Below are 57,464 nucleotides of genomic sequence, written 5' to 3' on the forward strand. Positions count from 1 at the left end.
CCGCATTATTCTGAAAATTCTTGGCCTGTTACTGATGCTGTTCAGCATCACCCTGATTCCGCCGATTGCCGTTTCTCTGATCTACAACGATGGCGGCACCTATGCCTTCACCTCGGCCTTTGTCTGGATGCTGATTGTGGGGACGCTGCTCTGGTTTTTTACCCGCCACGAAACCCATGACCTCAAAATTCGCGACGGGTTCCTGATCGTGGTCATGTTCTGGACCGTACTGGGCATGGTCGGGGCCATCCCCCTGTACTTCGCCGCCGCCACGGACATTTCCATCACAGACGCCGTGTTCGAGTCTTTCTCCGGCCTGACCACCACCGGTGCCACCGTTCTGACCGGTCTGGATCAATTGCCTCGCGCCCTGCTCTGGTATCGCCAGCAGCTGCAATGGCTGGGTGGCTTGGGGATCATTGTGCTGGCCGTCGCCATTTTACCCATGCTCGGCATCGGGGGCATGCAGCTCTATCGCGCGGAAATGCCCGGGCCAATGAAAGACAACAAGCTGGCACCCCGCATCAGTGAAACCGCCAAAACCCTCTGGCTGATCTACCTCTGGCTGACCATTGCCTGTGCCACCGCTTACTGGCTGGGCGGCATGAGCTGGTTTGACGCCATCAGCCACAGCTTCAGTACCGTCGCCATCGGCGGTTTTTCCACCCACGATGCCAGCATCGGCCACTTTGACAGCCTTGCCATTGAGCTGATCGCCATGACCTTCATGGTGCTGGCAGGCTTTAACTTCATTCTGCACTTTACCGCTTTCCGTCATCTCAGTGTCAAACCTTATTTCAACGACCCGGAAGCCAAGACCTATGTGGCGCTGCTGGTCGTCGGCATCCTGGTCGCCACCACCTACCTGACCATGCATCAGGTCTATCCCAGCTGGCAGGAAAGCCTGCGTTATGGCGCTTTTCAGGTCATTTCGATTGGCACCACCACCGGTTATGCCAATGCCGACTTCGCCAGTTGGCCCGCCTTTTTGCCCATGATGCTGATTATGATGAGTGTGGTCGGGGCCAGTGCCGGCTCGACGGGCGGCGGGATCAAAGTCATCCGCTTCGTTCTGCTGTTTAAGCAGGGCAGCCGCGAAATAAAAAGCCTGCTGCACCCCAATGCCCTGATTCCGGTCAAGCTCAACGGCAAAGCCATTCCTGAAAAAGTCATGATGGCGGTGTGGGGGTTTTTCTCCCTCTACATCGTGATTTTTGTGATGCTGATGCTGCTGTTGATGGCACTGGGCCTGGACATGGTCACGGCCTTTTCCTCGGTGACCGCGACCCTCAACAACCTTGGCCCGGGACTGGGTGAGGCCGCCGCCAATTTTCAAAGCCTCTCCGATCCGGTCAAGTGGGTGCTGACCTTCAGCATGGTGCTGGGTCGACTGGAAATCTTCACTCTCCTGATTCTGTTTACCGCGGCTTTCTGGAGGAAATGAAATGAGCGACTCTCACACTCCCTCCTCCTTGGCCGCCAAATGGGACCGGCATTACGCTGAGATCGATCCGGCCCGACCGGTTGCCGCCAGCTGGGTGCTGCAAAACCATCTTGACCAACTTCCTTTCAAAGGCCAAGCGCTGGATCTGGCCTGCGGCCTTGGCGGTAATGCCCGTTTGCTGGCCCAGTGCGGGCTTCAGGTCGAGGCCTGGGACATCAGCGAGGTGGCGCTCAAACACCTCAACAATTGGGCCGCGGTGCATCGTCTGCCGATTCAAGTGAGCATCACCGACCTCAACCAGATGCTTCTGCCATTTGAACGCTTCGATGTGATCACGGTCAGCCATTATCTGGATCGAACCCTTTGGCCCCAGATCGTCCAGGCAGTGAAACCGGGCGGGCAACTCTGGGTCCAGACTTTTCTGGCACCGGTTCAGGCCAATGGCCCCCGTCATCCCGATTTTTACCTGCAACCCGGTGAGCTGCAAGCGCTGCCTGACCTGCCGGGCTGCACCGATCTCAGGCTGGAGCTGTACGGCCAGGGCTGGCTGGGCGAGATTGAACATCAAACTTACCAGGCCTGGTCGATTTACCAGCGCAAACGTCCCTGATCGCGGCATTTAGCCGACTTTTATTTGCGTTTCAAGCACTTATTCACTAGAATGCGCGCTTTATTGATTGGCCCCCGTATTCGATAAGGACTGTTATGCTGTTATCCCAATCCAAAAAAGACTGGCTGGGCAATGTTCGCGGCGACCTGCTCGCCGGCATTGTTGTGGCGCTGGCATTGATTCCTGAAGCCATTGCCTTTTCCATCATCGCGGGCGTGGACCCCAAAGTCGGGTTGTATGCGTCGTTTGCCATCGCCGTGATCATTGCCATCGTCGGGGGCCGCCCGGGCATGATTTCGGCCGCCACCGCCGCCACCGCCCTGCTGATGGTCACACTGGTCAAAGAACACGGATTGGAATACCTCCTCGCCGCCAGCATTCTGGCCGGGGTGCTGCAAATCATCGCCGGCTACCTCAATCTGCAAAACCTGATCAGTTTCATCTCGCGCTCGGTGATGGTGGGCTTTCTCAACGCCCTGGCGATCCTGATTTTCATGGCACAACTGCCCGAGCTGACGGACGTCACCTGGCATGTGTACGCCCTGACCGCGCTGGGGCTGGCGATCATTTACGGCTTCCCTTACATTCCCAAAATCGGCACCCTGCTGCCCTCACCGCTGGTCACCATCATCGTCATCACGCTGATCGCGGTCTTCATGGGACTGGACAATGTGCGCACCATCGGCGACATGGGTGAACTGCCGGACACTTTGCCGGTATTCCTGTTCCCGGACATCCCCCTGAATTTTGAGACGTTGTGGATCATTCTGCCCTATTCCATCGCCATTGCCATTGTGGGCTTGCTCGAATCCCTGATGACGGCTCAGGTGCTGGATGAAATGACCGACACCGACAGCGACAAATGCCGCGAAACCAAAGGCCAGGGCATTGCCAACATCGGCTCGGGCCTGATGGGCGGCATGGCCGGCTGTGCGATGATCGGTCAATCCATCATCAACGTCAAATCCGGAGGCCGCGGGCGTCTGTCCACCTTTTCCGCCGGGCTGTTTTTGCTGATCATGGTGGTGTTTGTGGCCGACTACCTCACCATTGTGCCCATGGCCGCTCTGGTCGCGGTCATGATCATGGTCTCGATCGGGACCTTCAACTGGAACTCCATCGCTGAAATCAAAACCAACCCGCCCAGCGCGACCATCGTCATGCTGGCCACCGTCGGGGTCACCGTCTGGACGCATAACCTGGCATTCGGCGTGATCACGGGGGTGGTGTTGGCGGCTCTGTTCATGGCCGGACGCCTGCGCCAATTCATGACCGTCCAGAGCAGCTTTGACGAGGCCACCGGTACGCGCACCTACACCGTGATCGGTCAGGTGTTTTTCAACTCCTCGGATAAGTTTATAAGTTATTTTGATTTTAAAGAGGCCGTGGACAAAGTTATCATCGACGTCCATCGCGCTCACTTCTGGGACATCAGCGCCATCTACGCGCTGGACAAGGTCGTCATCCGACTCAAACGCGAAGGCGCGGACGTGGACATCATTGGCCTGAACGAAGCCAGTGAAACCCTGGTGGACAAATACGCCGTGCACGACAAACCCGAACAAATCGAAAAAGTCATGGGAGGTCACTGATGCAAGCCTTGGAACAAAAATGGGTGCTGTCCTGCATAGACGGCTCACACATCAGTGATGCCGTGGCCGATTATTCGGCCTGGATTGCCGGCAAAGTGAACTCACCGCTGGAACTGGTGCACAGCATCGAACACTCCATGCTGTTGGAACACACCTCCCGTTCCGGCAACCTGACGCCCAACATGCGCGAGCACTTGTCCAAGACACTGGCCGAAGACGAGCAGAAAGAGAGCAAAGCGCTGATCGCAGCGGGCAAGGAAATGCTGGAAAAAGCCAAGCAGCGGGTTGATGGCAGTGCGCTGAAAGAAGTCATCACCCGCCAGCGTCATGGCGGCGTGGCCGAGGCCATCAAAGACCTGGAAGACGAAATCCGGGTGCTGGTGATCGGCGTGCGCGGCGAGGACCACGAACAGGACGAAACCCGGATTGGCGCCCAGATCGAAGAAACCATCCGCAGCCTGCACCGCCCGATTTTCATCGTCAATGGCGACTTCAAAGAACCCAAGTCACTGATGCTGGCCTATAACCGCTCCGAAGGGGCGGAAAAAGCCCTGCAGATGGTGGCCGAAAGCCCGCTTTACCGGGACATGGACGTGCATGTGGTCACCGCCAGCGACAAACCATCCGAGGCCAAAGCGTTGCTGGACAAAGCCGGCGACACCCTCAAAGCGGCAGGCTTTGACCCCACGCTGGCGCACTTGGACGGGGACGCGCAACAGGCCTTGCTGGACTACCAGAACGAGCACGACCTCGACATGACGGTTATGGGCGCGTTCAATCACGGCAAACTGCGCAGCCTGTTTTTCGGCAGCTTTACCCTCAAGATGCTGGCGCACAACCGCAAGCCACTGCTGCTGATTCGCTAAGCCCTCAGGCGACGTCCCAAAACCTAAAAAACCACCAGGCCTGGTGGTTTTTTTATGCCCGACTGTGAGCAAAACAGCCCCAAAATCATTGGGAGCTTGATTGGGAATCATGATTGCGATTTGTAAGGATTGGCCACGCCCGCGGGCGGATGCTTGTAGCGTTTATAGCTCCACTGATACTGTGCGGGCGCGATCCGCACGCATTGTTCCACACCTTGGTTGAGCGCCGTGGCGGCCGCCTCCGCGTCCAGCGCAGCCACCTCCGTGGGCGCCGGCAGGATGTGAACCCGATACCCTTTTCCTATGGGCAAACGCTCTGCAAACGTGAAAAAAACCGGCGCACCTGACTTGGCCGCCAGCTTGGAGACCAACAGCATGGTCCGGGCCGGATACCCGAAAAACGGCGCATGCACACTGCCGCGCTTGCCAGGGTCCTGATCCGGCAGAATGCCGATCATCTCATTGCGTTTAAGCGCTTCCCGCAATGCTTTGACCCCACTTCGGTCGGTCGGCACCAGACGCGCACCGCCGCGCTCACGCACCCGTTGCATAAAGCTTTCCAAAGCTGCCAAATTGGGCGGACGATACAGGCTGGTCATGGGGTAATGGGCGGCCCAGTAATAGCCCATCATTTCCCAGGCGCCCAAGTGTGGGGACAGCACAATCACACCCTTTTTTTCGGCCAGGGCCTGTTCAATCTGCGCCCCTCCCTCGACCGCTTGCACCAGTGCCAAGGTGCGCGACCGGGACCAGAACCACAAGGCACCCAACTCGGTCACGGTTTGACCCAATGCCAGCAAGCTCTGCTTTAGCAATGCCTGCCGGGCTTGTGGAGAGTGATCCGGGAACGCGGTGGCCAGATTGATGCGTGACACCCGTTTGACCGAATTGGGCGTCCACCAGAGCAGATACCCCAATCCAGCGCCCAGCGCATGATTCACCCGCAGGGGCAGCCAGGAAAGCCCGCGCAACAGGGCCTGAATCAAAAAGGCCTGCAACGCTTTCATGCGCCAGCGGCCTGGTTTTTTTGATTCAGTTGGGCCTCACCGCCGTGGTTGTCATCGGCAATCAGCGGTTGCATCGCCCGCCATAAATTGGCGTAAAGGTGCTTATTGTGCTGCTCTTCGCTCAACAACAGCTGTTTCATGCGCTCGCGTTCCTGCGGTTTGGCATAACAGGCCGGACAGTTGTCCTGAATCACGGGCAATCCCGCCGTTTCAGCAAAATCGCGGCACTGATTTTCCCGCACGCGCACCAAGGGTCGAATGATGCGGATGTCTTCGTCGTTGTTCAGATAATGCGCTTTCATAGTCCGCAACTCCCCGGCGTTAAACGCTGACATCATCAGACTTTCTGCCAGATCATCCAGATGCTGAGCCAGCGCCAGCACGTTGTAACCCTCACGCCGACAGACGGTGTAAAGTTTGCCCCGTTTCTGACGGGCGCAGAAACTGCAGAACGAATTGCCTTTCATATACTGGTCGGCCAGGGCCACCATGTCCTCGGCCTCATAAAAAAACGGCACGCCCAATTCGACCAGCCAGTCTTTCAACGGTGTGGGATCAAACCCCGGAATTTCCGGATCGATGGTGCAGGCGGCCAGCTCGAACTTGACCGGAGAGTGGCGTTGCAGATGGCGCAGCACCATCAACAGCGTCAGGGAATCTTTGCCCCCGGACAGGCCCAGCAAAATGCGGTCGCCATCACGAATCATGCCGTACTGAGCCAGCGCCCGCCCCACGGGTTTTAAAATCGCCTTGGGCGGGCGGTATTCGCTGGGCAAGGGTTTGATCGGCGCATCGAACGACATGAATATTCTCTAAGCTTGATTGAAAGGGGTATTTTACACCTTCGTGTGCCCTTTATCACCCGTCTGCCTTGTGCGCTCATACATCGATGATGCCTTACTGAAACCTCGAAACCATAGACTGAAACCTTTACATGAATAGGAATTTTGCTTATCATGAGGTGCCTTTTCAATGCCGATTTTTTATGTCCCAGCCATTTGAAACCTACCTCAATCAGGCGCCATTTGTCTTCATGCGCTGGGAAAACCGTCCCGGGTGGCCCGTGATCTATGCCTCGGAGCCGGTCATCGACTTACTGGGCTATCAACCCCATCAACTGGCCGATGGCGATCTGATCTATGCCGAGCTGGTTCACCCGGATGACCGGCAACGGGTAGACAAAGAAGTCAGCCACGCCGTCAGCAATGGATCACATCAGTTTGAACACCGCCCCTATCGACTTCTGAATGCGGATGGCGACTGGGTCTGGGTCAAAGACACCACCGAAATCATCCGAGATGAAAGCGGGGAAGCGACCGAGTTCTACGGCTTCCTACAAAACTGGACCGACCTGATCCACTACAAAAAACAGGCCCAGAAAGCACAGCTGATCAACCGCCAGATCAATCACGCTCTGGACGAAAGCAATCTGGTGTCACGCTCCGATGAAATCGGGCGCATCACCTACGTCAATAATCACCTGCTCAAACTGACCGGCTACACACGTGACGAGCTGATCGGCCAACCTCACAGCATTCTGCGCCACCCGGATACCCCACGACGCACCTTTCAGGCCATGTGGCAAGCCATCCAATCTGGCAAAACCTGGAAAGGCACACTCAAAAACCGCAAAAAGAGCGGTGAGCCCTACTGGGTGGAAATGACGCTGACCCCGCTGTTTGATGAAAACGGTCAATTCGTTGAATACCTGGCGATTCGCCATGAAGTCACCGAACTGGTGCGCAAACAAATGGCACTCAACGGCGCCCTCACCACCTCTCGCCTGTTGAACATCCCCAATCGCCTTGCGCTGATGGAGGCCATTGACGCCAGCGAGCGCCCCGTACTGGCCATGCTCGATCTGGATAATTTCCGTCAGATTAACGAATACTTCGGGCACAGCTTTGGTGATCAACTGTTAGTGCATTTCATGCTGCACGTGTTTTATTACAAGCCTCTCGACTATCGGTTGTTTCATTTGGGCGCTGATCAGCTGGTGTTGCTGGCCGAAAACGTGCATGCCACCGAATTCAGCTCCAGCCTGCAAACCCTGCGGGAACGACTCAACGAAAAGCGCTATCGCATCCGCGGCCAGGAAATCATGACCAACCCCACTCTGGCCCTGTCGTTCGAGCCCAAAAACCGCCTGTTGCGTTCGCTTGAAATCGCCATGCGCTATGCCAAGCGCCATCATCACAATCAGATGACCTATTCCGATGCGATTGACCAACCGGAATTGCGAGCCGAAAACCTGAAATGGTCGGCCAAGCTGAATCAGGCCCTGCTAGACGACCGCATCACGGTGCATTTTCAGCCGATTTATCATTACGCCAGCGGGCAAATCGAACGCCATGAATGCCTGGTGCGTTTGATCGACACCGATCAGACTGTGGTGTCCCCCTTCCACTTTCTGGAAGTGTCCAAACGCACCAAGAAGTATTATCAACTCTCGCGGCGCGTCGCCACCAAGGCGTTCGAACATTTTGAACAGACCGGTCTGCCGTTTTCGATCAATATTTCTTCGCTGGACATGACACGACCCAGCTATGCCCGGCACCTGCTCGAGCTGCTGGATGCCTGCTCGGCCCCGGAACAGGTCACACTGGAAATTCTGGAATCGGAAGAAATCACCGACTTTGCCGCGGTGCAGCGATTTCTGCAAAAGGTTCGGGAAAGAGGCTGTCAGATTGCGATTGATGATTTTGGCGCCGGCTATGCCAATTACCACAATCTGCTCAAATTAAACGCCGACTACATCAAACTGGATGGGTCCTTGATCAAGCAACTTGCCGACAATCAGGATGCCTACGACATTGTCGAATCGATTGTCAGTTTTGCACAAAAACGCGGCATCGCCACCATCGCCGAATTCGTCAGCGATCGGCGTATTTTTGATCTGGCGAACGCCATGAAGATTGACTACGCGCAAGGCTTTTTCATCGGGGCGCCCGAGCCGAACCCCTTGCAGCAGTTTACCCCCTAATAAAGACATCAGTCGGCCTTTGCCACCACCAGTGGCCAGCCGCCGGGATGCGACAGCACCTGCAACGGACACTGGTACACGGCTTCGAGCAGGTCCGGCTGCAACACCTTGGACGGCGTGCCCTGCGCTTTGACCTCGCCCTGTTGCAGCAACAACAGACGATCGGCGTATTGGGCCGCCATCTGCAGATCATGCAACACCATCACCACCCCGCTGTGGGTTTGTTTGGCCAAATCAGCAAAAACCTGCAGGCACTGATGCTGATGCCGCATGTCCAAATGCGACAGGGGCTCGTCCAGCAACACCCAGCCCGGTGTCACCGAAGCGTCACCGGCCTCGGCGCCCTGAGCGCGCTGCAACCAGACCCGCGCCAACTGCACGCGCTGTTGCTCACCGCCGGAAAGCGTCGGATAGGGCCGCTCAGCCAAAGCCACCAGATCAAAGGCCGCCAAGGCGCGCTGCAACCAAAACTCCGCCCGGGCCTCACCGGGCCAGATCAAGCCCATCGCCACCACCTCGCCCACACTGAAATCAAAGCTCAAGGCCGTGGTCTGCGGCAAGACAGCGCGCGTCTGCGCCAGTCTTTCCAGGGACAGCTGTGACAACGGCGTGCCCTGCCATTGGACACGGCCAACCTGCGGCACCCGGTCCCCACTCAGGCAATCCAACAGGGTGGATTTACCCGCGCCGTTCGGCCCGACGATGGCCACATTTTCTCCGGGTGACACCGACAAGGCCACCGATTGCAGACGCCAGACGTCGCCCAGCTCAACCGACAGGTCATGCGTTTCAAGCATCCCGGCCTCCCCAATCTTGGCCGTTCAGGTGACGCCACAACAGCCATAAGAAAAAAGGCCCGCCAAACGCCGCCATCAAAATGCCCAGCGGCAACTCAGCCGGCGCCGCCAAGGTTCTCGCCAGGGTGTCGGCCACCACCACCAGACACGCGCCCATCAGCGCGCTGCCTGGCAGCACGACTCGATGGTCGGGGCCAACCAGCAACCGCACTAGATGCGGCGCCACCAGCCCCACAAAACCGATCACACCGCTGACCGACACCGCCGCCCCCACACCCAGAGCGGTCCAAACGACCACCGAACGCTTCATCCGGGGCAGTGACAGCCCCAAATGCGTCACCACGCGATCGCCCATCAGAAACAGGTTCAACGCCCGGGCCTGACCAGTCAGCGCCCACAGGGCACCGATTAGAATCAATGCCAACCCACTCACCTGAAACCATTGTGCCTGACTCAGTGACCCGAGCGTCCAGTAGGTCAACTGGCGCAGCGCCTGATCTGAGGCGAGGTAACTCAGCAACCCCAGCCCGGCGCCTGCCATGGCATTGATCGCCACCCCGGCCAGCAACATCACGCCAATGTGCGTGCGTCCATAGCGGCTGGCAAACCGATAGATAAACGCGGTGACCGCCACACCGCCCAGAAACCCGGCCAAAGGCAACAACCAGGGGCCGGGTTCCAACGACCAGGCAGCGCCCAGCACAATCACCGCCACCGACGCCAGCGCCGCGCCACTGGAGACCCCGATCAACGCCGGATCCGCCAGAGGGTTGCGAAACAGCCCCTGCATGGCCGCACCACTTAATCCCAGTACCGCGCCCACCAGCATGGCGAGCAACAGGCGCGGCAGGCGCAGCTCCCACAGAACCTGCGAAGCCGGTGTGGCGTCATGCGGCGCCCAAAGGGCCTGCGCCCACTGCGGCCAGCTCAAAGGATAGACGCCCTGGCGCAACGCCCAGACCGCACAGAGCAACAGCACCATGCCCAACAGAGCGAACAACCAGCGAGGCTGCGCCAGCTTTCTCACGCTCTGGACTCCGTGCGATTGGGTACATGAATGTGGGTGATTGAGGTTCGGTTCATAGGTCGCTATCATAAAACGAATTCACAGGCATTACGAGGCAAGCCATGGCAAAAGACGACGCGCTCGTGCAGGAGTGTCACGACTTCATTCAAACCCACCACACTGCCGTGCTGGCCACCACTGACCCCGAAACCGGCTGGCCGGAAGCCAGCTATGCGCCTTTCCTGCTGGATCAGCAACGCTTTTATGTGTACCTGTCGGAACTGGCCCGACATACCCGTAATCTCTTGGCCGGGTCGCATGCCAGCCTGCTACTGATCGAACCCGAAACCGATGACAATCGCTTTACCCGTCGCCGGGTGAGCGTGCAGGCCACGGTGCGCGAAATAACAAGACAGAGTGAAAACTGGACACAGACCATGGAGCGCATGCAGGCGGAATTGGGCGAGACCGTCGCCATGCTCAAAACACTGGAAGACTTTCACCTGTTTGAACTGACGCCGGTGCGCGGGCGGTTTGTGAAAGGGTTTGCCCAGGCGTTTGAACTGGAAGGCGAGACGCTCTCCACCCTGAGCCACATACGCGGTCCCGGTCACCGCAAAGCCACCTGACCCCTTTTTCACCAGGCCTGGTAAAAAAGCCGATTCAGATCAGCGCGGACACATTCTGCGACAGAATGAACGCCCCCATCACAATCAAAAACAGCGCGAACACCCGCTTGAGCATCGCCTGATCCACTTTGTGACTGACTTTGTGACCCAGCCAGCCGCCCAGAATGCCCAGCACCGAGAACAGGCCCACCACCTGCCAGTCCAGATTCAACGACAACTGATCCAATACATTCAGGTATTCATAAAAGCCGACAAAGGATTTGGCCGCGATGATCACCAGACTGGTGCCCACCGCCAAACGCATCGACAGACCGCCCATCAACACCAGCGCCGGAATGATCAGAAAACCGCCCCCCACGCCGACCAGGCCGGTGACCGCACCGACCACCAGACCGTCGATGGCGATTTTCCAGAACGCCCGCTTTTTGGGACCCTGCCCGGCGGAGTCCATTTTCACCGGCTTGAGCATCAAGATCGCCGCCGCCAGCAGCAGCGCCGAAAACACCAGCATCTGCACCGGGCTGGAGACAAAATGCGCGCCAAACGCCCCCAGATACGCCCCGAGCATGCCGGGGCCGCCAAACATCAGCGCCGTGCGCCAGTCCACCAGCTTTTGCCGCGCGTAGGGCCAGGCCGAAAACACACTGATGATGCCCACGATCAACAGCGATCCGGCAATCGCCACTTTGGGGTCCTGCCCCACCAGATAAATCAGCACCGGAACCGTCAGAATCGAACCGCCGGACCCCAACAGGCCCAGGCTCAAGCCAATCAAAAGCGCGCCAATCAATCCCAGAATCATGAAACTTTCCTCTGCAGCAACACGCCGCTTTCAATGTGGTGAGTGTAGGGGAACTGGTCGAACAAAGCCGTGTTCACCACGTCATGCGTGGCCGTCAATACCTCAAGATCACGGGCCAAAGTCTCCGGGTTGCAGGAAATGTAAATCACCCAGTCAAACCCGGCCGCCATGGACCGGGTCAGATCGTCCAGCCCCGCCCGCGGTGGGTCCAGAAACAGCGTGGTAAAGCGGTAGTCGGCCAATGGCACGTCTTTCAGGCGCTTGAAGGTTTTACCGCCCAGCGCCGCCGAAATCTCTTCCGCCGCCATGCGCACCACCGTCAGGTTTTCCACCCCGTTTTGCTCGATATTGATTTTGGCCGACGCCACCGAGGTTTTGGAAATCTCCGTGGCCAGCACCCGTCGGAAAAACGGCGCCAGCGCAATCGAAAAATGGCCGTTACCGCAATAAAGTTCCAGCAGATCGCCTGCACCATCCGGATTGGCCTGCTTGGCTCTATCCTGCGCCCAGGCCAGCATCGCCTGCGCCATGTACGGATTGGGCTGGGTAAAGCTGTTTTCGATCTGCTGAAACGACCAGGTCTGGTCATGCACCTGCAAACGCTCGGTGACAAAATCCTGATCCAGACACACCTTCTGCTTGCGCGCCCGACCGATGATATGATCAATGGGCAGCGTTTCCCGCAAATGCTCGGCCGCGGTCAGCCAGTCTGCATCGGTTTGCACGACGCCCCGCTCATCCGGGGTCTGCAACGGCCGCCGATAAATCAGCGTCACCAGCATTTCACCACTGAGCGTGGCCAGAAAATCCACCTGAAACAATTTACGGCGCAGCACCGGCTCCGCCACGATGGCGTCCATCAATGGCCGCATCAGGCCCGCAATCGACTCGATCGCCATCGGGCAATGGTGAATCGGCACTTTGGTCTTGGTCTCGGGGTCGAACATGATGTAATCAGTGCGATCCCCCTCGTGCCAGACCCGAAACTCCGCCCGCGCCCGATAATGCTCCGGCGGCGACGCAAAACAGTCAAACTGCGGCAATTCACCCAACAACGACTGCAGGCGAGCCTCCTTGTTTGCAAGCTGTTGCGTGTAACGGTCGGGATCGGTCTGACAGAGCATGGCACCTCAAAAGGAGAATGTGTAAAAAAATCACATTGTACCAAATCCGGTTTCACACCCCCGATTTTCACCAGGCCTGGTGGTTTTTAGTAGAGTACATCCTTTGTCACAAACGCTTAATTTTCTTAACGGATCAAGAAGATGCTTTAACCCATTGTGATCCAACTCGTGCATCAGAGCCAATAACTGCCCTAACTGACCAGACGGAAAACCCTCACGCGCAAACCAATTCAGGTAATGACCTGGCAAATCAGCAATCATTCGTCCCTTGTATTTTCCGTAAGGCATGGAGGTTGTAACGAGTTTCTTTAAGTTCTCTGGCTTCATTAGTTAAAAACAAATAAGTATTTTTTGATGTTTGGGTTCAGCTAATAACTGTAACACCCAAAAACCACCAGGCCTGGTGAAAAAGGCTTTTTGTGCGCCTCGATTTCACCCACACCCTTTATCGATTGGCCCTGTGCTAAAATAAAGGATTTCAATGATCCTTGAGTTTGTTTTATGGCCCCTTCTGACACCGCATTGACGCTAACTGAGTCTCAGCGCCAGGCTCGCTTGACCCGCATTGCCCAGCTACGTGAGCGATTGACCCAACGCATAGTGCGGCTGGACGGGGCCATGGGCACCATGATTCAGAACCTGAAGCTCAATGAATCCGAGTTCCGCGGCGAGCGATTTGCCGACTGGTCATGCGACATTCAGGGCAATAACGACCTTCTGGCGATGACCCAGCCGGATCTGATCGAGGACATTCACCGCCAGTTCATTGATGCCGGTGCCGACCTGATTGAAACCAACTCGTTTAACGCCACCACCATTGCTCAGGCCGATTACGAAATGGAGTCGATCGTCACCGATCTCAACATCGCGGCGGCGCAGGTGGCGCGCAAGGCTTGCGATGCCGCCAGCGAAAAAGACGGCGAACCGCGCTTTGTCGCCGGGGTGCTGGGACCGACCAACCGCACGGCCTCCATTTCGCCGGATGTGAACGACCCCGGCGCGCGCAATGTCACGTTTGATGAGCTGGTCGAGGCGTATGAGCAAGCCACCCGCGGATTGATCACGGGCGGGGCGGACGTCATTCTGATCGAAACCATTTTTGATACGCTGAACGCCAAGGCGGCAATTTTTGCGGTCAAGAACATCGAGACCGAACTGGGCGACGAAATTCCGATCATGCTCTCGGGCACCATCACCGATGCTTCCGGGCGCACCCTGTCGGGCCAGACCACCGAAGCGTTTTACAATGCCGTGGCCCACGCCAACCCTCTGTCGGTGGGCCTGAACTGTGCCCTGGGGCCGGAAGAGCTGCGCCGTTATGTGGGCGAACTCAGCCGCGTCTGTGAAGCCTATGTGTCGATCCACCCCAATGCGGGCCTGCCCAATGAATTCGGTGAATACGACGAAAGCCCCGAACAGATGGCGCACGAAATTGCGATCTGGGCGGAAAAAGGCTGGATCAACATCATCGGCGGCTGCTGCGGCACCACGCCTGACCACATCGCTGCCTTTACCCAGGCGATGAAAGACCACACCCCACGTGCCCTGCCCGAAATCGCCCCCGCCTGTCGTCTATCAGGGCTCGAGCCGCTTAACATTGACGAGGACAGCCTGTTTATCAATGTGGGCGAGCGCAACAACGTCACCGGTTCGGCCAAATTCAAGCGCCTGATCATCGAAGACAACTTTGATGAAGCCATCGACATCGCGGTCAAACAGGTGGAAGACGGCGCGCAGGTGATCGATGTCAACATGGACGAAGGCATGCTCGATGCCAAAGCCTGCATGGTCAAATTCCTCAACCTGTTGGCCAGTGAACCCGACGCTTCGCGCGTGCCGATTATGATCGACTCGTCCAAATGGGAAGTGATCGAGGCCGGACTCAAATGCATTCAGGGCAAAGGCATCGTCAACTCCATCTCGCTCAAGGAAGGCGAAGACGCCTTCATGAAACAAGCCAAGCTGGTTCGCGACTATGGCGCGGCGGCGATCATTATGGCGTTTGACGAAGACGGTCAGGCCGACACGCTCAAGCGCAAAATCGAAATCTGCGAACGCTCCTACCGCGTGCTGGTGGACAAGGTCGGCTTTCCGCCGCAGGACATCATTTTCGATCCCAATATTTTTGCCGTGGCCACCGGGATCGAAGAACACAACCGCTATGGCCTCGACTTTATTGAGGCAGTGCGCTGGATCAAACAGAACCTGCCTTACGCCAAGGTCTCCGGCGGTGTGTCCAATGTGTCCTTTTCCTTTCGTGGCAACAACCCGGTGCGTGAAGCGATTCACTCGGTGTTTCTGTACTATGCGATCAAAGAAGGCATGGACATGGGCATCGTCAACGCCGGACAGATGGCGATTTATGATGAAGTGCCGGTCAAACTGCGCGACGCGGTCGAAGACGTGGTCCTCAACAAAGATCCGGAAGCCGGCGAACGCCTGCTCGAAATCGCCGAAGAATACCGAGGCGATGGTCAGGCCGCCAGCAAGGAAACCGATATTGCCTGGCGCGAAAACACCGTGGAAAAACGCCTGGAACATGCGCTGATCAAAGGCATCACCGATTACATTGAAGACGACACCGAAGAGGCCTATCAAAAACTGGGCGCGCCGATCAATGTGATCGAAGGCCCGCTCATGGACGGCATGAACATCGTCGGCGACCTGTTCGGGTCGGGCAAAATGTTCCTGCCGCAGGTGGTCAAATCGGCGCGCGTGATGAAACGGGCCGTGGCCTATCTCGACCCTTACCTGCAGGCGGAAAAAGCCGAAGGCCAGGTCAAAGGCAAAATCGTGCTCGCCACCGTCAAGGGCGATGTGCACGACATCGGCAAAAACATCGTCGGCATCGTCTTGCAGTGCAACAACTTTGAGGTGATCGATCTGGGCGTCATGGTCCCGGCCGAAGACATTCTCGACGCCGCCGAAAAAGAAAACGCCAATGTGGTGGGCTTAAGCGGCCTGATCACGCCCTCACTGGAAGAAATGGTCAATGTCGCCAAACAGATGCAGGAGCGCGGCATGCAAGTGCCCCTGCTGATCGGCGGGGCCACCACCTCCAAAGCGCACACCGCGGTCAAAATCGAACCGCAGTACGACCATCCGGTGGTGTACGTCAAAGACGCCTCCCGCGCCGTGGGCGTGGCGCAAAGCCTGATTTCACATGACAAAAAAGCGGCGTTTGCCGACAAAATCCGCGCCGAATACGCCGAGGTGCGCGAAGCGCGCAAAGCCCGCGCCAAAGAGGTCAAGCGGGTATCGATCAAACAGGCGCGTCAGAATCCAGCCCTGAAAACACTGGACGACCAGGCCTGGTCAGATTTCACGCCGGTCAAGCCAAGCTTTTTGGGGGTCAAGGTACTGGAAGACTTCCCGCTGGAAACCCTGCTGGAACGGTTTGACTGGTCGCCCTTTTTCCAGGCCTGGGAATTGCACGGCAAATACCCCCGCATTCTGGACGACAAGGTCGTGGGCGAAGAAGCCAAAAAGGTCTTTGCCGATGCTCAGGCCATGCTCAAACAGATTATGAACGAAAAATGGCTCACCGCCAAAGCCGTCTATGGCTTTTACCCCGCCAACCGCGTGGGCGACGACATTGAGGTCTACACCGACGACACCCGCAGCGAAGTCTTGACCCGCTTTCATCATCTGCGCCAGCAGGCGGAGAAAAAGCGCGGCGGGGCCAACAACTGCCTGTCCGATTTCATCGCCCCCAAAGACAGCGGTGTGGCGGATTACATCGGGTTCTTTGCGGTCACCGCGGGCATCGGCATCGACGAGCATGTGGCCCGGTTCGAGGCCGCACACGACGACTACCATGCAATCATGCTCAAGGCACTGGCGGACCGCTTTGCCGAAGCCTTTGCCGAGGCCCTGCATGAACGGGTCCGTAAGCAGGATTGGGGCTATGCCCCGGATGAGACGCTGGACAACGATGACCTGATTCGCGAGCGGTATCAGGGCATTCGTCCGGCCGCGGGTTACCCGGCCTGCCCCGACCACACCGAAAAAGGCATCTTGTGGGATCTGTTGCAGCCGGATGAACGCATTGGGCTCGAGATCACCGAATCCTTTGCCATGACGCCGACCGCGGCCGTCTCCGGCACCTACTTTGCCCATCCCGACAGCCGCTACTTCGGCGTCGGGTCCATCGGTCGTGATCAGGTCGAAGACTATGCCGAGCGCAAAGGCTGGACCTTTGCCGAGACCGAAAAATGGCTGGCCCCGAACCTGGGCTATGACCCTGAAGATTTTGCCAATTAATCAAAAGCGACCCTCATGAAAAAACGTCTGCAACAACTCGCCGCGCCCATTTTGACACCACTGGAGCAGTCAGAGGGGGCCTACCATTACAGCCCGTCCCACCGCAAGGTCCTTAAAATCATGGGATTTTTGTTTGTGATACTCGGCGGTGTGGGACTTTATTTTTCCCTGCTTGCTGACATTCTGGCGGGCCTGTTTCCGGTGATTCTGTTTACCGGCATTGGCCTGCTGTGCCTGATTGTGGGCTATCTGGGCAGCGACAAAGCCGTGGCCAAACTCTGGCGCAATCGCCAGGAAAGCTAACCCGCCGCCTTCACCTTTGCCAGCCACTGCGTTTGCGCCAGTGCGCAACCGGTTGCAGTCGACTAAAAATTAGCCTAGACTAAACATTAAATTAGATCGTCCTACCGGGCGCACTCATGTTGTGCGCGCAATGAACGCAATGAGAGGTTGCCACATGCCCCGTTTCTCGACCCGTCTGCCGAACCTGACTCAACCGCTTGCCATCCTTGGCCTGATGCTGAGTGCTTTTCTGACCAGCCCTCTGGCTCAGGCCCAACTGAAAGTCACGGCCACAACGGGCATGATCGCTGATCTGGTGACAAACATTGCCCAAGACAACGCGCAGGTTCAGGCGCTGATGGGCGTGGGGGTGGACCCGCATCTTTACAAAGCGACTCAGGGCGACATTCGCAAACTCAGCCGGGCCGACATCATCTTTTACAACGGGCTGCACCTTGAAGGCAAAATGCAGCCCATTTTCGAAAAAATGAAACGCCGCCAGACCGTGGTCGCCGTCACCGAAGACCTGCCAGAAAAACACCTGATTCCCTACGATGCGCTGCATGATCCCCATGTCTGGTTTGATGTCAGCCTGTGGCAGATGGCCGCACAAAAAGTGGCGGCCACGCTTTCGGCCAAAGACCCGGCCAATGCCGACAGCTACCAGAAAAATTTGCGCATGTATCAACAACAACTGGCGCAACTGGACCAATGGGTGCGCGCCCAGATCGACGAGATTCCAGAAGGCAAACGGGTACTGATCACCGCACACGATGCCTTCGGCTATTTCGGCAAGGCATACGGTCTGGAAGTCATGGGGTTGCAGGGCATCAGCACGGCCGGTGAATTTGGCCTGCAGGACATTAAACACCTCAAGGACATCATTGTGGAACGCGATATTCAGGCGGTGTTTGTCGAAACCAGCGTCTCGCCCAAATTCATCCAATCCCTCGTCCAGGGGGTTCAGGCCGAAGGTAAAAACGTTCAGGTCGGGGGCGAACTCTATTCCGACGCCATGGGCGCCGAAGGCTCGGGCGCTGAAACGTATCTCAAGATGGTTCGCCACAATGTGCGCACCATCCGTGACGGACTGCTGGGAGCCATTCATGAGTAACCAACCGCCGCTCAAGGTCGATCAGCTTTCGATCCGTTACCACCACAAGCCGGTGCTCACGGATGTGAGTTTTGAAATCCCGCCCGGCCAAACCGTGGCCATTGTGGGCCCCAACGGCGCGGGCAAATCCTCCTTGCTCAAGGGCATTATGAACCTCACGCCCGCGATACAGGGCAAGGTGCAATTTTACGGTCGTACATTGGAGGAAAAACGCCTGACCACCGCCTATGTGCCTCAGCGCGAGGAAATCGACTGGGATTTTCCCATCAATGTGATGGATGTGGTGCTGATGGGGCGCCACGGCCAACTCAAATTCTGGCAGCGCCCCAGCCGATGCGACCGCCAGATTGCCGAGCAGGCGCTCAAGGACCTGAAAATGTGGGACTTCCGTGACCGCCAGATTGCTCAACTTTCCGGTGGGCAGCAACAACGCGTGTTTCTGGCGCGTGCGCTGGCGCAACAGGCCAGTCTTTACCTGATGGACGAGCCCTTTGCGGGGGTCGATGTGGCCACAGAAAAAACCATTATCGAGCTGTTCAAACAACTCAAAGCCAAAGGCAACACCGTGGTCTGCGTCCACCACGACCTCAACACCGTCGGCGAATACTTTGACCACGTGATTTTGATCAACGCACGTCTGATTGCCGCTGGCCCGGCGCACCAGGTTCTGACCCAGGCCAACCTCAACAAAACCTATGGCGGTCGCCTGTCCCTGCTCAACGACCTCACGGAGCAGATGTACCGCAGCCGCCTCGATAACGCTCACCCAGGCGACTAAGGCGCGATGATGAACGGTTTCGAACCTTACAATGACCCCGGCTTTTTGGCCCAGGCCTGGCAACAATTGGGGGTCTTCTGGTCCTTTGACGACATGAACGCCACCTGGGTGCTGGTCGGCAGCCTGCTGTTGGGCATGAGCGCCTCCGTGATCGGCGCCTTTGCGTTTCTACGCAAACGCTCCCTGCTGGGCGATGCGCTCGCGCATGCGGCCCTACCCGGTGTGATGATGGCGTTTTTGCTCAGCGGCAGTCGGGACGCGGAAATCATTTTTGCGGGGGCACTCGTCTCCAGTCTGCTCGGGTTCTGGCTGATCGACTGGCTCCCCAAAAACACCAAAATCAAACCCGATGCCGCGCTGGCCATCACCCTGTCATTTTTCTTTGCGCTGGGCCTGATGCTGCTCTCCTACATCCAAAACACCAGCCTGCCCGATAAAAGCGGACTGGATAAATTACTGTTCGGCCAGGCCGCCGCCATCACCTCAAACGACATTGACCTGCTGCTTTATGTCACCACCCTGGTCCTGGTGACGGTGGTGGTGTTTTTTCAGAAATTTCGGCTGATTGCCTTCAATCGTGTGTATGCGGAAACGCTGGGCGTGCCGGTACGCTTTTACGAAGTGGTGCTGGCCATTCTGATCGTGCTCTCAGTGGTGGTCGGTCTGCAACTGGTCGGGGTGGTGCTCATGGCCGCGATCCTGCTCACGCCGATTGCCGCCGCCCGTTTCTGGAGTCACCAGTTAAGCCACCTATTAACGCTGGCGGCTTTGTTTGGCGCTTTAAGTGCCTCGCTGGGCGCTCAGATTTCCTATGTCGCGCCCGCCATGCCCACAGGGCCCTGGATTGTGGTCAGTCTGTCGCTGTTGTTTTTTATCAGTTTCATTTTTGCCCCAAGACAGGGGCTGATCAAACGCTATCTGGACGACCGAGCGCTCAAACAACGCGTCATTCAGGAAAACATTCTGCGCACCCTCTACAAGCTGCTCGAGCGCTCGCACTTTCAGCGCAACGGCTTCAGTCTGGCTGAGATCACCGAACTGCGCTCAATGTCAGGTACGGAACTGAGAAACCGCCTGGCAGAAATGGTTCGCCGAGGCTGGGTGAAACAGAACCGACAACAATACGCCCTGAGCGAAAAAGGCCTTTTGAAAGCGGTGAAACTGACCCGACGTCACCGTTTATGGGAAAGCTATCTGAGTCAGCACGCCGACATGACCTCGGATCAGGTGCATCAACAGGCAGAGCGCATCGAGCATATTCTCAACCGGGAACAGGAAGAGCAGATCGTGGCCGAGCTGATGGAACACTTTGACCCCCATGGCGCGCCCATTCCCGGCTTGTCGGACAATCAGGGGCACCCTTCATGAGCACGCTGTTTCAATCATTCAACCTGTCTGACTGGGTATTGGATCTGTGGATACTGGCCACCGCCAGTCTGGTAGCGGCCGCGTGTGCCCTGGTCGGAGTGTTTCTGATTCTACGCCGTCAGGCCCTGATGGGCGATGCCATCTCACATTCCGTCCTGCTGGGCATTGTGCTGGCGTATCTGATCTCCGGCACCAACGCTTTATGGGTGATGCTCCTGGGTGCGGTGATCATCGGTCTGGTCACCGCCTGGCTGTCCGAAACCCTGCATAAAGTCAGCCGGTTACAGAGTGATGCCAGCATCGGCATTGTCTTTACCCTGTTTTTTTCCATCGGGGTGATTCTGGTATCGCTCTACACCGGTCAAATCGATCTGGATCAGGAGTGCGTCCTTTATGGGGAAATTGCCTTTGTGCCGTTTGACACTGTGATCTGGGGCGACATGGAAACCGGCACCGACCTCGGGCCGCGCGCATTCTGGCTGATTCTGATTGTCTTTGCGGTCGTTTTGATCAGCCTGCTGGTCGGGTTTGAACGCTTGAAAACCGTCACCTTTCACCCGAGTCTGGCGGTGTCGCTGGGGATCAACATTACCTTTTGGCATTATTTTCTGATGACACTGGTGTCCATGACCACCGTCGCCTCGTTTGACGCCGTCGGCGCCATCCTGGTGGTGGCCTTGCTGATCATCCCGGCTGCCACGGCCTACTTGCTGGCCCGCTCTTTGAAAACCATGCTGTGGTTGGCCGTCGCCTATTCTCAAATGGCTGTCTGGCTGGGCTACGCCATCGCCTTCTGGCTCAACAGCGCCATTGCCGCTGCCATTGCGGTCAGCGCCGGATTACTGATGGGACTCACCCTTGTGTTGATACAGCTGAGCAAACAGTACCATAAACGGACTCATGCACATCCATTGCGTCAGATCAAGGATTAACCCTTATGCCTCGCCCCTCTGCCACAGTCAAAACAGCCCCGTCTCGCGCGTGGGAAGATTACCTGAAAATCATTTATAAGCTGGAAAGCCTCACTCCGGCGAACAAAGGCGTGCAGACCAAAGACCTGGCCGAGCGACTGGCGGTCTCCAAAGCATCGGTGACCAACATGCTTAAAAAACTGGCCGAGGAAGCTCTGATTCAGCACGAACCCTATTACGGCGTCAGACTCACCGATTCAGGCCGGAAAATTGCCATGAAGATGATCCGCAACCACCGCATTCTGGAAAGTTACCTGGTGGCCCGCCTGGGCTACTCCTGGGATGAAGTGGACGAAGAGGCCGAGACCCTCGAGCACTTTCTGTCAGACAAACTGGTGGACCGGATGTGGAATGATCTGGGCCAGCCCACGCATGACCCCCACGGCTCTCCGATTCCGGATGTGGATGGTCATATTGAAAACAAGCCGCTGCCGGCTTTGTCTCATCTGGAACACAATACACCGGTGCGGGTTGCACGCATCAAAAACCGTTCGCCCGAAGAACTGCGTTATCTGGCGTCGATCGGTCTGCATCTTGGCAGTCGTATCGTGGTCAAAAACCAGGCGCCATTTAATGGTCCCCTGCTGATCGAAATCGACGGCGCGCAACTGCATGCTCTGGATCATCGCATGGGACTGGCCATTCACGTCACCCCCGCCCACGAGGCCGATTCACCGCATGTCTGAGCAAACATTGCATGCATCGCTCTTAACCGAAACGGCGCATCTATTGCCCCTGATTCGCCGGGATGCCCCAGTCGCGGAACAGCAGGGCCATCTGACCGAGGCGGTTTTGCAGGCGCTCTATCAACTCGACCTGTTTCGGCTCTTCGTCTCGCCGCGTTATCAGGGACTCGGTGCCGATCTGCCCACCTCTCTGAATGTGTTCGAGCTTATCGCCTCAGCCGACGGAGCCACCGGCTGGTTGGTGATGATCGGTGCCGGAGGTGGGCTCTTTTCCGGCTTTTTACCCGCCGAGACGGCGGCGTCGATCTTTCAATCCAATCGTTCGGTGATTGCCGGGTCGGGCATGGCCGGTGGCACCGCAATACCGATCCGAAACGGCTATCGGATCAGCGGCCGCTGGCCCTACGCCAGCGGGGCTTACCACGCCACCACCTTTACCGCCAACTGCACCCAGGGGGCGGACAAACCACTGCTGTCCGTGGCCATGCCTGCCGAGGCCGTCATCCGACACGACACCTGGCGCGCCATCGGCCTTCAGGCCACCGGCAGCCACGACTTCAGTGTGAACAACCTTTCGATCCCGGCTCAGGCGACCTTTTCGCTGGAAGCGACCCCCTATCTGAATGAACCGATTTATCATTGCCCGCTGGACACACTGGCGCATGCATCGTTTCTCAGTGTGGCGCTGGGGCTTGTCAAATCGGCCCTGAACGCGTTTGAACAATCTTTTTCCTTGTTGCCTTCCGACCCGCGCTACCAGGCCTGGGTAGACGTTCATACCCACTGGCAGACCAACCGAAAGGCGTTTTATCATCAGGTGGAAAAACTCTGGCACAGCCTGACCACGCAGCAAGGACTGACGCCAACCGACCGCTTCCTTTTTTACCAGGCCTGCCTGGTCTGGCTGGAAGACGGCCTGACAGGGGTGGATCAGTTAAAACGGCATGCGGGCATGATGGCGATTCGCCCCGATTCCGACTTCGGGCGGGCCTGGCGCGACCTGCAGACCCTCAGCCAGCATGCCCTGCTGGCACCGCGCTGACCCCATAGCAGAGCCATCGTGATCTTCGTTAAATTAAATGCTCTGATACCCCATAATATTATTTTATGGTTAGACAAAAAAGCTCTTTTTGCAGTCGTGACCACGGCCTTTTAAAATAAGTTTTCATTCACCGAATTAAATAAGAAACGCGTATGGAAGTCATTGTCTGGAGCGCCTGGTTGGCCGGGCTGGCCATTGGGTTGTTCGTGATATTTCATTTCTGGCTGATGGGCAAACCCGCTGGCTGCTCGACCGGCTACGGCAACATCTGTGGTCTGGTCTGTCAGCGTGTGCCTTATTTCCGCCAGGGAGAATACCGCCACCTGAACAACGCCAAGCTCTGGTTCCTGCTCGGCATTCCGCTGGGCGGGCTGCTCAGTGCGCTGAGTTCCCCCGAGCCCTGGCATTTCAGCTTCAGCATGGGCATGTACGATGACATCCTGCCACAAACCTACGCCGGCAAGGCCATCTGGCTGGTGTTCGGCGGGGCGTTGCTCGGATTTGGCGCGCGACTGGCAGGCGCCTGCACCACCGGTCATGCCCTGGTCGGCGGTGCCATGCTCAACCCGCCGAGCCTATTGGCAGGCGTGATTTTCTTTTTGAGCGCTTTTTTCACCACCCATCTGCTGTTCGGCACCTGAGGAGGCAGACCCATGTACGAAGAGTCTTTGTTCAAACGCTGTCGCAATACACTGGTGTCGGGGTTTTTTGTCTACCGAACCCAGATATTTGGCTTACTGACCGGCATTCTGTTTGGCTTTCTGATGAGCCGGGCCGGCGCCACCACCTATGACTACCACGCCAAGATGTTCCTGTTCGAAGACTTTCAGTTGATGATTGTCATCGTCACCGCTGTGATCATTGCCATGCTCGGGGTCTGGCTGCTGAAAAAAACCCACATTCATGCGGTCGCCACTGGTGAAGAAGTGGATTTTGTCAAAAAACCCTACCAGAAAGGCCTGATGATTGGCGCCGCCCTGTTCGGTGTCGGCTGGGGCATGACCGCCTCCTGTCCCGGCACGATTCCGGCCATGATCGGCGAAGGCAAAATCGCCGGTTTGTTTGCCCTGGCGGGCATTCTGATCGGGACCATGGCTTACGGCATTCTGCAAAGCCATCTTCAGCTGGCCAAACAACAGGCAAGCCGCTCAACGGATGCCAATTAATCCGGTCTTAACGGCCTCGTTTTGCCGTTGAAACGCGCAACGAGGCACCGCTCCTTTCTCTTCTAAGCACTTGTGATCCAACAAAAAATCCGGGGTTTCACCAAAAAGGCGGCAGGGTTTCTGTATAATACGCCCTTTTTGAAACACCCAGAGAGATTCCATGAAGACCGATCACATTCGTAACATCGCCATTATTGCCCACGTTGACCACGGCAAAACCACCCTGGTTGACCAGCTACTGCGCCAATCGGGCACCTTTGATGAAGTGCGCAAAGACATGGGTGATCGGGTCATGGACTCCAATGATCTGGAAAAGGAACGTGGGATCACGATCCTTTCCAAAAACACCGCCGTCAACTGGCATGATTTCCGCATCAACATCGTTGACACCCCGGGCCACGCCGACTTTGGTGGTGAGGTGGAGCGTATTTTGTCCATGGTGGACTCGGTACTGCTGCTGGTCGATTCCGTGGAAGGTCCCATGCCTCAGACACGCTTTGTGACCGAAAAGGCCCTGCAACAAGGGCTCAAGCCGATTGTGGTCATCAACAAAATCGACCGTCCCGGTGCCCGTCCGGACTGGGTACTGGATCAGACCTTTGATCTGTTTGACCGTTTGGGTGCCACCGACGAACAGATGGATTTTGACGTCATCTACGCTTCGGGCCTCAACGGTTTTGCCGGTCTGGAAGACGACGTGCGCGATGGCGACATGGAACCGATCTTCAAAATCATTACTGAAAATGTTCCGGCGCCGGACGTGGACATTGCCGGTCCTTTCCAGCTGCAGTGTATTTCTCTGGATTACGACACCTATAAGGGCGTCATCGGCACTGGCCGTATCAAACGCGGCGCGGTGGAAGCCGGTATGAGCCTGACCATCATCGGGGCCGACGGCAAAGAGCGCAAAGGCAAAATCGCCGAGCTGTTTGGCTACCACGGGCTGGATCGTGTCAGCGTGGACGAAGCCCATGCCGGTGACATCGTCGCCTTCACCGGGCTGGACCCGCTCAATATCTCCGACACGCTGTGCGATCCCAATCATGTGGAAGCGCTGCCGCCACTGACGGTGGATGAACCCACGGTAAGCATGACCTTCCAGGTGAATGACTCGCCGTTTGTCGGCCAGGACGGCAAATTGCTGACCTCACGTCAGATTCGCGAGCGTCTCGACAAAGAACTGCTCACCAACGTGGCGCTGCGCGTGGAAGAAACCGAAGACGCCAACAAATTCCGAGTGTCCGGACGTGGTGAACTGCACCTGTCTGTATTGATCGAAAACATGCGCCGCGAAGGCTATGAAATGGCGATTTCGCGTCCGGAAGTAATTTTCCGCGAAATCGACGGTGAGCGTTGCGAACCCTATGAAAACCTGACCGTAGACATTCCGGAAGAAGCGCAAGGCTCGATCATGGAAAAACTGGGCGAGCGCAAAGGCGAAATGCAGGACATGGTCCCGGACGGTCACGGTCGCGTACGCATCGATTTCATCATCCCATCCCGCGGCCTGATCGGCTTCCGTACCGAATTCATGACCGCCACCCAGGGGCATGGTCTGATCTTCTCCAGCTTCTCGCACTATGGCCCAACCTTCAGTGGCGACATCGGCGAGCGCAACAACGGCGTATTGATCGCCAATGCTCAGGGCAAGGCACTGGCGTTTGCGCTGTTCAACCTGCAGGACCGTGGCAAGCTGTTCATCGGTCACGGCGAAGACGTGTACGAAGGCATGGTCATTGGTCTGCACAGCCGCAGCAATGACCTGACGGTCAATGCCCTGAAAGGCAAACAGCTGACCAACGTGCGGGCCGCGGGCACCGACGAAGCGCTGACACTGGTTCCACCTCAGCGCTTTACGCTGGAACAGGCGCTGGAATTCATCGACGACGATGAACTGGTGGAAGTCACCCCACAGCACATCCGCATTCGTAAGAAACACCTGACCGAAAACGAGCGCAAACGCGCCGGGCGCAGCAAAAAGGGCTGATCGGCCATGATCTGCCTGTTGCAGCGGGCCACGCAAGGCCAAGTCAGCGTGGACGGTCGCATCATCGGTCAGATTTCACCAGGCCTGGTGGTTTTGGTGGGGTTTGAACCCGATGACACCGACCAGACGCTGGCCAAAATGACGCACAAACTGCTGCATTACCGGGTGTTTGCCGACGAAAACGGCAAAATGAATCGGAACGTGCAGCAGGCGTGTGACGGCCAGGGTGGAGAGTTGCTGCTGGTGCCTCAGTTTACGCTGGCAGCTTCCACCCAGAAGGGGCTGCGTCCCAGTTTTCACACCTCTGCCCCACCGGACCAGGCGCAGACATTATTTCAGACGTTTTGCGAGCGCATTACCCAGGCGTATCGTCCCCCTCAAACCGGTGAATTCGGAGCGGACATGCAAGTCTCCCTGACCAATGACGGCCCGGTCACCTTTTGGCTGCAAACCTGATTCCGGGGTGGTTTCACGCTTTTTTTTTGCCGATAAAGGGTTTACACTGAGAACTCACAACCACGGGTTTTTCCATGTCTCAATCGCACGCGTCTCTATCGTCTGATCTGACCCGCCTTCATGGCCAGCCCGCGCATGTCCTTGTCATTGATGATGACAAGGTCTCACGCCTGACCATCGCCAAGGTTCTGGAAAAGGAAGGCTTTCGAGTCACGCAAGCTGAAAACGGGCGCGTCGGCTTCTCAGCCTTTCTCAATGCGCTGCCCGATCTGATCCTGATGGACGTCCTCATGCCGGAGATGGATGGCTTTGCCACCACCGAGGCCATTCGCAATTACGAAAAAGAACGCGCCATCCCCATTTTGATGCTGACCGCACTGGAAGACATCACCTCCATTGATCGTGCCTTTCAAGCCGGGGCCACCGACTTCATCACCAAACCCATTAACTGGTCACTGTTGAGTCAGCGCGTCAAATACGCCATCAAAGCGTCCCTGACCGAAGACGCCTTACGCGTCAGTCAGGCCCAGCTGAGCTTTGCCCAACAGCTGGCCAAACTCGCCTACTGGGAATGGGATGCGGTCAATGACCGCGTCAGCGGGACCGGTTTTGCCTTTGAACTGTTCGGCATTCCCAATCAAGCGGATGTGACCCTGGAGCAGTTTCTGTCCAACATCGAGGCCAAAGACAAGCCACTGGTGCAACAGGCCATTGCCGACGCCAGTCAGGGCTACAATGACATTCAGGTCAGTTTTCGAGTGCATCATCATGAAGGGGCCCCCCTTCACATCGACCTGTTGGGCGAAGTCTTTTTCAACGACCGCCATGAAATGGTCAAAGTCATCGGTTCGGCTCAGGACATCAGCCGCCTGCACAAAGCCGAAAGCCTGATTGATTATCAGGCCAGCCATGACAAACTCACTGATCTGGCCAACCGGTCGTTCTTTACCAAAGCCCTCAACACCTTCTTGAATGAAGCGCGGCCTGACCGCTTCAGTGCCACGGTGATTTTCGACATCGACAGTTTCAAAAAAATTAATGACAACCTGGGTCAGGAGCAAGGGGACGAGCTGCTGCGTAAAATGGCACAGCGACTCAATCGAGTGACCCGTGAAGATGACTTTGTGGCACGACTGGGCAGTGACGAATTTGCCATCATCATCAAAAACGCCCAGGATGAACAGGAATTGGGCCTGAGTCTGACCCGCCTTTTTCAAGCCCTGTCCAAACCCTATCAGATCACCTCCCAGGAACTGTTTATCACCCTGTCTATGGGCATCAGCCTGCTGCATCAGGATGGCGCGGAAGCCAGTGAACTGATTGCCCACGCCAACATGGCACGGACACAGGCCAAGCAGGACGGCGGGAACAAGTACCTCTACTATCAGGCACAGATGAATGCCCACTCCAAAGAACAGTTGATTCTGGAAAACGATTTACGCAAAGCGCTGGAACGCAACGAAATTGAAGTCTATTATCAACCGCAGGTGGACGGTCAGACCCTCAAACCCTATGGCGCTGAAGCGCTGGTGCGCTGGAATCATCCAGAAGCCGGCGTGATCTCACCCGGGATTTTCATTCCCATAGCCGAAAGCAGCGGCCTGATCGACGACATCGGGCACTATGTCCTCAAAACCGCCATGCACCAGGCCAAACACTGGCATCAAAACGGCTATGACGACCTGCACATTGGGGTCAACCTGTCCGGGCGCCAGTTTTCTCACAACGACCTAATTCGTCAGGTGCAGACCTTGTTAACCGAATCCGGTCTGCCGCCCCGTTTTCTGGATCTGGAAATCACCGAAAGCCTGGCCATGAGCAATGCCGATCACAACATCAGCATTCTCAAAAGCCTCAAAGCCATGGGTGTGTCGCTTTCCATCGATGATTTCGGTACCGGCTATTCCTCACTCGCCTACTTACAGAGTTTTCCCATTGACACCATCAAAATCGATCGCTCGTTCATCGTCAACCTGGAAACCAACGAGGGCCAGGCGATTGTTCGCACCATTCTCGCCATGGCCGAAAGTCTGAATCTGCAGGTGGTCGCCGAAGGCATCGAAGAAGAATTTCACATCGCTTTTCTGCAGAACAAAAACTGCGCGGTCTTCCAGGGCTTTAAATTTGGCAAGCCCATGCCTGCGGACGCATTCGACGAATTTTTGCGCCATAACGGCACTTAATCCATGTTCAAAAGTGCTTTTTTCTTTAAAAGGCCAGCCGAAAGAATTAGAGTATTACGCTTAAAGATTGTCCGTGAGTGACCCAATGACCGAACACGCCGATGACGCGCCTCTGGACCTGAACAACCTGGCCATGCTCAAGGATTTGATCGGAGACGACCTAAAACCCATTGTTGAAGGTTTTGCAGCGCAAATCCCGTTACTGCTGCGCCAGATTGAACAGGCGCTGGAAGAGCAAGAGGCCGCTGATCTGATCTTGCATGCTCACACATTAAAAGGCAGTTCAGCCAATGTCGGTGCCCGTCCGTTGGCGGATGTGGCCGCTCAACTGGAGCAGGCAGGTAAAAACCAAGACTGGCATCAGGCGGATGCATTGCTGACCCGGACGAAAGTCGAGTCAGAGAAAGCACGCGTTGCCAGCGAAGCATTCATCGCTCAATTTTGAGCTTCTCCGAATCTTGATTTGATATAGGAACCATCATGCGCTATCAAGTGACAAAAGACGAAAAATTTCTGGCCAAAAACCCGCATCACATCTTCAACCTCAACATTCTGATCACGCACCTGGCCATTTCCAAAGTGGCGCTGGAACTCGGCGGCGGCAACCCTTTCTATTTTCTCATGGTGCCGGGTATCTCTCTGCTGGTCATCGCTTACCTTTATTTCCACGGCCAAAAAGTCCAGACACGGGGTTCCTGGTTTGTGTCTGCGCACTGGATGCTGGCCTGGCGCCGGGGGCGCAACCTGATCATCTCTTATGCCGTGGCAGTGGTGGTGTTGGTTCTGGCAACCATTCTGGGCAATGTCTTCGGCGGTGGTTTGATGATGAATGATTTTTCAGATTCCGGCTCCTCCACCTCCATCATCCAGAAAATCGGCATGTTTTTCGCCGGTGTGGTGGTGTTTTTCACCGTGCTTTATAACTTCCTGCAGACGGGGATTTCGGTGTATGACGCGGGCAAAGGCATCATCGATAAAAAGATTGAACGGTTCCTACCCAGAGATGCGAATGCCAATGTCGAAATCGGCGAAGGCGACGAACCGGTCAAGCGTGACGACGAGGAGCAACAGGCGGACTCGGAGAAATCCTCATGAACTTCCGTCCCTTGTTTCGCAAACTGCCCACTTGGGCCTGGGTGCTGATCGGTGCCAGCGTCATCACGGTTTTGTTCAGTGCCTTCCCGCCGCAGCAGGATCAAACGCCCCCTGAACTGCTTCCATGGAATGCAAGCTACAACGCACAAGGCCAACTGGAGGCGCTTGGCCTGACGGTGGGGCAAGACACCCCGCAACAGGCGATCGACCTCTATGGGCATGACTTTGAAGTCAAGCTGTTTTCCAAAAAAGATGAAGACAACAAAACCGCGGAAGTGTTTTTCCCATCTATCCACATCAGCAGCATCCACGGCGCGATTGCGCTGCGTTTGAAAGTACCTCAGGAGCAGCTCAACCACTTCTACAGCGAAGGCGTGCAAACCACCGTCACCAAGTTAGGCAATCGCGAGGTCACGCCCCATAACGAAGCGATCGAGATATTGAAACAGTCACCGATTCAATCGGTCACACTGGTCCCACGCAAATCCCTGACCGAACGGGCCATCAAAATGCGCTTCGGCGAACCCGAGCGTACCGAAGTCCAATCGGACGGTGTGCCCCATTGGTTCTACCCAGACAAAGGCTTGGAAATCATCCTCAACAACGAAGGCCCTGACGCTTTGCAGTATTACCTTTTTTAACCAGGCCTGGTTAAAAAGGGGAGTTGTGAGGGAGGGCTATTCGTCTGCTTCTCGGGTCCAGTGCCCGCTCTTGCCGCCTTTCTTTTCTTCCAGCTGAATGCCTTCAATCTGCATGCCTTTGTCCACGGCTTTGCACATGTCATAGAGTGTCAGTGCAGCAGCCGAAACCGCGGTCAGCGCTTCCATTTCCACCCCAGTCTGACCGGCCAGCTTGCAGGTGGCCTGAATGTCCACACACTGTTCGTCTGCGTTTTCCGTGAGCTCGACCTTAACAGACGTCAACATCAACGGATGACACATTGGAATCAGGTCCGGCGTCCGTTTGGCGGCCATGATGCCGGCAATGCGAGCGGTGGCCAGCACATCGCCTTTTTTATGCGTGCCATCCATGATCATGGCAAGCGTCTCGGGTTTCATTCTGACCCGTCCGACTGCGGTGGCTTCGCGCTCGGTCACCGATTTCTGGGTGACGTCGACCATGCGTGCCTGACCTTTTTCATCAAGATGTGTGAGAGTATTGTTCATGAGCGTTTCCTTTTTTACCAGGCCTGCTTACTGGAAGGCATCAAACGGCAAGAAGGCAACGGTATCGCCTTTGGTTACCGTTGTGTCTTCTTCAATCACCACAAACCCCTCGCCCCAGACGGTGGACGTCAGCACGCCTGAGCCTTGCTGAGGATAGAGCACCACTTTTGTTTCTGTATCCTGCGGCCCACTCACCAGCTGAGCGCGGGCAAATTCACGCCGAAAGCCGGCTTGGGGCCAGTCAAAGTCGGCTGTCACCCAGTAGGGTTTGATAAAGACGTCCTGCACCCCTTGTGAGCGCAACAGAAAGGCGCGTGCAAACAGATAACAGGTGGCAAATGCCGAGACGGGATTGCCCGGCAGCCCGATGAAAGGTGTGTCATTCACATAACCAAACGCCAGCGGTTTGCCCGGTTTCATTTTGACGCGCCACAAATCCAGGTGCCCCAAAGCTTCCACCGCAGGTTTCAGATGGTCTTCCTCCCCGACGGACACACCACCGGTGGTAATCACCACATCGGCCTGTTCGCTGGCTTTTTGCAAAGTCTGCCGCGTTGCCTTCAGGTCATCGGGAATGCGTCCCAAATCAATCAGCTCAAAGCCCCATTTTTGCATCATGGCCTGAATGACGGAGTGATTGGCATTGTAGATTTTGCCCGGTGCCCAGTCCTCACCCGGCGCCAGCAACTCATCCCCGGTGGTAAAGGTGGCGATTTTCAACGGCACATAAACCGTGACCTCGGCTTGGCCGATGGAGGCGATCAGCCCTAAATCCTGGGGGCGCAACCGATGACCGACATTGAGAATGGTCGCGCCCTTTGCAATGTCCTCTCCTTTGCGACGGATGTTTTCACCCGCCTTGACGGTGTCCTGTTTGATCCGAATGCGCGCATCGTCAATCATCTCTGCGTTTTCTTGCATCACCACCGCGTTGGCGTCCGGTGGAATGGGCGCACCAGTGAAAATGCGTGCCGCAGTGCCTGTCTCTAACGGCGTGTCACCGCGATCGCCCGCCGTAATACGCTGGCTGATGTTCAGTTCACGGTCATGGGATGAGTCGAAGCTGTGCAGGGCGTAGCCGTCCATCTGGCTGTTATCGTGGGGCGGGACGTCCATGCCTGAGATCACGGGTTGGGCCAGGACATAACCCAGCGCTTCCCCAACTGCCAGAGTCTGGGTTCGCCGGGTGGGCACCGCTTTTTTAACCAGTTGGGTCAGGGCTTGATCAAAACTCAACATCTGCATACAGGCTTCCTTGTAATTCGAAAAAAAACCCCGCGACAGCGGGGCAATGACAGTTAACCGTTGAAAGGTCGTTTAAAAAATTCAGGCATTTTCGGACGCATCCAGCCATTTCTTTTTGGCTTCGTCGTCCGACAAACGCGCATCTACCCAACGGGTTTCGCCATTGGGCAATGTTTCCTTCTTCCAGAAAGGCGCGTGGGTTTTGAGAAAGTCCATAATAAAATGCGCCGCTTCAAACGCCGCCTCACGATGGCGTGAGGCCACGGCCACCAGCACGATCTGGTCACAGGGACGCATCTCACCCACACGATGGATAATCAAACTGTTTTGCAAAGGCCAACGCTGGTGCGCTTTCTGACGGATGTTTTCCAATGCTTTTTCCGTCATGCCCGGATAATGCTCGAGTTCCAGTGCGGCCACATCCGCATTATCGTTAACGTCGCGCACCGTGCCCACAAAGCTGACCACCGCTCCGATGTCGCGATGCCCATCCCTTAATGCCGCAACTTCGGTACTTAGATCAAAGTCATCCAGTTGAACCCGGACCTGCTCGGACATCTCAGCCTCCCGTCACGGGCGGGAAAAAGGCGACTTCATCCCCGGCTTTGATCGGCGTGTGACGGCGTGCCATGTCCTGATTGACGGCAATCTGAACCTGGTTGCGATCACCAAGGATTTTTTCCCAGTTCTCTCCACGCTGCGATAAATGCTTTAACACACATTCGACGCGCTCGAAGCCCTCCATTGGCAGCTGCTCCTGGCTGGTCCCCAGTTCTTCACGGAAACGGGCAAAATACTGTACGGTCAACATTTTACTGTCCTCTTTCTAGCCGCCCAGAGAAACCATCTGGCGGAACTCAATGTTGTGAACGTTTTCATTAAAAAAGTGGCGTTCCGGTTTTTTTTCCATGGCTTTGACGATTAAGGCCTGTAAGTCTTCGTCCGAAATGCCATCGCGCAACGGTGTTTTCAAATCCACGGAATCTTCCTGCCCCAGGCAGAGCGCCAGAATGCCGGTTGCCGTCAATCGGACCCGGTTGCAGCTCTCGCAAAAATGATCGGAGACGGCAGAAATCACCCCGATTTTGGCCTGAGTATCCTGAATTTTAAAATTGCTTGCCGGCCCGTCGTGGCTTTGACTGGTGCACGGAATCAAATCCTTGCCCACATGATCGCGCACCCGCTGCAGGATTTTCTTTTTAGGGTAATGCTGGTCCATCATGCTGACACCGGCCGGGCCGATGGGCATGGTTTCAATAAACCGGACTTCGACCCCGTGCTCGATACCAAAATCGATCATGTCCTCGATCTCGCCATCGTTGGTGCCTTTCATCACCACCATATTGAATTTCATTGGGTTCAGGCCTGCCTCAATCCCGGCTTTGACCCCCGCCAGGACTTTGTCCAGATCGCCCCCACGGGTGATTTCCTTAAACAGCTTTGGCTTTAATGAATCAATCGAAACATTGGCCCGATGCAACCCGGCTTCTTTGAGGGCCACCGCATGCTTTGCCAGATGGTGTGCATTGGTGGATAAGGCAATCTCCTTGAGCCCCTCCAGTGGGGATATCTGAGAAATAAATCCAGGAATCCCTTTGCGGACCAGCGGTTCACCGCCGGTCACGCGTACTTTTTTAACGCCCAGGGCCACAAACGCCGTAATAATACGCGTGAGTTCATCAAAGGTCAGGTACTCGCTGTGATGCCCTTCCGGGTGGACGCCCTGCTCTGGCATACAGTACCCGCAACGGTAATTGCAGCGGTCCGTGACCGAAACCCGCAGGTACTCAATGTGTCGATCAAATGGGTCAATTAGCGCCATTGTGGCAATCCTTTGTCTCGCTCGTTATTTCCGAGTGGGAATAACGGTTATTTTACGGATTTGAGGTTCAGACGCAAGTCTTGCGCCCCAGCGACAGGCAAAAAAAAAACCCGCCGAAGCGGGTTTTTTATACCAAACAGTATGGTTTACATACCGGCGTGACCCACACCTGGTGGATCTTCGTGCAGACGCTCAGGCGTGTTGTACTGAGGCGTCCCATCTGGCAACAGACGTGCTTGAACAAAGTTCTGAATGTTGCCTTTGCCGTCACCGACCATGTAGTCAGGACAGTCAGACATACAACGTTCGTTGTGAATCACCGGACGGTGGTCACAGAAGAAGTTGCCCTGGTTCTTCATATACTTGTTCTGCTTCATCAGCAGTTCAGAGTTATAGAAGGTATCAAAGTCCAACTCAATCGGCGTTCCGTCTTCATCAAAACCAACTGGGATATAGTTGGATTGCATGATGTAACCGGTCATGCCCATGTAACCCGCATCACCAATCGCTGGCATGTTCGGCGTCCAGAAAGGCATGGTACGGCGGATGTAGTCAAACAATGTCACCGCATAAGGCCAGTAGTTGCCCACGGTTTTCATCGGTGCCGGATCGTCAAAGCTTGAGGTCACCAGGTTACCGTCTACGGCCAGTGGCAGGTAACCTTTGGCCCCTTCACCGAACTCACCGTGACACATACCACAGAATTGAACATACAGCTCACCGCCCTTTTCAACGGTCATGCCCACAGAAGGATCCGGCAGGTTGTTGCCGTCACCGTCCACGGTGATGTTCCAGACCTTGGTGGCTTCTTCCGCAATTGGGGTACCGAAACCATACGCTTTGAAGTCCGCATCGTTGGTGTAGTTTTTGGCAACGTTGTCATGCACTTCGGTGAAAGCGGCTGGCACTTTACACTGAGCATTCCCGTGGTTACCACCATCAATGCTGTCGTCCACTTCGAACGAGTAAGGGTTGGCCGGATCCAGCTTGGCCATCAGACCGGTACGACCGTAAGTAGCGTCTTCACCCAGGATGGCTTCGATCACTTTCGGGTCCAGGTACTTACCATCATTCTCTTTGATGATTTCAGCGTAATTGGCAGCGTATTTGCCGTCAATCTTGTCGCCGTTGGACCCGTCGCCGCTGCCGCTCATTGCGAAGGCACTGCCAGCCGTGGCCAGAGCCACAGCGGATGCCAGTAGTGTTTGCTTAGTATTGAACATTTTCGATCATACCTCCGTTTTTGCCATCTTCCCATGGGTGAACACGCCAGGTCACCATTGCTGTACGGTGGTAGACGTTGTTAGTGCCTTCCAGCTCACGCATTTGTGGCATCGGTGGCTGTACATAACCTGTTTCATCGGTCACGCGGCTCATCATAAAGGCTTCAGAACCATCCCAGTCCCATTCAACTTCGAAACGGGTCCAGGCTTTGTCCAGTACCGCTGAGGTGAAGTGCGCTTCTTTCCAGTTGCGCCCACCGTCAAAGGAGACGTCCACGTGCTTGACCTTACCGCGACCGGACCAGGCCAGACCGCGTACGAAGTACTTACCAGGTCCTTGCATTTTGAAGTCTGGTGAAGGATAGGTAATCACGGAGTTGGCTTCCATGTACCAAGAGAAACGCTGAGCGGTGCCATCTGGCATCAGTTCAGTGTACTTGGAGGTTTCTTCACGGTGCTGTGCTGGCACATCATGCACCTGGATACGACGCAGGTATTTGACCCACATGTTGGCTTCACAACCTGGGACAACCAGACGAATTGGATAACCCTGCTCACGACGCAGTGCTTCACCGTTCTGAGCGTAGGCGATGATACAGTCATCCATCGCGATGTCCATTGGGATGGAACGCGTCAGAGCAGCCGCATCAGCGCCTTCTGGAATCAGCCACTTGGCTTCTGGCTTGATACCCGCTTCTTTCAGCAGATCAGACAGACGCACACCCGTCCACTCAACACAGGACATCATACCGTGTGTCCACTGGACCGAATCCAGCTGAACCCCTTTCCACTCCATCGCGCCGTTGGCCGGACACTCAGCAAAGTGGATACGGGAAACCGATGGGAAACGCTTCAGGTCGTCCATGGTAAAAATCAACGGACGTTCAACCAAGCCGTGAATCACCAGACGGTGCTCGGCCGGATCGATGGTGGGTACACCACCGTGGAAACGTTCAAAGTGCAGACCATTCGGGGTAATGATCCCGTGCAGGCTTTGCAATGGGGTCATGGTGATGGATGCCATCGCATCCGGCGTCAACCACTCCAGGGTACGACGCTGCACTTCTTTCTCATAAGGAGAAGGCATACCATATGGGTACTTACGCACACCAAAGCCCAAAGATTTACGCGCCGCACCGTCTTGCAGCACTTCAGTCATTTCTTCTTGTCCGGCATAGGTCGAGACGGCTTTCTTCGGGTCATACTGACCGCCTTCCGCCGCTGACGCCGCCTTGGTGAAAAGCACACCACCGGCTACGGCTGCACTGCCTTTCAAAAAGGCACGACGACCCTGCTCACGGCTCTCGTCGGTTTGCACAGCAACCTTTTCAACGATTTTGTCTGTCATGATTTGCTCCTTGATTGACAACTGAACCAGCTGCCTCAATTTCAAGAGTTTATTGTTTAAAAGCTTTTTTATTTATTCAGCGCCACCAGCAACCAGCGACGCGCAGCACATTGCTAACCCGTAATAATATGTTTTCCCCGGGTCAAGATCAAGTTTTCCCCCTGCTAAAATTAGAACTTGCTTATATAAATTTTTTATGGGGAAGCCACCTCAGTCTATTGAGTTTACTTATTGTAGGGATTTTGCAACCCTCCCCAGTGCGCTTACGCCTCATGCATTCGCTGGCAAACGGGCCCGCTTTTAGGGTGTTCAATGTCTTCGGCCACCTGATGCAAAAACTGCTGCAATTCCTCAATCGACAACACCGACAGCAACTTGTTCATAATCGCCGGGTCAATCGCCACGGTGGTGTAGTCCCCGGTACTGAGCTGAACTTGCACCCCACTGACATCGGCTTGGGCCCCGACCTCATTGCCTTCGATCAGAGCGGCCTGATCTTCAAAGAACCGCTGATCGTACAAGGCTTCGACCTCATCCATCTGCTCGGGCGTCAGCGCTTGGCCGACCTGCACTTCGCACACACTCTCTTCGCCGGTTTCGGCCACGGCCATGACCTGTGCCGCAATGCCGCGCTCGGTCAACTGGTCGGCAAAACTTTGCGCCAGCGCCTGATCGAAAAACACATAATCAAAGGTATCCATGTCACTCATTGCATCGCCCTTCGCTTTCACCCAAAAGGCCCAATTTTAACCCAACCTCTTACCAGGCCTGGTCAGTTTTATTGATTACCGGGTTGCTTTATTTTTTATAGGCTCGGCGGTATCATGCGAGCAAACTTGTCTTCTCAGGAGCCTTACCAGATGATCGAACGCCAATTTCCCATTACCCGGATGCGCCGCATGCGCAAAGACGCCTTTTCACGCCGACTGATGCAGGAAAACGTGCTCACCGCCAATGACCTGATTTATCCGATGTTTGTGATCGAGGGCGACAATCAACGTGAAGCGGTTGCCTCCATGCCCGGAATTGAACGCCTGAGCATTGATCTGCTGGTGGATGAGGCCAAAACACTGGCCTCGCTTGGCATCCCGATGATTGCCCTGTTTCCGGTACCGGACCCGGACACAAAAACGCTGACGGCAGAAGAAGCCTACAACCCGGAGGGTCTGGTTCAACGCGCCACGCGGGCGGTGAAAGCTGCCGTGCCGGAAATGGGGATCATGACCGATGTGGCACTTGACCCCTACACCACCCATGGACAGGACGGCATCATCGACGACGAAGGCTATGTGCTCAATGACGACACCATTGATGTGCTGATGCAGCAAGCGCTGTCGCACGCTCAGGCGGGTGCCGATGTGGTCGCGCCTTCCGACATGATGGACGGGCGCATTGTGGAAATCCGCGAACTGCTGGAAGACCACGGTCAGATTCACACCCGCATTATGGCCTATTCCGCCAAATACGCCTCGGCGTACTATGGCCCCTTCCGCGATGCGGTCGGTTCCGCCGGCAACCTGGGCAAGGCCGACAAGAAAACCTATCAGATGGATCCGGCCAATTCCGACGAGGCTCTGCACGAAGTGGCGCTCGACATTAATGAGGGCGCTGACATGGTCATGGTCAAACCCGGCATTCCCTATCTGGACATCGTCCATCGAGTTAAAACCGAATTTAAAGCCCCCACGTTTGTCTATCACGTCAGCGGGGAATACGCCATGCTCAAAGCCGCTGCCCAAAACGGCTGGATCGACGAACGCGCGGTGGTGATGGAGACCCTGCTCAGCTGCAAACGCGCCGGCGCCGACGGCATTTTGACCTATTTTGCCAAACAGGCGGCCATCTGGCTGAAAGAAGACGGGGCGGTACAATGAGTCAACAGCCGGACAAGTATGCCGTCGTGGGCGACCCCATCGCCCATTCCAAATCCCCGCAAATTCATGCGATGTTTGCCGAGCAGACCGACCAGAACCTGATTTATGAAGCGATTCGCATCGACACCGAAGACGACAACTTTGCACGTCGGGTCATGGCCTTGAGACAGCAGGGCTATAAAGGGTTGAATGTGACCGTGCCGTTCAAACTGGATGCGTTTGAGCTTGCCGAGGACCTGAGCGAACGCGCCCAAACCGCGCATGCCGTCAACACACTCGTGCTGGACGAGTCAGTGTTTGGCGACAACACCGATGGCATCGGTCTGGTCAGTGACATTGAAACCAATGCCAGCGTACCCCTGGCCGGCAAACGGGTACTGATACTGGGCGCAGGCGGGGCGGTGCAAGGCATTATGCAGCCACTGCTGCAAAAACAACCAGGCCTGGTGCACATTGCCAACCGCACCGCCAAACGAGCTCAGGTACTGGGCGCGCGTTTTGAGACCGACGTCGCGCTGTCGGCCAGCGGTTGGGAAGACATCCCAATTGATCAGCCCTATGACATTGTGATCAACGGCACCTCAGCCAGTCTGGAAGGCAAGCGACCGCCTGTGTCCGAACAGATCATTGGCCCCCAGACGCTGGTGTATGACATGATGTATCAGAGCGAACCCACAGTGTTTCTGGACTGGGCACGCTCGCATCAACCGGATTGCCAGATACGCGATGGGCTGGGTATGCTGGTAGGGCAGGCCGCCGAATCGTTTTATCTCTGGCGCGGGGTCCGTCCCAACACCCAACCGGTGATCGAGGCCTTGCGTCGCCAAATGCGCTGAAACCGCCCCGACGTTGGCAAAACGACGTCGGTCATCAAACATGCGTTGGCGATCCATCCGCGACACCCGATAAGGAGAGCCCATGACCGAGTTTCAACAACTGTTTTATCCCTTAGGCGTTGCCCTGGCCATCGGCTTGCTGATCGGGACCGAACGCGGTTGGCAGAACCGGGAAACCCGTGAAGGGGGGCGCATTGCCGGGGTTCGCACTTTTGGGCTGGTCGGCCTGCTGGGCGGTCTGCTGGCGGTGGCCGACCTGGGACACTGGGTAATCGGGCTAGCGTTTGTGGCCCTGGCCGCCGTCATGACCAGTGTCTACGCGCTCAATCTGCGTCAGGGCGATGACGTCGGCATCACCACTCTCATCGCCACACTGGTGACCTTTTCCCTTGGGGTGCTGGCCGGAACGGGGCAGTTTTTGCTCGCAGGTGCCACGGCCGTGGTGGTCACGCTTCTGCTGACGCATAAGCCCTTGCTGCATCACGGGCTGACTCGCCTCGAATCCAAAGAACTGCACGCCGCCCTGAAACTCCTGCTGATTTCCGTGGTGCTGTTACCGATTCTGCCCGATCAGGGCTATGGCCCCTACCAGGCGCTCAACCCCTATGAAATCTGGTGGATGGTGGTGGTGATTGCGGCCATTTCGTTTGTCGGTTACAGCGCCATCAAGATTGGCGGCCCCCGCAAAGGCGCGGTGTTTACGGGCGTATTTGGCGGCCTGGCCGCGTCCACCGCGGTCACCCTCCACTTTTCACGCCTGACCCGGACCCACCCGGAAATGGGCCCCATGCTCGCCACCGGCATCCTGATTGCCTGCGGCACCATGTTCCCACGCATGTTGCTGGTCGCCTCGGCACTGAGCCCGGTCCTCTTCTACCCATTAATGCTGCCAGCGCTGATCATGGCCGTGCTCACCTATGTCCCGGCCCTGATTTACTGGCGGCATCAGGCCCATGCCAACCCGGTTCAGGCCACCCCCTTGAAGAACCCACTGGAACTGAAAACAGCGTTACTGTTTGGGGCATTGCTCACCGCCGTGATGTTGCTGGGACAGACCCTACGTGATTGGTTTGGCGATGCCGGCATTCTGGCGCTGGCGGCGGCATCGGGCGTGGCCGATGTGGACGCGATCACACTGTCATTGGCACGCATGAGTCACGATGAGCTGGCCGCCCGTATCGCCGTCACCGGTATTGTGATCGCGGCCAGTGTGAACAATGTGATCAAAGGCAGCATGGCCGCCAGCATCGGGGGCAAACAGATGCTGACGCAGGTGGCGCTGCCTTTGTGGTTCAGCGCCGGCGTCGGCCTGATCACGACCTGGTTCTGGGTCTGGGTTTAATCCGACTGCGCATCCTGCTCGGCGTACGTATTTTTTAAGCGAACGTAATGCTGAGCGGAGTAGGTCAGAAAAGCTTTTTCTTCCTCTGTCAGAGGGCGAATCTGCTTGACCGGTGAGCCCAGATACAGATGGCCGGATGCCAATTCCTTGTTAGGCGGCACCAGAGAGTTGGCGCCGATCATCACCTGCGACCGGATCACGGCGTTGTCCAATACCACCGATCCCATCCCAATCAGGCACTGATCTTCGATCATGCAGCCATGCAACACCACATTGTGCCCCACGGTCACGTCCTCGCCCACCAGGCACTGTGAACCTTTGGTCATATCGGAGCTGTGCGTGGTGTGACAGACACAGCCATCCTGAATATTGGAGCGGGCACCGATGCGAATGGCATTGACGTCCCCGCGCAGGGTCGCATTGGGCCAGACACTGACGTCCTCACCCAGTTCACAGTCGCCGATCACCACGGCCGAGGCATCCACCCAGGCCGTTGTCGCCAAAGACGGCGTAAACGTTTTAAAACGTCGCAGTTTTTTTGTCATCCTATCCTCTCTGTTTGTTGACGCGGTTTGAGTCCACTTAAGTGTTGCAGGATTTTTGGGAATTGTTGCCGGTTCAGCGTGGTACGCTAAACGTGTTTCGTCATTATACGCTCAGGAGTTGACACGATGCCATCCACTGCACACGCCCTTAAATGGATTCAAATCAGTCTTTTGGTTCTGGCCATGGGCTGGGCTCTTATTTTTTCTCAACCGCTTATCGCGGCCCCACTTACTAATCAAACCGCTTTAAACAACGTTGAGCATGTCAAAGCGATTTACGATGTGCGAAAAAGTCATCCGACCTCGCTTTTGGGTTACCTCAAAGCCATTGAAACCAATGTCACCAACCTGAAGAAGGAAGGGGTCTCCTTTGATCTTCAGATGATTTTTATTTCCAAGGCTGTGACGTTCATTACCACCGAGCCGGAAGAAACCTTGGCAATGGAACACGGTGAAACGCTCGAGCAGATCGCACAACAGATTGCCCGTTTGCAATCACTGGGCATCCAAATGGAAGCCTGCGGTGGTGCCACGGCTTACTTCAATGTTGATAATGAAACCCTACTCCCTGGCATTGACCCGGTGCGTTCAGGCTTTATTTCTCTGATGGGCTGGCAGGCAAAAGGCTATGGGCTGATCACGGTTTACTAGACGTCTGAACGTAAAAAGGCCGTGCATGAGCACGGCCTTTGGGGCTAGAAACCAGCTTGCCGCCAAGCGCTTTATTTCAAAATCATCGGGCGCATGGTCACCAACTCTTCGGACGAGGTCGGATGAATGGCGATGGTGGCGTCCAAATCGGCTTTGGTCGCCCCCATCTGTACCGCCACGGCGAAGCCCTGGAGCATTTCATCCGCCCCTTCACCGACCACATGCAGGCCGACCACCGTCTGTTCTTCGCCCACACAGACCAGTTTCAACGCGGTTTTCACCTGATGAGCAGTGAACGCATTACGCATCGGCGTAAAGATGGACGTATACACCTCCACATTGTCATGGCCGTATTGCGCTCGCGCTTCGTGCTCCGGCAAACCAATCGTTCCCACAGGCGGGTGAGAAAAAATAACGGTTGGCACTTTCGATAAATCCATTTTCAAGCCCGGCTGGTTGTTGTACAGCCGCTCGGCCAGATAACGCCCGGCCCGGATCGCCACCGGTGTCAGTTGCGCCTGCCCGGTCACATCGCCAATGGCATAGATGTTAGGGACTGCGGTCTGGTGATAATCATCTACCTCAAGGTAGCCTTTGCCGTTGACGCTCAAGCCGACGTTTTCCAACCCCAGGGGTTCGGTCACCGTTTCCCGCCCTACGGCCCAGATCACTTGATCAAAGCCTTCTAGGTGCTGACCGTCTTCGGATTCCACAATCAGGGTTCCGTCTTCGGCTTTTTGCAGTTTTTTGACTTTAAAATGATATTCCTTATGAACCCCGCTTTCGATCATGGCGTCGGTCAGGGTCTCCCGAATCATGTCATCGAATCCGCGCAACACCAGATCTTTCCGGCTCAACAGCGACACATCCGTTCCCAGTGCCTGCAACACCCCGGCGATTTCCACCGCGATGTAGCCGCTGCCAATCACCGCGACTTTCTTAGGCTGCTCTTTCAACGCAAAGAAGCCGTCAGAGGTGATGCCCAGTTCCGCATTTTCGGTTTCATTGGGAATCAGCGGTTTGCCACCGGGTGCGACCACAATGGTTTCAGCCGTGAAATGACGGCCATCGACTTCGATGGTGTGAGCGTCCACAAAGCGCCCCCACCCTTCAAGGACATCAATGCCCAGTTCATCGAAGTAACCTGCATACCATTCGGTGATATTGCCAATCAGGGTTTCACGCTGCTCAACCAGTTTTCCCCAGTCAAACCCTTTTTGTTCCACGTGGAACCCAAAATCCGGCGCATCGCGTAAGGCTTCGGCAATGTGGGAGCCGAACCACATCACTTTTTTGGGCACGCAACCGACGTTGACGCAGGTGCCACCCATTTTCTTGGCTTCAACCACCGCGCACTTTTTGCCATATTCCACCGCGCGTTCCACCACTGAAAGGCCACCACTGCCGCCACCGATGGCGATCACATCATAATCGTATTGCATACTCACTCCCTATTTTTTACCAGGCCTGGTTCTCTCAAAACCCAGCCGGTCTTTGTTGTTTGCTGGCAGTGCTTTTAAACCAAACAATGCTCGTCAAACCCTGTCAGCAAACAGCAAAGATGAAAAAAGCGGCCAATTGGCCGCTTATCAAATGGCCGCGTGTGCGGCCCAAACGGCAAATCAGAGATTAAGACGCTAGGTATTTTTCCAGGTCGTCGGAACCGCCGATCTTCTTACCACCGATGAATACCTGTGGCACGGTATCGGCATCCGCCACCGCGCGCAGTGTACGCAGGGTCACACCGGCATTGGCGATGGTGATCTCTTCAAAGTTGATGCCTGCATCTTCCAGAGCCGCTTTCGCTTTCGCACAGAAAGGACAACCGGGCTTTGTGAAGATGGTTGCGGTATCAATCGGCTTGGCATTGGGGTTGATGTAGTTCAGCATGGTGTCGGCATCGGACACTTCAAACGGGTCACCCGGCTTGTTTGGCTCGATGAACATCTTGTCGACCACGCCGTCTTTGACCAGCATGGAATAACGCCAGGAGCGTTTGCCGAAGCCAAGGTCGTTTTTATCAACCAGCATTCCCATGCCATCCGTGAAATCACCGTTACCGTCTGGGATCAGGGTGACTTTGTCGGCTTCCTGATCTTTGGCCCATTCGTTCATGACGAAGGTGTCATTCACGGACATACAAACGATTTCATCCACACCGTTTTCAAAGAAAACCGGTGCCAGTTCGTTATAGCGCGGCAGGTGCGTGGAAGAACAGGTCGGGGTAAATGCACCCGGCAGAGAGAAGACCACAACAGTACGCCCCTTGAAAATGTCATCGCTATTGACGTTGACCCATTCATTGTTCTGGCGGGTTGGCCATACAACACTTGGAACTTTTTGACCTTCCATGTTTTTGAACTCAGACATACACAACTCCTTTGCGTTGATTAAAAAGAACGACACGACCTGCGCCGTGCTGAAAGAATGCAATCATTCTATCGTTTTTACAAAATAAGTAAAATTAATTGTTTTAATAAAAACAATAGTTAAAAACTATCATAAAGCGGCATAAAAAGGCGCCGAAGCGCCCTGATGTGTTATTCGACGATGGTCAGTTCGACCCGACGATTGTCCTGCCGCCCTTCCGCGGTGTCATTGCTCGCCACCGGATTGGTCTCACCTTGACCGTCTGTACGGATTCGGTCGGCGTCAATGCCCTGCTCGATCAGATAGGCTTTCACCGAATCGGCGCGGCGCTGGGACAGATCCAGATTGTAAGCAGCTCTGCCACGGCTGTCCGTGTGCCCAACCACTTCCACATTAATGCCTGGCACTCGCTTCATATAATCGGCATAAATGTCCAACTTGTCCTTGGCCAGCGCACGCAACGTGGCTTTATTGGTGTCAAAGAAACCACGAAACGCTTCGGGTTTGTTCAGCTCGGCTGGCGCCTTGGCCTGTTCGGGTTCCGGCTGAGGTTCGACAACCGTAACAGGCGAGGCCGGCACAGGCGTTGGCATCGGCTCGGCTTTCGCATTCGGATCGGTTCCACACGGCAGAGACTCTTCGGTCCAGTGAATGGTGCGCACACAATTGCCCCAGCGGTCACGCACCACGTAACCATCTGTGTCCCAGACATAGGCGCGGTTGTTGTAGTGCGGAATGTCTTCAAATGCCTGCGCCGTGGTCATAGACACCGCGGAAACCGCTGACACGGCCATAATGGAAAGTAACGTCTTTTTCATTGCTCGATCCTTCTGTCTTAATTCGTAAAAAATACCAGATTCATAGTAATACCAATGCAGGGAAAAAGAAAGCGCGGCGACTTAATGCACCGGCGCGCCTTCCAATTCACGCATAAAGGTTTCCAGATGCCCCATGGCCTGAGCGTACTTCATCATCACCCCCAGCACGGCCTGGTCTTCCTGTTTGCTGGCAATGCGCGCGGTCAGCTGAAACTCTTTGTCGGTCACGCTGCCCTGAAACGCATTGGCTTCGAGCAGAGCCGCCACAGCGCCTACATTTTTCAGCAGCGCGGCCGCCTGAAGTGGCTTGACCGTTTCCCCTTCGGCATCCTGTCCCACCGATTGTTGCGGCGAGACAAAATGTTCCTGAATCAGCACCTTGATCATCCAGTAATTCATTTCCGGTGCTTCCTGACTTTCCAGCGCATTCATAAAAATTTCATTGGGGTCGATGCGGTGTTTTTGCACCAGCACCTGTACCGACTTGGAGAAATGGTCACGCTGTTCTTCGGGCAAATCCAGTAAATTCATATCAATCCTTGTGATGGCATCGTTTGCATTCGTCTGGCAAAAGCAGAGCGCCTTTAAACCACCGAGCCGGCGGCATGGCCCGAGGCCCAGGCCCATTGAAAATTATACCCACCCAACCGTCCGGTGACATCCAATACCTCACCGATGAAATGCACCTGAGGCCAGGCTTTGGCCGCCAGTGTTTTGGACGAGATCTGATCGGTATCAATGCCGCCGAGCATCACTTCCGCTTTGTCATAGCCGCCGTCGGTCTCGGGAAGCCACTGCGCTGACGTCAGTTGCGCTGCAATCGATGCCAGGGTTTCGTTGTTGGCGTCTGCGAGATTGATGGGGGTGTCTGCCCTGTCTTTCAACCAGGCCTGCACCATTTTTTTAGGCCAGAATTGTTGCAGCCAGCGATCCAGTCGGCCATTTTGTTCGCGGAGCTCTTTCAGGCGGGATGACACCGCCTGCTCCGGCAGCCAGTTAATCTCAATGGCCTGACCGGTCCGCCAGAAATTGGATAGTTGCAGCACCGCCGGACCGCTGATGCCCTGATGAGTGAACAGCAGTTGATCGCTGACCGTATGAACCTGGCCTGCGGTGCGAGTAGTCAGAGTGACCGGTAAGCTGTTGCCAGCCAGCTCGCGGCAAAATGCCAACGCCGAACCTGCCATCCGCAACGGCACCAGACCGGGGCGGGTCGCGGACACTGACAGGCCCAGTTGCTGGGCAAACCGCAACCCCCAGTCGGTTGCCTTCAGTTTGGGATAGGCTTTGCCACCCGTGGCCACCACCAGTTTTTCACATTCAATAGAACCATTTGATGTTTTGACCAGGCCTGATGCCTGGGCCGTCGGTGGGTCCACCGAGTGCACCGACGTTTTCACCCGGATCTCTGCCCCGGCCCACTTGCACTGAGTCTGGAGCATATGAATCAGATCCCCCGCCCGATGGGCACAGAACAGCTTGCCCTGGTCGCGCTCTTCATAGGCAACGTCATGCATTTCCACCAATGCCAGAAAGTCGTCCGGGGTGAACCGTGCCAGCGCGCTTTTGACAAAATGCGGGTTGGCACAGACGTAGTCTCCGGGCGTCACAGACCGGTTGGTAAAGTTGCACTGACCGCCGCCGGAGATGCGAATTTTCGCCGCCGCTCTGGGCGCATGGTCCAGAACCAGAACCCGTCGCCCCCGAAACCCGGCAGTGGCCGCGCACATCAGACCGGCCGCCCCCGCACCAATGACCAATACGTCCACCGCTTCATCCGCCGTTTGCGCATCCGCCCTGTGAGCGTTCGGGGCCGTTTCAGTGCTCATCTTAGGACAGGCTCTCGGAAGACAGCTCGTAATCCGCCTGGCGCGCTCTCACTTCGTTCACCAGCGCTTCAAACCCTTTTTCTGCCAGCTCGGGCTGGCCTTCCACGCCCAATTCAATATGACGGGTGCCGTCGGGTCGGATACTGGGCAAACTGAACAGCCGCAATTCGGGAAAGCGCGCTTCAAACGCCTCCATAAAATCAATCCACTCCGACTCATGACCATGGATCAAGCGCAGACTGCGCTCAACCGTGGGCGTGGTTTGATACGCTTGGTAATAAGTCTCCAGCACCCACTGCATCATGCCTTTGGCCATCATGGGAAACCCCGGCATGAAGTGATGATCCGCCACACTGAAACCGGGGACCCGGTTGTACGGATTGGGAATGATGCTCGCTCCCTGCGGGTATTCGGCCATTTTTACCCGATTAGGATAAGCGTCCTCACCAAACTGGGCTTCGATTTCGGCCACGGCCTCTGGGTGCCGCTCAATCGGGCGCCCCAGTGCGTCGGCCGCACACTGGCGTGTCCGATCATCCGGCGTCGCGCCGATGCCGCCAAAACTGAAAACCACATCCCCACTGGCAAAGGTTTCTTTGAGCGTGGCCGTCAGACGTTGCGGCTCATCGCCCAGAATCCGAACCCAGCTCAGCGCAAACCCTTTGGGCCTTAGCAGGGCGTTGGCCTGCGCCAGATGCTTGTCCTGTCGCTTGCCCGACAAGACTTCATCGCCAATAATCAACAGACCTACGGGAGGAAGAGACCGGTTTGTTGCGTCTGACATGCATATCCTTCTTTTACAAAACGACTGGGAGACAGGCACCCAAAACAAAAAAGGCGCTCCCCTGGGACGCCTTTGCCACACCGGCCCTTCAGGGTTCCGGTGTTTCCTTGGGCCGATAGGTTTCGACCGTGTCGGTGACCTTATCGCCCGTGTCTTTCAAGGTTTCAATGGCCGATTCGGTCGCATCCAGCCCTTGATCGGCCCAGTGTCGACTGTCAAACCAGTCAAACATCACCGCCAGAATCAAAATGGCCAGAATCACCAGCAATACCAATAGCTTTTTCATGCACTTGCCTTTGTTTGGGCGTTAACGGTTAAAGTTAACCTCATTCACTTTCTGAGCATACTGATAGGTGCTCATAACCAGGGAATCGGTCAAGTCGTGTGACAACTTCCCAATGGCGGCTTGCTCGGCCAATTCAGGCGTTTTGCCTTGACCTGCATACACCTCACTCAGCGTGCTCACCGCCTCGCCATTGACATCCACCAACTCCACATCCGTCAACAACTGCGCTTCATCCGTCCCGCTCGTTTGGGGCTCAACAAAATAACGCACCGTCACATCAGGACGACGTGCACTGAGATTGTAGCCTTGATCGGCCAGTGCCTGTTTGAAAGGTTTGTCATAGGCCTCCGTCTCTCGCGTGATCGCATCCACACGCACCACCATGGCTTTCACCAGACGATTAAACTGCGCATCAAACATCGACGCCAGCTGAGCGGATTCCGACACAGGCGCCCGGTCAAATTGATCGGCCAGCAACGTCTGACTGCGCTGATACGCCATCAAGGTCGGCAGGGCCGGTGCCATGGATCGCACCTGTTGCAGGTGCGATCCCTTGCTGCTTACATCCAGGTAATCCCGCAACTGCGCCGCCATGGCAGTCGCTTGAGCCTGAACCACGTCTGCCAAAGCCGTCTTGGGCAGCTTCACCATGGCATAAACCTGTTTGCCCGGCTGATCCACAAACACCTGAGACGTGGTAAGTTCTGGTGTCAAATACGGAGTCAGGTCCATGGCAGGCAGCTCGGCCTGAACCCGCTGTTTCAGCAGACGCGCCATATACGGCATCGCCTTTTCACGATCCTGAAAAGCCAGATTATTCAGGGCCTGGTCCGACCATTTTTCCAACTTGGCCTGCAGGCGGATCGACAGATGCGAAAAGGCCTGTCTTTTGGCTTCGGCCAAAGCCTGATCAACGCCGTCCTCGGCTTCATACTGTCTCTGGGATTTTTCAAAAAACGCTAAGCCCGAAGAAGGTGTTTCTGTAACCCAGCCTGGAGCACTGTGGTCAGCCAAATCTGTTTTTGAAGGAGTGTGTGAACACCCCACTCCCAACAAAGAAGTTAGAAGAATCAGGCCAGAAAAAGTTTTTTTCATTTTTAGTACCAAACATTTGGCTCAGGCAATTATGAAAGCCTGGAACGTGTTCAAGAGTGCAAAGCGTTTCGATCAATTCTATATTTTTTATGGGCAAAGCCGCCTTTGATCATCATTTATCATACTGTATTTTTCTCATGGATTGAAGTCGTAGTGACCTTTCTGCCAGGCGCGTACCGCAAAGCGTGCCGGGTGCACCCAATGGGCCACTGGCGCGGGCACGGGCCAGGGTCGCTGCATCATTTGGGCGACCAATAAATCGGCCGAAAGAAACACCGACATCAGTCCCCGAGCACCATGGCCATTGTTCACCCAGAGTCCGGGCTGATAAGGCATGTCCGGATAAAACCGGGGACGTTTGCCCGGCGGGCGACCCTCATACAAACGGGCCAACCCCTCCCAATCCGGCACCGGCCCCACCACGGGCAAGTGATCCGCTGTGGTGGGGCGCCAGGCCACACGACCGGATACCCCTTCTGGCCGAGTCATGGAACTGGCTTGCCAGTGCAACCAGTTCGGCAAGGCACTGGCCGCCGCCGCCAAATTATGCCGATGGCTGGCCTCCGTCAGTGTCTCGTCCGGGTCGTCACCTTCAAACGTGGCCCCACACACCGCAGCCACCTCCGGTGCCTGAGGCCAATGTGCTTCAATGCTGTACCCCTGATGATTAACGGGCACGGATAGACGCTTATCCAGCGCCGCAGCCGACAGGTGCGTCACCTGTCCTTTAACCGGGCGGATCGGGCAGCGCAGGCGCTCAGACACCCCAGCATCCAGCGCCCCCGTGGCCAAAATCAGATGATCCGCCTGGAAGCGCCCCTGTTCGGTCTCCACCCACCAGGCCTGGTTAATGTTGCCCCAGTCTGAAACCGGTGCCTGGCACACCACTTTTATGTTGGGGTGACTCAAGCAACGCGCCACCACCGAAGGCGGCGACACCCAGCCTGCCTGCGAAAACCAGACCCCATCACAGTCCGTGGCGCTTCCCAGCGTCGCTGAGATCCTACCGGCCTCCTGCAGACAGGCAAGACTTTCAGGCAGAGGAATGCGAAAGCGGGCCTTTTCAAAACGTTCTTTCAAGGCGGCCTTGACCGCCAGTTGCACGCCGCCATCCAGCCTGCCCTGAACCCCGGAGTCGGCCGCCGCCAGCCAGGGCATCAGCCAGCGGCGGGTGGCCGCCAGCCCCAGCGTATAAAACTGGCTGCGTCGGTTCCAATCGGCTGTAATCAGCGGGTGCAGGGTGCCGGCCAGGTTGCCCGATGCCGCCTGCGCGGGCGCCGCTTTGGCATCAAGAACCGTGACCGTCACACCCGACTGAGCCAGGGCATAGGCCGTGGTCGCCCCCGCCAGCCCGGCGCCCACCACCAGTGCATCGCGCGGAGGCGATATGGCGGGCGCCGGGGCAAACCAGGGTGCCAGCCTTCTGTCTTGACGAGGGTGCACCATCTGGCCACAGCTGATATCACGCTTGCCACCGAACCCCGGAATTTTTTGCACCGCAAACCCGACCTGTTTCAACCCCCGTCGGACAAACCCGGCCGCGGTAAAGGTGCCAAAAGTGGTTTGCCCGTGGCTCAAACGCGCCATGGTTTCAAACAGCGCCGGTTGCCACATGCCCGGGTTACGGGCCGGGGCAAAGCCATCCAGAAACCAGGCATCCACATCCGCTTCCAACTCTTTCAATCCAGCCAGAACGTCGCCCCAGAACACCTGTAGCGACACCCCTTGTTCGAGCCAGTCACACTGATGCCAACCCGGCACCCGGTGCGGGTAGGCGTCCTGCAATCGATGCGCCCACTCGGTCAGCGGTTGCCGACCCGGTCCCAAAAACGGCTGATGCGCCCGGGCAAGCTGCGACGGCGTCAAAGGGCATTTTTCAAACGACATGAAAACCAGACAGGGCAATTGATTGGGATCAAAGCGCGGCACCACCTCACGTTGCCAGAGGGCGCACAAATGCAAAAAATTCAACCCGGTACCAAAGCCGGTTTCGGCCACACAAAAAACCTGCCGGGGTTTCAAAGCACGGAACCGTTCGCGCAAACGATTGGGCACCAGAAACACATGCTCAATCTCCGCCAAAGGATCGATGGGGTGATAATAATGATCGTCATAGTGCGTGGAGCACGGGACTTCATGGCTGTTCCAGCTCAATTCGGCCCAGGGCAAACAAAAGGTCGGGGCAGCGTCGGTCATGGAGAGGTCATCAAAGCGTCTTATGTTTGTCAAAACGCTATTATAAAGTAAGGTCAGCAAGAAACGCAGCCAACTCAATGAACGAGGAGAAAACCAATGCAACGACTTGAGCAAACCGGCCAACTGATGCAACGCTTAATGGTAGATCTGCCCGAGCAAACCAAAGAATTCGGTGCCTTTGTCCAGATCGCCGAAAAAGCGGGGGCATTGGATGAAAAAACCAAACACCTGACGTTGTTGTCACTGGCCATTGCCTTCCAATGCGGCTGGTGCATCGCCGTACACACCCAGGATTGCGTCAAAGCCGGCGCCACCAAGGCTGAAATTCTGGAATCCGCCATGATGGCCGTGGTGATGGGCGGCGGCCCCAAACTGATGTACATGGAAGTGCTCTACGAAGAGCTCGACAAGTACGACCTCTAGTCAGGCTAAAGCTGACGCTGACACGAGGCGACGCGCTTTAATTGCTCGGCGTCGTGCGACACCCATATGGCACAGGCACCATGCTCGGTCAGGTACTGGCTGAGCCAGCCTTCCACAGCCGCGGTGGCGTGTGGGTCCAAATTGGCCGTCACTTCGTCCAAAAGCAAGACCCGTGGCGAGTATTGAATACCACGAATCAACGCCAGACGTTGCTTTTCACCGCTGGACAGCTGTGCCACAGGTTGCTTGAGCATGGCTTCGGACAACTGCAAGGCCTCCAGTGCCATTTTTAACCAGGCCTGGTCAATTTCCTGCCTGAAATGCTCCCCCACAGTGTCCAACCACCAGGCGGTTTCCGCGGCGAACAGCATCACCCTTGCACGCCAGGCCTGGGGCGACCAGTCGTTTTGAGCGCGTCCGTTCAATGCCACACAGCCATCGTGCGTCAGCAAATCGGCCAGTTTTTTCAGCAACACCGACTTACCACCGCCAGAAGGACCGTAAATTCCCAGAACCTCTCCTTGATTAAGCGCAAACGACCAAGAGGGCTGTCCGGGACTCGGTGTCAAATCCGACACCTCAAACAAAGGCGCTGTCTGCGATGGGGCCATGGCACTCATCCCATTTTTTCCAGTTTGGCAAACCCGGCGACCAGCCATTTGCTGCCCGCGTGTTTAAACTGAACCTGCACTCGGGCATGCGCCCCAGCGCCCTCGGTAGCGGTCACCATGCCTTCCCCGAATTTGGTGTGAAACACGATTTCACCGATCTGATAGTCGGTTTGGTTGATCTGCCCACCCGGCGGCACCACGGCCCGCCCATAGGCCTGAGTCTGTCCCTGAACACGAACGGTTTGCACACAGTCCTGCGGCAGCTCGTGAATGAAGCGTGACGGTTGCGGAAAAATTTCGCGCCCATGCAGGCGTCGACGACTGGCATGGGTGATCACCAGCTGTTTTTCGGCGCGCGTGATGCCCACATAGGCCAGTCGGCGCTCTTCTTCCATGCGGTTCGGGTCTTCCTGCGCCGACTGGCCGGGAAACAAGCCCTCTTCCAGCCCCACAATACATACCAGCGGAAACTCCAGTCCTTTGGCCGAATGCAGGGTCATCAACTGCACCGAAGACTCCCAGCGGTCAGCCTGCTGATCCCCCGCTTCCAGCGCCGCTTTGGCCAGAAATTCGGCCAGCGGGCTCTCATAAGCCGTCGTACCCTCATTGCTGCCGGCGGCCATGGCTTCGGTGAGCGCATCCACCTGCTGATCCGGGGTGAACTCCGACACCGCATTCACCAGCTCATCCAGGTTTTCCACCCGGCTTTGGCCCTGCTCAGAACGGTCCTTTTCAAAATGCGCCTGCAACCCCGAGCGCGACACCACCTGAATCACCTGATCCGTCAGGGACTGGTCGCGCAGGGTTTCATCCAGTTGATCGATCAAACTCAAAAACCCCTGCACCGAGGTTTTGGCCCGGGCTGTCAACCCGGTCTGCACCAGGGCCTGAGCGGCCTGCCACAAAGACTGCTGTTCCACCCGGGCGGTTTCCCGGATTTGGTCCGCGGTTTTGGCGCCAATCCCTCGCGGCGGATGGTTATAAACCCGCTCAAAGGCGGCATCATCATCGCGATTGACCAGTAAACGCAAATAGGCCAGCACATCCTTGACCTCGGCGCGGTCATAGAAGCGCAACCCGCCATAAACCCGATAAGGAATTTGCGCCTGCAACAGCGCCTGCTCCAGCAGACGCGATTGCGCATTGGAACGATACAGCACCGCCACCTCGGCGCGACTGCCGCCCTGCTCGCACCAGTCTTTGACCTGTTGCACCACATACTCGGCTTCGTCGTAGTCATTAAATGCTTCGTAGACTCGTATCGGCTCGCCCTCCTCGCCACTGCTCCAGAGGTTTTTGCCCATGCGCTCACTGTTGTGCGTGATCAGCCCGTTAGCGGCCTTCAAAATGGTGTTGGTCGAGCGATAATTCTGCTCCAGACGCACTGTCTGCACCTCGGAAAAATCCTGATCGAACTGGCGGATGTTTTCCACACGCGCCCCGCGCCAGCCATAGATCGACTGATCGTCATCGCCGACAATAAACAACTTGCCCGTGGCACCGGCCAGCACCCGTAACCAGGCATACTGCAAGGCATTCGTGTCCTGAAACTCGTCCACCAGAATGGTGCTGTATCGCGCCTGATAATGCGCCAGCAGCGTTGGGTTTTTCAGCCATAGCTCATGCGCACGCAGCAACAGCTCGGCAAAATCCACCAGGCCTGCCCGCTGACACTGGGTTTCATACGCCTCATACACTTTAAGCATGGTCTGCATGATCGGGTTGTGACCCGGATCGATATTATGCGGGCGCCGGGCCTCTTCCTTTTCACCGTTGATAAAACTCTGCACCTGACGCACCGGCCACTGAGTTTCATCCAGTTCCAGTGCTTTGAGCAGGCGTTTGATCACCCGTTTCTGATCGTCGGCATCCAGAATCTGAAAGCTCTGCGGCAACCCGGCTTCGCGGTAGTGCTGGCGCAACAGACGATAGGCAATCCCGTGAAAGGTGCCCATGGTCAGGCCACCCGCGCGCTGACCGACCAGGGCTTCCACGCGGCCGCGCATTTCCGCCGCCGCCTTGTTGGTAAAGGTCACGGCCAGGATATTATAGGGAGCCGTGCCCATCACCTCGATCAACCAGGCAATGCGATGCACCAGCACCCGGGTTTTGCCCGAACCGGCGCCCGCCAGCACCAGCGCATGCTGGTGCTCCAGGGTCACGGCCTGACGCTGGGCATCATTCAAATCATCAATCAGGTGGGAAACATCCATAGCGGCACGTCGATCCAGTTCGCAGGTTGATCAGAGTAATTTAAAAACGCATATCCTATCCCATTTTACAGAGAGAAACGACCCGACATGGTGCCGACACCCCGGGCCAAGTGCAGGCGCGACTCCGGCTTGAAAAGCGGGATTGGCCTGCATTTTGACCCGATCAACTGGTTTTTTGAGCAAAAACACCAAAATTTATTGCTCGATCCTTGCAAAAGCCAATCAAAGTCAGTAAATTAGGTCAATCAGTTTTGTAATTTCGATGCATTGCGACATGAAAACGGAACACAAACCGTCTTTCGCAATGTCTCAATCGGATCCGGGTCTTGAAATGATCCGGTGGGGCGTCATAAAACATTCACGCCACACCCGACGATCAGACGTACAATCGGGTCCATTACAACGAACCTTTTAAACAGACATCCGGTCATCAATTGCATCCGCGATTGAGTCACATGGCCCTGTATCGCTGCCCGCTTTCCCTGACGAACCCATCACAAACATCGCCTGGCGATGCGGGCTGCAGCAGGCCAGGAAGACACCAAGGAGCTTCAGTTATGAATGAAAAAATTATTGCTACATCCGATGCCAACTTCGAAAGCGAAGTGCTGCAATCCGACCTGCCTGTACTGGTTGATTTCTGGGCGGAATGGTGTGGTCCCTGCAAAATGATCGCCCCGATTCTGGACGAAATCGCCAATGAATACGACGGCAAGGTCAAAATCGCCAAACTGAACATTGATGAGAACCCGGCCACGCCACCAAAATACGGCGTTCGCGGCATCCCAACGCTGGTTCTGTTCAAAAACGGTGAAGTGGATTCCACTCAGGTCGGCGCCCTGTCCAAGTCACAGCTGAGCACGTTCCTGAACGACAACCTGTAATCCAGGCTTCGGCTCTCCCTTTAGGGATGAGCCATCACAACCCGTCACTGACGTATCCCGCCATCGTGGCACCTTTCCGATTCGCCCGAATCACAATTCTGACAAACGATTCCAACAACCAAACCAAAAAACCTATGAACCTAAACGATTTAAAAAAAATGTCAGCGGCCGCGCTGATTGATCTGGCTGCAGAAAAGGGGCTGGAAAACCTGGCCCGTCTGCGCAAGCAGGACATTATCTTTGCCATTTTGAAAGCCCATGCCAAAAGCGGCGAGGACATTTACGGCGAGGGCGTGCTGGAAATTCTGCCCGATGGCTTTGGCTTTCTTCGCTCCGACGACGGCTCTTACCTGGCCGGGCCGGATGATCTCTACGTTTCGCCCAGTCAGATCCGTCGATTCGGTCTGCGAAAAGGCGACACCATTCAAGGCAAAATTCGCCCGCCCAAAGACAGCGAACGCTATTTTGCGCTGCTGAAAGTCGAAAAAATTAACTTTGAATCGCCCGAAGTGGCCCGCAAAAAAATTGCCTTTGAAAACCTGACGCCATTGCACGCCGACGACCGGCTGATCATGGAAACGGGCAACGGCAGCACCGAAGACATCACCACCCGGATCATTGACATCGCCTCGCCGTTCGGTAAAGGTCAGCGTGGCCTGATCGTGGCACCCCCCAAATCCGGTAAGACGGTGATTCTGCAGCAGATCGCCCAATCGATTGCCGAGAACCACCCCGACGCCTACCTCATTGTGCTGTTGATCGATGAGCGTCCGGAAGAAGTCACCGAAATGCAACGCACCGTGAAAGGCGAGGTGATCTCCTCCACCTTTGATGAACCGGCCCAGCGTCATGTGCAGGTCGCCGAAATGGTGATTGAAAAAGCCAAACGCTTGGTGGAGCACAAAAAAGACGTCATCATTCTGCTCGATTCCATAACGCGCCTGGCACGTGCCTACAATACCGTCGTGCCCGCCTCGGGCAAAATCCTGACCGGGGGCGTGGATGCCAATGCACTGCATCGCCCCAAGCGTTTCTTCGGTGCCGCCCGTAACATCGAAGAAGGCGGGTCTTTGACCATCATCGCCACCGCATTGGTCGACACCGGCTCCAAAATGGACGAAGTCATCTTTGAAGAATTCAAAGGCACCGGTAACATGGAGCTGCACCTGTCGCGCAGCATTGCGGAAAAACGCATCTTCCCGGCCATCAACATTGAGAAATCCGGCACGCGCAAGGATGAGTTGCTGACCACACCGGAAGAGCACCAGAACATCTGGATTCTGCGTCGCTTCCTCCAGGGCATGAACAACGAGGTGGAAGCCATTGAAACGCTGATTGATCAGATGAAGGTCACCAAAACCAACCAGGACCTGTTCAATGCCATGAAGCGCTAATTCAGCGCATTTAACGGAAGCGTTTGAAAAATTTGAACTTTGGCCTTGCAATTGGGCCAAAAGCTTCTATAATTTCGCTTTCTTTTTTGAAACCGCTGAATTCTGGCAACCGTTTCGGAATCAGCCCAAATATAAATGGACCGTCATTATGAAAACAGGCATTCATCCAGACTACAACGAAGTCGTTTTCCAGGATATTTCGACGGGTGAAACCTTTCTGACACGCTCAACACTGGAAAAAACTTCCGGTGAAACCAT

The 57,464-nt window shown here is 56.0% G+C and carries 56 protein-coding genes and 1 pseudogene (2 of these 57 cut by a window edge); 30 read left to right on the forward strand and 27 right to left on the reverse strand.

Annotated elements, in window-relative coordinates; all coding sequences use genetic code 11:
* The 4 genes from AVO41_RS10120 to AVO41_RS10135 form a co-directional block, all read left to right on the forward strand.
* Positions 1-1,444 carry the 3' portion of a TrkH family potassium uptake protein gene (locus tag AVO41_RS10120; RefSeq protein WP_153003536.1) on the forward strand. The gene continues 8 nt to the left of window position 1, outside the view, so 1,444 of the gene's 1,452 nt are visible here — the last part of the coding sequence; the start codon falls outside the window, past its left edge; the stop codon is at positions 1,442-1,444.
* Between the two features lies 1 nt (position 1,445).
* Positions 1,446-2,054 carry a bifunctional 2-polyprenyl-6-hydroxyphenol methylase/3-demethylubiquinol 3-O-methyltransferase UbiG gene (locus AVO41_RS10125; RefSeq protein ID WP_068586560.1) on the forward strand — a complete coding sequence of 203 codons (609 nt, stop codon included), beginning with the start codon at positions 1,446-1,448 and terminating at the stop codon, positions 2,052-2,054.
* A 95-nt stretch (positions 2,055-2,149) separates the two neighbouring features.
* A complete protein-coding gene (locus tag AVO41_RS10130; protein ID WP_068586563.1) occupies positions 2,150-3,646 on the forward strand; it encodes a SulP family inorganic anion transporter in 1,497 nt (498 codons plus the stop codon).
* On the forward strand, positions 3,646-4,512 hold the full coding sequence (locus AVO41_RS10135) for a universal stress protein (protein WP_068586565.1): 867 nt from the start codon (positions 3,646-3,648) through the stop codon (positions 4,510-4,512). Before AVO41_RS10130 ends, AVO41_RS10135 begins: the two co-directional genes overlap by 1 nt.
* 107 nt (positions 4,513-4,619) lie before the next feature.
* On the opposite strand, the gene AVO41_RS10140 is transcribed toward AVO41_RS10135, so the two are convergent.
* Both AVO41_RS10140 and AVO41_RS10145 read right to left on the reverse strand, forming a co-directional pair.
* Positions 4,620-5,519: a lysophospholipid acyltransferase family protein gene (locus tag AVO41_RS10140; protein WP_068586568.1), complete on the reverse strand. Its 900-nt coding sequence runs from the start codon at positions 5,517-5,519 to the stop codon at positions 4,620-4,622.
* Positions 5,516-6,322, reverse strand: a complete 807-nt coding sequence (locus tag AVO41_RS10145; protein ID WP_068586570.1) for an ATP-binding protein — start codon at positions 6,320-6,322, stop codon at positions 5,516-5,518. Before AVO41_RS10145 ends, AVO41_RS10140 begins: the two co-directional genes overlap by 4 nt.
* Before the next feature lie 182 nt (positions 6,323-6,504).
* Here AVO41_RS10145 and AVO41_RS10150 point away from each other — a divergent pair, with 182 nt between their 5' ends.
* Positions 6,505-8,502, forward strand: a complete 1,998-nt coding sequence (locus tag AVO41_RS10150; protein WP_068586573.1) for a GGDEF domain-containing phosphodiesterase — start codon at positions 6,505-6,507, stop codon at positions 8,500-8,502.
* Between the two features lie 8 nt (positions 8,503-8,510).
* Here AVO41_RS10150 and AVO41_RS10155 read toward each other — a convergent pair whose 3' ends face one another.
* Together AVO41_RS10155 and AVO41_RS10160 are read right to left on the reverse strand one after the other, a co-directional pair.
* Complete coding sequence (locus AVO41_RS10155) at positions 8,511-9,299, reverse strand: heme ABC transporter ATP-binding protein (RefSeq protein ID WP_068586576.1); 789 nt, start codon at positions 9,297-9,299, stop codon at positions 8,511-8,513.
* Positions 9,292-10,326 carry an iron ABC transporter permease gene (locus tag AVO41_RS10160; protein ID WP_235584734.1) on the reverse strand — a complete coding sequence of 345 codons (1,035 nt, stop codon included), beginning with the start codon at positions 10,324-10,326 and terminating at the stop codon, positions 9,292-9,294. Before AVO41_RS10160 ends, AVO41_RS10155 begins: the two co-directional genes overlap by 8 nt.
* Before the next feature lie 101 nt (positions 10,327-10,427).
* Here AVO41_RS10160 and AVO41_RS10165 point away from each other — a divergent pair, with 101 nt between their 5' ends.
* Positions 10,428-10,934 (forward strand): HugZ family protein, encoded by a 507-nt coding sequence (locus AVO41_RS10165; RefSeq protein ID WP_068586577.1) that lies wholly within the window; start codon positions 10,428-10,430, stop codon positions 10,932-10,934.
* Between the two features lie 34 nt (positions 10,935-10,968).
* On the opposite strand, the gene AVO41_RS10170 is transcribed toward AVO41_RS10165, so the two are convergent.
* From AVO41_RS10170 to AVO41_RS10665, 3 genes and pseudogenes are all read right to left on the reverse strand, one after another.
* Positions 10,969-11,736, reverse strand: coding sequence for a sulfite exporter TauE/SafE family protein (locus tag AVO41_RS10170; RefSeq protein ID WP_068586584.1), 768 nt, complete (start codon positions 11,734-11,736; stop codon positions 10,969-10,971).
* Positions 11,733-12,860, reverse strand: coding sequence for a tRNA (uridine(54)-C5)-methyltransferase TrmA (gene trmA, locus AVO41_RS10175; RefSeq protein ID WP_068586587.1), 1,128 nt, complete (start codon positions 12,858-12,860; stop codon positions 11,733-11,735). Before trmA ends, AVO41_RS10170 begins: the two co-directional genes overlap by 4 nt.
* Before the next feature lie 120 nt (positions 12,861-12,980).
* Positions 12,981-13,187 (reverse strand): annotated as a pseudogene (locus AVO41_RS10665) (DUF3820 family protein); the annotation flags it as partial.
* Positions 13,188-13,361: 174 nt separating this feature from the next.
* Here AVO41_RS10665 and metH point away from each other — a divergent pair.
* The 16 genes from metH to AVO41_RS10255 all read left to right on the forward strand — a co-directional run bounded on the left by metH (position 13,362) and on the right by AVO41_RS10255 (position 30,892).
* Positions 13,362-17,123 (forward strand): methionine synthase, encoded by a 3,762-nt coding sequence (gene metH / locus AVO41_RS10180; protein ID WP_068586591.1) that lies wholly within the window; start codon positions 13,362-13,364, stop codon positions 17,121-17,123.
* 15 nt (positions 17,124-17,138) lie between these two features.
* Positions 17,139-17,426, forward strand: a complete 288-nt coding sequence (locus tag AVO41_RS10185; protein WP_068586594.1) for a hypothetical protein — start codon at positions 17,139-17,141, stop codon at positions 17,424-17,426.
* Positions 17,427-17,580: 154 nt separating this feature from the next.
* Complete coding sequence (locus AVO41_RS10190; protein ID WP_082676744.1) at positions 17,581-18,519, forward strand: metal ABC transporter solute-binding protein, Zn/Mn family; 939 nt, start codon at positions 17,581-17,583, stop codon at positions 18,517-18,519.
* On the forward strand, positions 18,512-19,297 hold the full coding sequence (locus tag AVO41_RS10195) for a metal ABC transporter ATP-binding protein (RefSeq protein WP_068586598.1): 786 nt from the start codon (positions 18,512-18,514) through the stop codon (positions 19,295-19,297). The genes AVO41_RS10190 and AVO41_RS10195 overlap by 8 nt, the downstream gene beginning before the upstream one ends.
* 9 nt (positions 19,298-19,306) lie before the next feature.
* On the forward strand, positions 19,307-20,665 hold the full coding sequence (locus tag AVO41_RS10200) for an iron chelate uptake ABC transporter family permease subunit (protein ID WP_235584735.1): 1,359 nt from the start codon (positions 19,307-19,309) through the stop codon (positions 20,663-20,665).
* On the forward strand, positions 20,662-21,597 hold the full coding sequence (locus AVO41_RS10205) for a metal ABC transporter permease (RefSeq protein ID WP_068586605.1): 936 nt from the start codon (positions 20,662-20,664) through the stop codon (positions 21,595-21,597). The genes AVO41_RS10200 and AVO41_RS10205 overlap by 4 nt, the downstream gene beginning before the upstream one ends.
* 5 nt (positions 21,598-21,602) lie before the next feature.
* Positions 21,603-22,322, forward strand: coding sequence for a metal-dependent transcriptional regulator (locus AVO41_RS10210; RefSeq protein ID WP_068586607.1), 720 nt, complete (start codon positions 21,603-21,605; stop codon positions 22,320-22,322).
* Positions 22,315-23,364 (forward strand): hypothetical protein, encoded by a 1,050-nt coding sequence (locus tag AVO41_RS10215; RefSeq protein WP_068586608.1) that lies wholly within the window; start codon positions 22,315-22,317, stop codon positions 23,362-23,364. Before AVO41_RS10210 ends, AVO41_RS10215 begins: the two co-directional genes overlap by 8 nt.
* A 152-nt stretch (positions 23,365-23,516) precedes the next feature.
* Positions 23,517-24,005 (forward strand): YeeE/YedE thiosulfate transporter family protein, encoded by a 489-nt coding sequence (locus AVO41_RS10220; RefSeq protein WP_068586611.1) that lies wholly within the window; start codon positions 23,517-23,519, stop codon positions 24,003-24,005.
* Positions 24,006-24,017: 12 nt separating this feature from the next.
* Positions 24,018-24,530: a DUF6691 family protein gene (locus tag AVO41_RS10225; RefSeq protein ID WP_068586612.1), complete on the forward strand. Its 513-nt coding sequence runs from the start codon at positions 24,018-24,020 to the stop codon at positions 24,528-24,530.
* A gap of 160 nt (positions 24,531-24,690) precedes the next feature.
* Positions 24,691-26,517 (forward strand): translational GTPase TypA, encoded by a 1,827-nt coding sequence (gene typA, locus AVO41_RS10230; protein WP_068586614.1) that lies wholly within the window; start codon positions 24,691-24,693, stop codon positions 26,515-26,517.
* Between the two features lie 6 nt (positions 26,518-26,523).
* Entirely contained in the window at positions 26,524-26,973 is a 450-nt protein-coding gene (gene dtd, locus AVO41_RS10235) for a D-aminoacyl-tRNA deacylase (RefSeq protein ID WP_068586617.1), read from the forward strand.
* Between the two features lie 74 nt (positions 26,974-27,047).
* Positions 27,048-29,156, forward strand: coding sequence for an EAL domain-containing protein (locus AVO41_RS10240; RefSeq protein ID WP_068586620.1), 2,109 nt, complete (start codon positions 27,048-27,050; stop codon positions 29,154-29,156).
* 73 nt (positions 29,157-29,229) lie between these two features.
* Positions 29,230-29,601: an Hpt domain-containing protein gene (locus AVO41_RS10245; protein ID WP_153003537.1), complete on the forward strand. Its 372-nt coding sequence runs from the start codon at positions 29,230-29,232 to the stop codon at positions 29,599-29,601.
* Positions 29,602-29,636: 35 nt separating this feature from the next.
* On the forward strand, positions 29,637-30,251 hold the full coding sequence (locus AVO41_RS10250) for a hypothetical protein (RefSeq protein WP_068586626.1): 615 nt from the start codon (positions 29,637-29,639) through the stop codon (positions 30,249-30,251).
* The gene (locus AVO41_RS10255) at positions 30,248-30,892 is read left to right on the forward strand and encodes a hypothetical protein (RefSeq protein ID WP_068586627.1); all 645 of its coding nucleotides are present in this window, start codon (positions 30,248-30,250) and stop codon (positions 30,890-30,892) included. The genes AVO41_RS10250 and AVO41_RS10255 overlap by 4 nt, the downstream gene beginning before the upstream one ends.
* 36 nt (positions 30,893-30,928) lie before the next feature.
* Here the strand turns inward: AVO41_RS10255 and moaC are convergent, their stop codons facing one another.
* The 8 genes from moaC to AVO41_RS10295 form a co-directional block, all read right to left on the reverse strand.
* The gene (gene moaC, locus AVO41_RS10260) at positions 30,929-31,417 is read right to left on the reverse strand and encodes a cyclic pyranopterin monophosphate synthase MoaC (RefSeq protein WP_068586632.1); all 489 of its coding nucleotides are present in this window, start codon (positions 31,415-31,417) and stop codon (positions 30,929-30,931) included.
* A gap of 27 nt (positions 31,418-31,444) precedes the next feature.
* Complete coding sequence (gene glp, locus AVO41_RS10265; RefSeq protein ID WP_082676746.1) at positions 31,445-32,662, reverse strand: gephyrin-like molybdotransferase Glp; 1,218 nt, start codon at positions 32,660-32,662, stop codon at positions 31,445-31,447.
* A gap of 81 nt (positions 32,663-32,743) precedes the next feature.
* Complete coding sequence (gene moaE, locus AVO41_RS10270; RefSeq protein WP_068586635.1) at positions 32,744-33,220, reverse strand: molybdopterin synthase catalytic subunit MoaE; 477 nt, start codon at positions 33,218-33,220, stop codon at positions 32,744-32,746.
* A gap of 1 nt (position 33,221) precedes the next feature.
* Positions 33,222-33,473, reverse strand: a complete 252-nt coding sequence (gene moaD / locus AVO41_RS10275; RefSeq protein WP_068586639.1) for a molybdopterin converting factor subunit 1 — start codon at positions 33,471-33,473, stop codon at positions 33,222-33,224.
* A gap of 15 nt (positions 33,474-33,488) precedes the next feature.
* Positions 33,489-34,484, reverse strand: a complete 996-nt coding sequence (gene moaA, locus AVO41_RS10280) for a GTP 3',8-cyclase MoaA (protein WP_068586642.1) — start codon at positions 34,482-34,484, stop codon at positions 33,489-33,491.
* Between the two features lie 146 nt (positions 34,485-34,630).
* Positions 34,631-35,707, reverse strand: coding sequence for a c-type cytochrome (locus AVO41_RS10285; RefSeq protein ID WP_068586644.1), 1,077 nt, complete (start codon positions 35,705-35,707; stop codon positions 34,631-34,633).
* Positions 35,694-37,055 (reverse strand): sulfite dehydrogenase, encoded by a 1,362-nt coding sequence (gene soxC / locus AVO41_RS10290; protein ID WP_068586647.1) that lies wholly within the window; start codon positions 37,053-37,055, stop codon positions 35,694-35,696. The genes AVO41_RS10285 and soxC overlap by 14 nt, the downstream gene beginning before the upstream one ends.
* 263 nt (positions 37,056-37,318) lie before the next feature.
* Entirely contained in the window at positions 37,319-37,765 is a 447-nt protein-coding gene (locus AVO41_RS10295; protein ID WP_235584736.1) for a hypothetical protein, read from the reverse strand.
* Between the two features lie 150 nt (positions 37,766-37,915).
* On the opposite strand from AVO41_RS10295, the gene hemB reads away from it, so the two are divergent.
* The 3 genes from hemB (at position 37,916) to AVO41_RS10310 (ending at position 41,107) form a co-directional block, all read left to right on the forward strand.
* Positions 37,916-38,929, forward strand: a complete 1,014-nt coding sequence (hemB, locus tag AVO41_RS10300; RefSeq protein ID WP_068586654.1) for a porphobilinogen synthase — start codon at positions 37,916-37,918, stop codon at positions 38,927-38,929.
* Entirely contained in the window at positions 38,926-39,765 is an 840-nt protein-coding gene (gene aroE, locus AVO41_RS10305; RefSeq protein ID WP_068586657.1) for a shikimate dehydrogenase, read from the forward strand. Before hemB ends, aroE begins: the two co-directional genes overlap by 4 nt.
* A gap of 82 nt (positions 39,766-39,847) precedes the next feature.
* Positions 39,848-41,107 (forward strand): MgtC/SapB family protein, encoded by a 1,260-nt coding sequence (locus tag AVO41_RS10310; RefSeq protein ID WP_068586659.1) that lies wholly within the window; start codon positions 39,848-39,850, stop codon positions 41,105-41,107.
* Here the strand turns inward: AVO41_RS10310 and AVO41_RS10315 are convergent.
* Positions 41,104-41,652 carry a gamma carbonic anhydrase family protein gene (locus AVO41_RS10315; protein WP_068586667.1) on the reverse strand — a complete coding sequence of 183 codons (549 nt, stop codon included), beginning with the start codon at positions 41,650-41,652 and terminating at the stop codon, positions 41,104-41,106. The two genes, AVO41_RS10310 and AVO41_RS10315, sit on opposite strands and share 4 nt — an antisense overlap.
* Before the next feature lie 126 nt (positions 41,653-41,778).
* Between AVO41_RS10315 and AVO41_RS10320 the strand changes: the two genes are divergently transcribed.
* The gene (locus AVO41_RS10320; protein WP_235584737.1) at positions 41,779-42,303 is read left to right on the forward strand and encodes a DsrE family protein; all 525 of its coding nucleotides are present in this window, start codon (positions 41,779-41,781) and stop codon (positions 42,301-42,303) included.
* A gap of 71 nt (positions 42,304-42,374) precedes the next feature.
* Here AVO41_RS10320 and gorA read toward each other — a convergent pair whose 3' ends face one another.
* The 9 genes from gorA to mnmC form a co-directional block, all read right to left on the reverse strand.
* The gene (gene gorA, locus AVO41_RS10325) at positions 42,375-43,745 is read right to left on the reverse strand and encodes a glutathione-disulfide reductase (RefSeq protein WP_068586669.1); all 1,371 of its coding nucleotides are present in this window, start codon (positions 43,743-43,745) and stop codon (positions 42,375-42,377) included.
* 187 nt (positions 43,746-43,932) lie between these two features.
* Positions 43,933-44,673: a glutathione peroxidase gene (locus tag AVO41_RS10330; protein WP_068586671.1), complete on the reverse strand. Its 741-nt coding sequence runs from the start codon at positions 44,671-44,673 to the stop codon at positions 43,933-43,935.
* A 170-nt stretch (positions 44,674-44,843) separates the two neighbouring features.
* Positions 44,844-45,491, reverse strand: a complete 648-nt coding sequence (locus AVO41_RS10335) for an OmpA family protein (protein WP_082676747.1) — start codon at positions 45,489-45,491, stop codon at positions 44,844-44,846.
* A gap of 81 nt (positions 45,492-45,572) precedes the next feature.
* The gene (locus AVO41_RS10340) at positions 45,573-46,022 is read right to left on the reverse strand and encodes a hypothetical protein (protein ID WP_068586677.1); all 450 of its coding nucleotides are present in this window, start codon (positions 46,020-46,022) and stop codon (positions 45,573-45,575) included.
* A 53-nt stretch (positions 46,023-46,075) separates the two neighbouring features.
* Positions 46,076-47,320 (reverse strand): NAD(P)/FAD-dependent oxidoreductase, encoded by a 1,245-nt coding sequence (locus AVO41_RS10345; RefSeq protein WP_068586680.1) that lies wholly within the window; start codon positions 47,318-47,320, stop codon positions 46,076-46,078.
* 1 nt (position 47,321) lies between these two features.
* Positions 47,322-48,104: a molybdopterin-binding protein gene (locus tag AVO41_RS10350; protein ID WP_068586683.1), complete on the reverse strand. Its 783-nt coding sequence runs from the start codon at positions 48,102-48,104 to the stop codon at positions 47,322-47,324.
* A gap of 88 nt (positions 48,105-48,192) precedes the next feature.
* The gene (locus tag AVO41_RS10355; protein ID WP_068586687.1) at positions 48,193-48,390 is read right to left on the reverse strand and encodes a hypothetical protein; all 198 of its coding nucleotides are present in this window, start codon (positions 48,388-48,390) and stop codon (positions 48,193-48,195) included.
* 21 nt (positions 48,391-48,411) lie between these two features.
* Positions 48,412-49,404 carry a hypothetical protein gene (locus AVO41_RS10360; RefSeq protein ID WP_068586690.1) on the reverse strand — a complete coding sequence of 331 codons (993 nt, stop codon included), beginning with the start codon at positions 49,402-49,404 and terminating at the stop codon, positions 48,412-48,414.
* 216 nt (positions 49,405-49,620) lie between these two features.
* Entirely contained in the window at positions 49,621-51,681 is a 2,061-nt protein-coding gene (mnmC, locus tag AVO41_RS10365) for a bifunctional tRNA (5-methylaminomethyl-2-thiouridine)(34)-methyltransferase MnmD/FAD-dependent 5-carboxymethylaminomethyl-2-thiouridine(34) oxidoreductase MnmC (protein WP_068586693.1), read from the reverse strand.
* A 96-nt stretch (positions 51,682-51,777) separates the two neighbouring features.
* Here mnmC and AVO41_RS10370 point away from each other — a divergent pair, with 96 nt between their 5' ends.
* Positions 51,778-52,104: a carboxymuconolactone decarboxylase family protein gene (locus tag AVO41_RS10370; RefSeq protein ID WP_068586694.1), complete on the forward strand. Its 327-nt coding sequence runs from the start codon at positions 51,778-51,780 to the stop codon at positions 52,102-52,104.
* Between the two features lie 5 nt (positions 52,105-52,109).
* Here AVO41_RS10370 and AVO41_RS10375 read toward each other — a convergent pair whose 3' ends face one another.
* A complete protein-coding gene (locus AVO41_RS10375; protein ID WP_235584738.1) occupies positions 52,110-52,724 on the reverse strand; it encodes an ATP-binding cassette domain-containing protein in 615 nt (204 codons plus the stop codon).
* Positions 52,721-54,928, reverse strand: coding sequence for a DNA helicase II (gene uvrD / locus AVO41_RS10380; protein ID WP_068586696.1), 2,208 nt, complete (start codon positions 54,926-54,928; stop codon positions 52,721-52,723). Before uvrD ends, AVO41_RS10375 begins: the two co-directional genes overlap by 4 nt.
* A 557-nt stretch (positions 54,929-55,485) precedes the next feature.
* Here uvrD and trxA point away from each other — a divergent pair.
* From trxA to AVO41_RS10395, 3 genes are all read left to right on the forward strand, one after another.
* Positions 55,486-55,812 carry a thioredoxin TrxA gene (trxA, locus tag AVO41_RS10385; protein WP_068586699.1) on the forward strand — a complete coding sequence of 109 codons (327 nt, stop codon included), beginning with the start codon at positions 55,486-55,488 and terminating at the stop codon, positions 55,810-55,812.
* Between the two features lie 134 nt (positions 55,813-55,946).
* Positions 55,947-57,206, forward strand: a complete 1,260-nt coding sequence (rho, locus tag AVO41_RS10390; RefSeq protein WP_068586818.1) for a transcription termination factor Rho — start codon at positions 55,947-55,949, stop codon at positions 57,204-57,206.
* A gap of 148 nt (positions 57,207-57,354) precedes the next feature.
* Positions 57,355-57,464: the 5' portion of a type B 50S ribosomal protein L31 gene (locus AVO41_RS10395; RefSeq protein WP_019894991.1), read on the forward strand. 142 nt of this gene lie beyond the right edge of the window; the window shows 110 of its 252 coding nt (coding positions 1-110); it begins with the start codon at positions 57,355-57,357; the stop codon falls past the right edge of the window.

It is taken from the genome of Thiomicrospira sp. WB1, from assembly GCF_001507535.1.
Lineage (GTDB): Bacteria > Pseudomonadota > Gammaproteobacteria > Thiomicrospirales > Thiomicrospiraceae > Hydrogenovibrio.

Bases quoted from the DNA above. Each gene is read 5' to 3' on its own strand.
- AVO41_RS10135 (WP_068586565.1), top strand. From the start codon at position 3,646: ATGCAAGCCTTGGAACAAAAATGGGTGCTGTCCTGCATAGACGGCTCA.
- AVO41_RS10205 (WP_068586605.1), top strand. From the start codon at position 20,662: ATGAGCACGCTGTTTCAATCATTCAACCTGTCTGACTGGGTATTGGAT.
- dtd (WP_068586617.1), top strand. From the start codon at position 26,524: ATGATCTGCCTGTTGCAGCGGGCCACGCAAGGCCAAGTCAGCGTGGAC.
- AVO41_RS10370 (WP_068586694.1), top strand. From the start codon at position 51,778: ATGCAACGACTTGAGCAAACCGGCCAACTGATGCAACGCTTAATGGTA.
- AVO41_RS10170 (WP_068586584.1), bottom strand. From the start codon at position 11,736: ATGATTCTGGGATTGATTGGCGCGCTTTTGATTGGCTTGAGCCTGGGC.
- AVO41_RS10335 (WP_082676747.1), bottom strand. From the start codon at position 45,491: ATGAAAAAGACGTTACTTTCCATTATGGCCGTGTCAGCGGTTTCCGCG.
- uvrD (WP_068586696.1), bottom strand. From the start codon at position 54,928: ATGGATGTTTCCCACCTGATTGATGATTTGAATGATGCCCAGCGTCAG.
- hemB (WP_068586654.1), top strand. From the start codon at position 37,916: ATGATCGAACGCCAATTTCCCATTACCCGGATGCGCCGCATGCGCAAA.
- AVO41_RS10140 (WP_068586568.1), bottom strand. From the start codon at position 5,519: ATGAAAGCGTTGCAGGCCTTTTTGATTCAGGCCCTGTTGCGCGGGCTT.
- AVO41_RS10165 (WP_068586577.1), top strand. From the start codon at position 10,428: ATGGCAAAAGACGACGCGCTCGTGCAGGAGTGTCACGACTTCATTCAA.
- moaD (WP_068586639.1), bottom strand. From the start codon at position 33,473: ATGTTGACCGTACAGTATTTTGCCCGTTTCCGTGAAGAACTGGGGACC.
- AVO41_RS10345 (WP_068586680.1), bottom strand. From the start codon at position 47,320: ATGAGCACTGAAACGGCCCCGAACGCTCACAGGGCGGATGCGCAAACG.
- metH (WP_068586591.1), top strand. From the start codon at position 13,362: ATGGCCCCTTCTGACACCGCATTGACGCTAACTGAGTCTCAGCGCCAG.
- AVO41_RS10195 (WP_068586598.1), top strand. From the start codon at position 18,512: ATGAGTAACCAACCGCCGCTCAAGGTCGATCAGCTTTCGATCCGTTAC.
- glp (WP_082676746.1), bottom strand. From the start codon at position 32,662: ATGCAGATGTTGAGTTTTGATCAAGCCCTGACCCAACTGGTTAAAAAA.
- AVO41_RS10145 (WP_068586570.1), bottom strand. From the start codon at position 6,322: ATGTCGTTCGATGCGCCGATCAAACCCTTGCCCAGCGAATACCGCCCG.
- AVO41_RS10210 (WP_068586607.1), top strand. From the start codon at position 21,603: ATGCCTCGCCCCTCTGCCACAGTCAAAACAGCCCCGTCTCGCGCGTGG.
- AVO41_RS10350 (WP_068586683.1), bottom strand. From the start codon at position 48,104: ATGTCAGACGCAACAAACCGGTCTCTTCCTCCCGTAGGTCTGTTGATT.
- trmA (WP_068586587.1), bottom strand. From the start codon at position 12,860: ATGCTCTGTCAGACCGATCCCGACCGTTACACGCAACAGCTTGCAAAC.
- typA (WP_068586614.1), top strand. From the start codon at position 24,691: ATGAAGACCGATCACATTCGTAACATCGCCATTATTGCCCACGTTGAC.
- AVO41_RS10295 (WP_235584736.1), bottom strand. From the start codon at position 37,765: ATGAGTGACATGGATACCTTTGATTATGTGTTTTTCGATCAGGCGCTG.
- AVO41_RS10215 (WP_068586608.1), top strand. From the start codon at position 22,315: ATGTCTGAGCAAACATTGCATGCATCGCTCTTAACCGAAACGGCGCAT.
- moaE (WP_068586635.1), bottom strand. From the start codon at position 33,220: ATGTCCGAGCAGGTCCGGGTTCAACTGGATGACTTTGATCTAAGTACC.
- gorA (WP_068586669.1), bottom strand. From the start codon at position 43,745: ATGCAATACGATTATGATGTGATCGCCATCGGTGGCGGCAGTGGTGGC.
- AVO41_RS10225 (WP_068586612.1), top strand. From the start codon at position 24,018: ATGTACGAAGAGTCTTTGTTCAAACGCTGTCGCAATACACTGGTGTCG.
- AVO41_RS10220 (WP_068586611.1), top strand. From the start codon at position 23,517: ATGGAAGTCATTGTCTGGAGCGCCTGGTTGGCCGGGCTGGCCATTGGG.
- moaA (WP_068586642.1), bottom strand. From the start codon at position 34,484: ATGGCGCTAATTGACCCATTTGATCGACACATTGAGTACCTGCGGGTT.
- mnmC (WP_068586693.1), bottom strand. From the start codon at position 51,681: ATGACCGACGCTGCCCCGACCTTTTGTTTGCCCTGGGCCGAATTGAGC.
- AVO41_RS10320 (WP_235584737.1), top strand. From the start codon at position 41,779: ATGCCATCCACTGCACACGCCCTTAAATGGATTCAAATCAGTCTTTTG.
- aroE (WP_068586657.1), top strand. From the start codon at position 38,926: ATGAGTCAACAGCCGGACAAGTATGCCGTCGTGGGCGACCCCATCGCC.
- AVO41_RS10310 (WP_068586659.1), top strand. From the start codon at position 39,848: ATGACCGAGTTTCAACAACTGTTTTATCCCTTAGGCGTTGCCCTGGCC.
- AVO41_RS10240 (WP_068586620.1), top strand. From the start codon at position 27,048: ATGTCTCAATCGCACGCGTCTCTATCGTCTGATCTGACCCGCCTTCAT.
- AVO41_RS10200 (WP_235584735.1), top strand. From the start codon at position 19,307: ATGAACGGTTTCGAACCTTACAATGACCCCGGCTTTTTGGCCCAGGCC.
- moaC (WP_068586632.1), bottom strand. From the start codon at position 31,417: ATGAACAATACTCTCACACATCTTGATGAAAAAGGTCAGGCACGCATG.
- rho (WP_068586818.1), top strand. From the start codon at position 55,947: ATGAACCTAAACGATTTAAAAAAAATGTCAGCGGCCGCGCTGATTGAT.
- AVO41_RS10155 (WP_068586576.1), bottom strand. From the start codon at position 9,299: ATGCTTGAAACGCATGACCTGTCGGTTGAGCTGGGCGACGTCTGGCGT.
- trxA (WP_068586699.1), top strand. From the start codon at position 55,486: ATGAATGAAAAAATTATTGCTACATCCGATGCCAACTTCGAAAGCGAA.
- AVO41_RS10330 (WP_068586671.1), bottom strand. From the start codon at position 44,673: ATGTCTGAGTTCAAAAACATGGAAGGTCAAAAAGTTCCAAGTGTTGTA.
- AVO41_RS10285 (WP_068586644.1), bottom strand. From the start codon at position 35,707: ATGTTCAATACTAAGCAAACACTACTGGCATCCGCTGTGGCTCTGGCC.
- AVO41_RS10315 (WP_068586667.1), bottom strand. From the start codon at position 41,652: ATGACAAAAAAACTGCGACGTTTTAAAACGTTTACGCCGTCTTTGGCG.
- AVO41_RS10340 (WP_068586677.1), bottom strand. From the start codon at position 46,022: ATGAATTTACTGGATTTGCCCGAAGAACAGCGTGACCATTTCTCCAAG.
- AVO41_RS10255 (WP_068586627.1), top strand. From the start codon at position 30,248: ATGAACTTCCGTCCCTTGTTTCGCAAACTGCCCACTTGGGCCTGGGTG.
- AVO41_RS10190 (WP_082676744.1), top strand. From the start codon at position 17,581: ATGCCCCGTTTCTCGACCCGTCTGCCGAACCTGACTCAACCGCTTGCC.
- AVO41_RS10150 (WP_068586573.1), top strand. From the start codon at position 6,505: ATGTCCCAGCCATTTGAAACCTACCTCAATCAGGCGCCATTTGTCTTC.
- AVO41_RS10250 (WP_068586626.1), top strand. From the start codon at position 29,637: ATGCGCTATCAAGTGACAAAAGACGAAAAATTTCTGGCCAAAAACCCG.
- AVO41_RS10375 (WP_235584738.1), bottom strand. From the start codon at position 52,724: ATGAGTGCCATGGCCCCATCGCAGACAGCGCCTTTGTTTGAGGTGTCG.
- soxC (WP_068586647.1), bottom strand. From the start codon at position 37,055: ATGACAGACAAAATCGTTGAAAAGGTTGCTGTGCAAACCGACGAGAGC.
- AVO41_RS10355 (WP_068586687.1), bottom strand. From the start codon at position 48,390: ATGAAAAAGCTATTGGTATTGCTGGTGATTCTGGCCATTTTGATTCTG.
- AVO41_RS10130 (WP_068586563.1), top strand. From the start codon at position 2,150: ATGCTGTTATCCCAATCCAAAAAAGACTGGCTGGGCAATGTTCGCGGC.
- AVO41_RS10125 (WP_068586560.1), top strand. From the start codon at position 1,446: ATGAGCGACTCTCACACTCCCTCCTCCTTGGCCGCCAAATGGGACCGG.
- AVO41_RS10185 (WP_068586594.1), top strand. From the start codon at position 17,139: ATGAAAAAACGTCTGCAACAACTCGCCGCGCCCATTTTGACACCACTG.